Below are 42,353 nucleotides of genomic sequence, written 5' to 3'. Positions count from 1 at the left end.
CCCAGTGCCAGCAGGAAGAAGGTGATCGGTTCGATCGTGATGGTGCAGTCGGGGCGGCGCGAGGGTTCGGCGCAGCGACACCGCTGCGGGCCCTCCGGCGTGTCTGCGCGTGTCGCGCTCGCTCCCCTACGCCTCGCTGCTCGCGTCGCGGCGCAGCGAGGGCTTGAGGTCCTTCAGCCGGCCGAGCAGGCCGTTGACGAACGAGGGCGACTCGTCCGTGGAGAACTCCTTCGCCAACTGCACCATCTCGTCCAGCACGACGGCGTCCGGGGTCTCGTCGACCCAGATCAGCTCGTAGGCGCCGAGTCGCAGGATGTTGCGGTCGACGACCGGCATGCGGTCCAGCGTCCAGCCGACCGCGTACTGCGCGATCAGCTCGTCGATGCGGGTCGTGTGCTGGGCGTAGCCCTCGACCAGCTGCATCGTGTACTCGCTCACCGGCGGCTGCCGGGTGTCGCTGCGGGCGTGCCGGATCCAGTCCGCGAGGACGGTCAGGACGTCGACGCCGCGCTGGTCGCCCTCGAAGAGGATCTGGAAGGCACGCTTGCGGGCCGTGTTGCGGGCAGCCACGGTTAGCTGGTCACCCGGCCAAGGTAGTCGCTCGAACGCGTGTCGACCTTGATCTTCTCACCGGTGGTGATGAAGAGCGGGACCTGGATCTGGTGGCCGGTCTCCAGCGTGGCGGGCTTGGTGCCGCCGGTGGAGCGGTCGCCCTGGACGCCCGGCTCGGTCTCCTGGATGGTCAGCTCGACCGCGGCGGGCAGCTCGACGTAGAGAACCTCGCCCTCGTGCTGGGCGACGGTGGCCGTGAAGCCCTCGATCAGGAAGTTGGCGGCGTCGCCGACGGCCTTGCGGTCGACGTGGAGCTGGTCGTAGGTCTCCATGTCCATGAAGACGAAGTACTCGCCGTCCATGTAGGAGAACTGCATGTCGCGCTTGTCGACGGTGGCCGTCTCGACCTTGACGCCGGCGTTGAAGGTCTTGTCGACGACCTTGCCGGAGAGCACGTTCTTGAGCTTGGTGCGCACGAAGGCCGGGCCCTTGCCGGGCTTGACGTGCTGGAACTCGACGACGGACCAGAGCTGGCCGCCTTCGAGCTTGAGCACCATGCCGTTCTTGAGGTCGTTCGTGGAAGCCACGGTTGCGGAATCTCCTGGACTGACGTGGACGACCCCGGGGCACGCGCCTACAACGCGAGCAGCTCCTTGGTCGTGATGGTGAGTAGCTCGGGTCCGCCGTCCGCCTCGGGGCGCACGACGAGCGTGTCATCGATCCGGACACCGCCCCGGCCCGGGAGGTGGACCCCCGGTTCGACGGTGACCGGCACGCAAGCGTCCAGTTTACCCATGGCCGCGGGGGCCAACTGCGGGTCCTCGTCGATTTCGAGTCCGACACCGTGCCCGGTGAGCGGCTGAAGGCCCTCCGCGTACCCGGCGGAGTCCAGGACCTGACGTGCCGCGCGGTCCACGTCCCGGTAGGCGGCGCCGGGTGCCAGCGCCTCCCGGCCGGCCCGCTGAGCGGCGAAGACCAGGTCGTAGAGCTGGATCTGCCAGTCCGCCGGGGAGGTGCCGATCACGAACGTCCGGCCGATCTCGCAGCGGTATCCCCGGTAGGCCGCGCCCAGGCACACGGAGAGGAAGTCGCCCTCCTCGACGCGGCGGTCCGTGGGGCGGTGACCGCGGCGGCCCGAGTTCGGGCCGGTGGCCACGGACGTGGGGAAGGCGGGGCCGTCGGCGCCGTGGTCGACCAGCCGCCGCTCCAGCTCCAGTGCGAGATGCCGCTCCGTGCGGCCCACGAGGATGGACTCCAGCAGTTCACCGAGGGCCTGGTCGGCGATCTCGGCGCCGATTCTCAGACAGGAGATCTCCTCCTCGTCCTTGACGACTCTGAGCTGCTCCACCGCGCTGCCCAGGTCGGCGAGGCGGATCCGGGGGGCCACCGAGGCGAGGGCCCGGTGGCGGGCCACCGTGAGGTGGTGCTCCTCGACGGCGAGCGACTCGGCACCCTGGGACTGGGCGACGTCGGCGGCGGCGACGGCCGGGTCGCCGCCGGGCTGCGGCAGGACCTGCACCCCCAGCGCCTCGTCGGGACGTCCTTTGTGGGGCCGGTCGTCAGGTGGGCCCTGGCACAGCAGAAGGTCCTCGCGCTTTCCGAGGAGCAGGACGGCACCGTGCGGGGCCGCGCCCGCGAGGTACCGCACGTTGGCGGGTCGAGTCACCAGCGCCGCCGCGCTGCCGCCCGCGTTGCAGCGCTCCCGTAGCCGGGTTCGGCGGGCCGCGTACACCTCTGACATGAACCGAGCGTAAGAGTCGTGGCCGGATATCGCCGTTCGGGAGGGGCCGAGTGGGGGTGCGCGTGCCTTCCGGGGAACTGCTCGGGACGGGGAGGCCGCGCACCCTGGCTGGGGGCGCAGCTGTGTCACGGAGGCGCCGCGGCCACGGCGGCTCCGTCACCAGGTCGGCGGGCTGGCTATGGCTCTGGCCAGGACCTCGTCCAGGAGGTGGGCGGTGGTGGGGATGTCGAGCTGGGAGTTGTCGATGATGGGGAGGCCGGAGCCGTACCAGCCGGCCATGCGGCCGTGGATGCGGGCGACCTCCTCGTCGGTGAGGCGGCGGTTGCCGGAGCGCTCGGCGTTGCGCTCCAGGACGACGTCCAGGCCGGGGAGCAGCACGACCGGGAGCAGGCCGGGCCCGACATGGCGTTTCCAGCCTCCGAGGCCGACGACCGGGCGGTCGGGGAACACGGCGTCGTCGAGGATGCAGGAGATGCCGTTGGCGAGGAAGTTGCGCGCGGCGAAGCCGCAGGTCCGGCGGGCGAGACGGTACTGCGCCTCGGAGTGGTCGTTCCACCCCGACTGCGGGTTGGCGAAGCCGGAGCGGACCCACTCACGGACGTCGTCGAGGCTGATGTGCGCGGTGGGGACCCGGCGGTGCTCGGCCCAGTGCTTGGCGACGCTCGTCTTGCCGGCGCCGGCGGGTCCGATCAGCAGCACCGCGAGGGTGGTGGTGGTCGGGTCGGGCGCGGTGTGGGCGGGCGGTGCGGCCGGGAAGGCGACCGGGCCGCCGGGCGGCAGCCTCACGTGGCCGGTGGCGTCCGGTGGAGGCGGGGGGGCCTGCACCGGTGGCCCGGGCGGAACCGGTGGCTGCGGTGCCGTCGGCGCTCCGGGACGTCCCGGTGCCGGGGGCGGCGGGGGTACGGGGGCCGAGCCCTGGTGCGGGCCCGGGTGGTGCGCACCGGGGTGGTACGGACCCGGGTGGTGTGCGGCCGGCGGCCAGCCCGCGGCCGGTCCGTGCCCCGGCTGGTGGGGCGGCGGCAGCGGCGAACCCACTGCGTGCTGCATCCGGTGCCACTCCGTCTCGTACAAGGCAATGGGCGCTGGCGGCGGGCCCGTCCCGCTTCCCTACCGAACGGTACCGTCCCCGGCCGCCGTTTGGTGAACGGCCGGGGACGGCCCGAAGTGCCCGTCGGCGCACGGCGTATCGGACGGACCGCCCTTCGGGGGACTTACTGCCCCACCTCGCCGTAGGCGGCGAGCAGCACGGCCGGGTCCGGGCCCTCCAGGACCGTGGGCTTGGCGAGACCGTCGAGGACGATGAAGCGCAGCAGGTCGCCGCGCGACTTCTTGTCGACCTTCATCGTCTCCAGCAGCTTGGGCCACTGGTCGTAGCGGTAGTGCAGGGGCAGGCCGACGGATTCGAGGACCGTACGGTGGCGGTCCGCCGTCGCGTCGTCCAACCGGCCTGCCAGACGGCCGAGTTCGGCGGCGAAGTGCATGCCCACCGACACCGCGGCGCCGTGCCGCCACTTGTACCGCTCGTTCTTCTCGATGGCGTGGCCGAGGGTGTGGCCGTAGTTGAGGATCTCGCGCAGACCCGATTCCTTCAGGTCGCTCGACACGACGTCGGCCTTCACCCGGATGGAGCGCTCGATCAGCTCGGCGGTGTGCGGGCCGGCCGGGGTGCGGGCCGCCTCGGGATCGGACTCGACGAGGTCCAGGATCACCGGGTCGGCGATGAAACCGGCCTTGATGACCTCGGCCAGGCCGGACACGTAGTCGTTGACCGGGAGGGAGTCCAGCGCGGCCAGGTCGCACAGCACGCCCGCGGGCGGGTGGAAGGCGCCGACGAGGTTCTTGCCCTCGGCGGTGTTGATGCCGGTCTTCCCGCCGACGGCCGCGTCGACCATGGCGAGCACGGTGGTCGGGATGGCGATCCAGCGCACTCCGCGCAGCCAGGTGGCGGCCACGAAGCCCGCGAGGTCGGTGGTGGCGCCGCCGCCGACGCCCACGATGACGTCGGAGCGGGTGAACCCGGACTGGCCGAGCGCCTTCCAGCAGTAGGCGGCGACCTCGGCGGTCTTGGCCTCCTCCGCGTTGGGCACCTGGATGGCGACGGCCTCGAAGCCCTGCTCGGCCAGTTCGGCGCGGAGCGCGTCACCGGTCTCGGCGAGCGCCTCCGGGTGGATCACCGCGACCCGCTTGGCCTTGTCGCCGACCAGACCGGTCAGTTCGCCCAGGAGCTGACGGCCCACCAGGACGTCGTAGGGCTCGGTGCCCGCGGTGCCGCCGATGTGGATCCGCGTCACTGCCTCGCTCATGCTTCCTTCAACTCCAGTGCGTCCAGAACGGATTGCGTGACTTCCTCGGGCGTCCGGCCGTCGGTGGTCACCACGGCCGTGGCGACCTCCTCGTACAGGTGCCGGCGGGCCTCCATCAGCTCGCGCCACTGCTTGCGCGGGTTGACCGCCAGCAGCGGGCGGGCCGCGTTCAGCCCGGTGCGCTTGACGGCCTCCTCCACGTCCATCGACAGGTAGACCACGCGCGCTCCGGCGAGCAGCGCGCGCGTGTCCGGGTCGAGGATCGCGCCGCCGCCCAGTGCCAGCACACCGTCGTGCTCGGCCAGCGCCCGGCGCACCGTCCGCTTCTCGATCGCCCGGAAGGCGGGCTCGCCGTCGTCGACGAAGATCTCGGCGATGGTACGGCCCTGCTCGGTCACGATGTCGTCGTCGGTGTCCCGGTAGCCGAGCCCGAGACGGCCGGCCAGCAGATGCCCGACGGTGGACTTGCCCACGCCCATCGGACCGACCAGGACGACGACCGGTGTCGCGCTCATCGGACGGACAGGTTGTCGAGGTACGACCGGACGTTGCGGCGGGTCTCGGCCACGCTGTCGCCGCCGAACTTCTCCGCCACCGCGTCCGCCAGGACCAGGGCCACCATCGCCTCGGCGACGATGCCGGCCGCCGGGACGGCGCACACGTCGGAGCGCTGGTGGTGGGCCTGGGCGGGCTCGCCGGTGGCGACGTCGACGGTCCGCAGCGCCCGCGGCACGGTCGCGATCGGCTTCATCGCGGCCCGCACCCGCAGCAGCTCACCGGTGCTCAGCCCGCCCTCGGTGCCGCCGGAGCGGCCCGTGGCGCGCTTGATGCCGTCGGCGGTGGTCAGGATCTCGTCGTGGGCCTGGGAGCCCGGGACGCGCGCGAGGTCGAAGCCGTCGCCGACCTCGACGCCCTTGATCGCCTGGATGCCCATGAGCGCCGCCGCGAGCCGTGCGTCCAGCCGGCGGTCCCAGTGCACGTGCGAGCCGAGGCCCACCGGTACGCCGTAGGCCAGCACCTCGACCACACCGCCGAGGGTGTCGCCGTCCTTGTGGGCCTGGTCGATCTCGGCGACCATCGCCTTCGACGCGTCCGCGTCCAGGCAGCGCACGGGGTCCGCGTCCAGCTTCTCGACGTCCGCCGGGGTCGGGTACACGCCGTACGGCGCCCTGGCCGCCGCCAGTTCGACGACGTGGCTGACGATCTCGATGCCGGCCGTCTCCTTCAGGTACGACCGGGCCACCGCGCCGAGGGCCACCCGGGCGGCGGTCTCCCGCGCGGAGGCCCGCTCCAGGATCGGCCGGGCCTCGTCGAAGCCGTACTTCTGCATGCCCGCCAGGTCGGCGTGGCCGGGGCGGGGGCGGGTCAGCGGGGCGTTGCGCGCCAGCTCGGCCAGCTCCGCCGGGTCGACCGGGTCGGCGGCCATGACCTTCTCCCACTTCGGCCACTCGGTGTTGCCGACCATGATCGCCACCGGCGAGCCGAGGGTGAGGCCGTGCCGGACACCGCCGAGGAAGGTGACCTCGTCGCGCTCGAACTTCATCCGGGCACCGCGTCCATAGCCCAGGCGCCGCCGTGCGAGGTGGTCCGCCACCATCTCCGTGGTGATCGGCACGCCGGCGGGAAGGCCCTCCAGCGTCGCCACGAGTGCGGGTCCGTGCGACTCCCCCGCGGTCAGCCAACGCAACCTGCTCAACGGTGCTCCTCATGCTCGCGCCTGGAACTGCGACGGCGCGACCGGGTGCGCGGCCCGGGCCCGCCACCTACGATCCTCCCACGTCCGGGCTCCGGGACCGGCCGCCGGTCCAGCAGGCGGACGGGGAGCGGACAGGCGGCGGACGGCCCCGACGCCGGACCGGGTGTCCGGTATGCGCCCTCGGCCGGTCGCCGGCGGCGGGGGTCAGCGCTCCGCGAGCGCCTTCTCGCCCGCCCGGCGCATGGCGTCCAGCGGGGCGGGGGCGCGGCCCGTCATCTGTTCCACCTGGAGGACCGCCTGGTGGACCAGCAGGTCGAGACCGCTGACGACGGCGCCGCCGGCCAGGGACCAGCGGGCCGCGAGGGCGGTGGGCCAGGGGTCGTACAGGACGTCGAAGAGGGTCGCGGGCCGCTCGGGTACGGCCGTGGCGAGGGCGTCGGTCGTACCGGCCGGGGTGGTGGCGATGACCAGGGGGGCGCGCAGGGCGTGCTCGGCATCCGACCAGTGCGCCGTACGGACCTCCACGCCCAGTCGCTCGCCCCACTGGCGCATCTCGGCCGCGCGGGCCTCGCTGCGCACATAGGCGACGACCTCGCCGGTGCAGACGCGGGCGAGCGCGGCCAGCGCGGAGGAGGCGGTGGCGCCGGCGCCGAGGATCGCCGCCGATTCGACCTGTTCGATGCCGTGCTCGCGCAGGGCGGCGACCATGCCGGGGATGTCGGTGTTGTCCCCGGTGCGCCGCCCGTCCTCGGTGAGGACGACCGTGTTGACCGCCTCGACGGAGGCGGCCGTGTCGCTGATCTCGTCGAGCAGCGGGATGACGGCCCGCTTCAACGGCATGGTCAGCGACAGCCCCGCCCACTCGGGCCCGAGCCCCTCGAGGAAGGCGGGCAGTGCTTCCTCGTCGATCTCGAACCGGTCGTAGGACCAGTCGGCGAGCCCCAGTTCCTCGTAGGCCGCGCGGTGCAGCACCGGGGAGAGGGAGTGGGCGATAGGCGAACCGAGCACGGCGGCCCGGCGGGCGTCAGTTGCCCGAGCTGGCATCGAACTTGTCCTTGAGCTTCAGGAATTCGGCGTACGTCTTGGCGAACTCGGTCTTGTTCATGCCGTCGGTCGCCACGAAGTAGATCCAGCCCTCGTCGGTCGGGTTCAGCGCCGCCTTCAGTGCGTCGTCGCCGGGGTTTCCGATCGGTCCGGGCGGCAGGCCCTTGTGGGTGTAGGTGTTGTACGGGCTCTGGTTGCTGTTGATCTCTTTTTCGCTGATGTGGATGTTGCTCTCGCCCTTCAGGTAGTTGAAGGTCGAGTCGAACTGCAGCAGCTGGTTGGTCTGGGTGTTGGTCGGCTTCAGGCGGTTGTAGACCACCTCGGCCATCATGCGGAAGTCGTCGTGCGTCTTGCCCTCGGCCTGGACGAGGCTCGCGACCGTGACCAGCTCCAGCGGGTCGGAGAGGCCGAGGTCCTTGGCCTTCGCGGGCAGGTCGTAGCGGTTGTAGGCCTGGTCGGCCTGTTCGACCATGTTCCGCAGGACCGTTTCGGGCTTCATGCCCTTGGCCGCGGGATAGGTGCCGGGGTAGAGGAAGCCCTCCAGCGGATCCATGATCTGGCTGCTGTTGTTCGCCCAGCCGGGCAGGCCGAGGGACTTGTACTGCTTCACGGCGATCTTCTTGGTGGTGCCGTCCGCCAGGTCGAGCTGCTTGTCGATCGCCTCGTACACCTGGGCGTTGCGTTCGCCCGGCTTGACCAGGACGTTGCTCTGACTGCTGGGATCCAGCATCAGCGCCACGGCGCTCGCCGCCGACATCTGCTTCTTGAGCTGGTAGGCGCCCGCCTGGATCTGCTTGCCCTTGGGGTTGTCCGACTGGGCCGCCACGAAGGCGTCGACGCTCTTGACGACGCCCGCCTTCTTCAGCTCGCGCCCGATGTCGTAGCCCCCGGCGCCCGGCTTGATCTCGACGGTCACAGTCTCGTCGGTGCCGTTGCCCGCGTAGTCCGGCGCCGGGCCGAAACGATTTTGGTAGAACTGGTACCCGTAATACCCGGCACCGGCCACGCCGCCGCCGAGCACCAGCGCGACGACCAGGCAGGCGCATCCGTTGCGGCGCTTCTTGCCGCCCTTCCCCTTGCCGCCCCGCCCCTTGCGGTCGCCGCGGCCCCGGCCCTCGTCCGGGTCGTCGCCGTCGGGATCGTCCTCGTCGTCGCCGCCCGCGAAGAAGGCGTGGTCCTCCTGGCCGGGGTCGGGCTCCGGATCCCAGTCGGGTCGCTGCTCGGGTTCGGGGGCCGCCCTGCGGTTCGGCGGCTCCGGCGGCGGATAGGCGTCGGGGGTGCCGTAGAGGTCGGGCTGCTCGGCGCCGTAGGCCATGGCCTGCTGGGCGTACGGGTCCGCCGGGTCGGCGGCGTACGGCATCTGCGGCTGGGCTCCGGTGCCGTCCCAGCCGCCCTGGTGCTGCTGGTGGTACTGCTGCTGTTCCTGGGCGTGGGGTGCGTACTGCTGGTCGTACTGCTGGTGGCCCTGGTGACCGTAGTGCGGGGGCTGCTGGGCGCCCTGTCCGCCGTACTGCTGGTGCTGTCCGTCGTAGCCGGCCTGCTCCTGACCCCACTCTCCGTAGTACGGCTGCTGCGGATGGTGCTGCCGGCCGCCGTAGGCGGACTGCGGGGCGGGGTGGCCCTGCTGCCCTTCCCATCCGCCGTCCCCGTACAACGGGTCCTCCGGATGCCACGGTTCGGAGCCTGGGCCCCGGCCATACTCAGTCATCGATCCCCTAGAGCCGCGAGGCGGCCGCCACGCGGCCCTTCGTCCGGCTGCCGTGCCGCCTCTTGCTGTGCGCCGGCTGTTCGAACACCGGCGCATCGCGCGGAACGTTACCGTATCGCGATCAGATGACCACTTCGACGCCCTCGCCGGGTGCATTGCCTGACACTCGTTCGGATTCCAGGGCCTGCTGGAGAATGATCACCGCGGCGGCCTGGTCGATCACGGAGCGTCCCTTCTTGGACTTCACCCCGGAGGCCCGCAGTCCCTGACCGGCCGTCACGGTGGTCATCCGCTCGTCCACCAGGCGCACCGGCACCGGGGCGATGCCCTTGGCCAGCTCGCCCGCGAAGGCGCGGACCTTGACCGCGGCCGGGCCCTCGCCCCCCTTGAGGGAGCGAGGGAGGCCGACGACCACCTCGATCGGCTCGTACTCCTCGACGAGCTGCCGCAGGCGGCGGTGGGCCGCCGGGACGTCCCGGCCGGGGACCGTCTCCACCGGGGTGGCGAGGATCCCGTCGGGGTCGCAGGACGCGACCCCGATCCGGGCGTCCCCGACGTCGATCGCGAGCCGGCGGCCTCTGCGCATGTCCGACCGTTTCCTTACTTGGCGGTTTCGGCGACGAGGCGCTCGACGGCGTCCACGGCCTCGCCGACGGCGGCCGGGTTCTGGCCGCCGCCCTGGGCGACGTCCGGCTTGCCGCCACCGCCGCCGCCGAGGGTCTTGGCGGCGGTACGGACCAGGTCACCGGCCTTCAGGCCGCGCTCGCGGGCGGCCTCGTTGGTGGCGATGACCGTCAGGGGCTTGCCGCCCGTGACCGTGAAGAGGGCGACGACCGCGGCCCGGCCGCCCTGGATGCGGCCGCGCACGTCGAGGACCAGCTTGCGCAGGTCGTCGGGGGTCGTGCCGTCGGGCACCTGGCCGGTGACCACGGCCACGCCGCGCACGTCCTTGGCGGACTCGGCCAGACCGGCGGCGGCCTGGAGGACCTTCTCGGCGCGGAACTTCTCGATCTCCTTCTCGGCGTCCTTCAGCTTGCCGAGCATGGCGGAGACCTTCTCCGGCAGCTCCTCCGGGCGGCCCTTGATCAGCTCTTGGAGCTGGGCGACGACCGTGTGCTCACGGGCGAGGAAGTTGTAGGCGTCCACGCCGACCAGGGCCTCGATACGGCGCACACCGGAGCCGATGGAGGACTCGCCGAGCAGCTTCACCAGGCCCAGCTGGGCGGTGTTGTGCACGTGCGTGCCGCCGCACAGCTCCTTGGAGAAGTCGCCGATGGTCACGACGCGGACCCGCTCGCCGTACTTCTCGCCGAACTCGGCGATGGCTCCCTGCTTCTTGGCCTCGTCGATGCCCATGACCTCGGCGCTGACGTCGAGGTCGCGGGCGAGGACCTCGTTGATCTTCTGCTCGACGTCGGTCATCACGGCCGTCGGGACGGCCGACGGCGAGCCGAAGTCGAAGCGGAAGCGGCCCGGCTGGTTCTCCGAGCCGGCCTGGGCGGCCGTCGGGCCGAGAGCGTCGCGCAGGGCCTGGTGGGTCAGGTGCGTGGCCGAGTGGGCGCGGGCGATGGCCTTGCGACGGCGGTTGTCGATGGAGGCGTGGGCCTTGGCGCCGACGGTCACCTCGCCGACCTGGACGACGCCCTTGTGGACGTACACGCCCGGCACCGGCTTCTGGCAGTCGCGGACCTCGATCACGGCACCGGAGTCGACCTTGATCCGGCCGGTGTCGCCGATCTGGCCGCCGCCCTCGGCGTAGAACGGGGTGCGGTCGAGGACGACCTCGACCTCGTCGCCCTCGGTGGCGGCCGGGGAGGAGACGCCGTCGACGAGGATGCCGACGATCGTGGTCTCGCCCTCGGTGTCGGTGTAGCCGATGAAGTCGGTGGCACCGGCGGAGTCGGCGATCTCGCGGTAGGCGCCCATGTCGGCGTGGCCGGTCTTCTTGGCCTGGGCGTCGGCCTTGGCGCGCTCCCGCTGCTCCTTCATCAGCCGGCGGAAGCCCTCCTCGTCCACGGCGAGGCCCTGCTCGGCGGCCATCTCCAGGGTGAGGTCGATGGGGAAGCCCCAGGTGTCGTGGAGGAGGAACGCCTTGTCGCCGGAGAGGACGGTGCCGCCGGCCTGCTTGGTCTCGGTCACGGCGGTGTCGAGGATGTTGGTGCCGGCCTTCAGCGTCTTCAGGAAGGCGTTCTCCTCGGCGAGGGCGACCTTCTCGATGCGCTCGCGGTCGGTGACCAGCTCGGGGTACTGCTGACCCATCATCTCGATCACGGTGTCGAGGAGGTCCTTGACGACCGGGCCGGTGGCGCCGAGCAGGCGCATGTTGCGGATGGCGCGGCGCATGATGCGGCGCAGGACGTAGCCGCGGCCCTCGTTGCCGGGGGTGACACCGTCGCCGATGAGCATGGTGGCGGTGCGCATGTGGTCGGTCACGACACGGAGGGAGACGTCCGAGGCGTGGGCGTCGCCGTAGCGGACGCCGGTCAGCTCGGTGGCCTTGTCGATGACGGCCATGGAGGTGTCGATCTCGTACATGTTCTGCACGCCCTGCAGAATCATGGCGAGCCGCTCCAGGCCGAGGCCGGTGTCGATGTTCTTGCTCGGGAGTTCGCCGAGGATCTCGAAGTTGTCCTTGCCGGTGCCCTCGCCGCGCTCGTACTGCATGAAGACGAGGTTCCAGATCTCCACGTACCGCTCGTCGTTGACGGCGGGGCCGCCCTCGACGCCGAACTCGGGACCGCGGTCGTAGTTGATCTCGGAGCAGGGGCCGCACGGGCCGGGCACGCCCATGGACCAGTAGTTCTCCTTCATGCCCAGGCGCTGGATGCGCTCCTTGGGCACGCCGACGACCTCGTGCCAGATGCGCTCGGCCTCGTCGTCGTCCAGGTAGACCGTGATCCACAGGCGCTCGGGGTCGAGGCCGTAACCGCCCTTGTCCTGGGGGCTGGTGAGCAGCTCCCAGGCGAGCTTGATGGCGCCTTCCTTGAAGTAGTCGCCGAAGGAGAAGTTGCCGCACATCTGGAAGAACGTGCCGTGGCGGGTGGTCTTGCCGACCTCTTCGATGTCGGGCGTGCGCACGCACTTCTGCACGCTGGTGGCGCGCGGGAAGGGCGGCTTGACCTCACCCAGGAAGTAGGGCTTGAAGGGCACCATGCCGGCCGGGACGAGGAGCAGAGTCGGGTCGTCCGCGATGAGCGACGCCGAAGGGACGACGGTGTGCCCGCGCTCCTCGAAGAAGCTCAGCCAGCGGCGGCGGATCTCAGCCGACTCCATCAGTGGTCCTCATTCCGGTTGTACGAGTACGTCGGGTACGTCGAGCCGTCGACGTACTTCGGGCTGTTGTGGTTCTCGATGGCGGCGTGCCGCCGGGGTACGGGGAGTTCGGGGCCGGCGGGCGCGTCGATGCCGAGCGCCTCGCCGAGTTCGGCCTCCCGCTGGGCCATGTTGTCGCGGACGTCGAGCGCGAAGCCCACGGCGCGGTCCTTGAGCCGGTGCCCCGCCTCGAGCGCCTTGTTCGCCGCGGTCGCGGCGACGCTCTCGGGGGTCAGCTGCCTCAGCTTGCGGTTGACCTTGGTGGTCGCCCACACACCGGCGGCGACACCGGTGGTGAACCAGAACGTACGGCGGAACATCGCTAGTCCTTACTTCTCCCGGTTGTTCCGCTTCCCCCGCCGCGCGGCCGGGACGGTGCGGCCCACGATCACCGTACGCCTCGAGGTCCTGGCGGGCACGTCCTCCTTGCGGCCGCCCAGCGCCCGGCGCACGCCGTAGCCGAAGGCCGCGACCTTGACCAGCGGGCCGCCGAAGGTGGAGGCGACGGTGGTCGACAGCGCGGACGCGTTCGAGGTGACCTCCTGGACGTCGGAGGCGATCGCGTCGACGCGGTCGATCTGGGTCTGCGCGGAGCGCACCGCCCGGGACGCGTCGGCCAGCAGCGGAACGGCCTGGTCGGTCACGTCCGCCACGAGCTTGGTGGTCGCCCTGAGCGTCTGGGCCAGCCTCGCCAGCGCCACCGCGAGGAAGGAGACCAGGATCGCCCAGAACACGGCCACCAGGATCCCGGCCACCTCTCCACCGGACACTGTGCGCACCCGCTCCCTGAAACGTGCCTGAACAACGAGTCTGAACATCGAGAACATCGAGAAAGTCGTGCCCCGAGCCTATCGCGCCGGGGGTGGGGCTCCGTACCGGATTAACGCGTGTGCGCGGCGGGGCGCGGAGAAGCGATTGTACGGACCGAACACGCTTCAGTACGCTCCGTGTTCCATGCGAGACGGCATGCATGATTCCACGCCGGGCTCCCGGCCCGAGGGGGACGGCACGGGCGCATCGGGGAGCGGCGCGGGCACACCGGTGGACGGCGCGGGCACACCGGGGGACGGCACGGACGAACCGGGGAGGGACCGGGTGGGCAACCTGCCCGTGGAGCTCGACGCCTTCGTGGGCCGCTCGGCCGAACTCGGCGCGCTGGCGCGGGCGCTCGACGCCGCGCGGCTGGTGACGGTGACGGGCGCGGGCGGCGTGGGCAAGTCGCGGCTCGCGGCGCGCGCGGCGGCCAGGTCGGCGCCCGCGGACGGGGTGTGGCGGGTGGAGCTGGCGGCGCTGCGGGATCCGCGGTTCGTCGATCACGCCGTCATGGAGGCGCTCGGCCTCACCGACCACACGACACGGCCGCCCCGCGAGACCCTGCTCGGTCATCTCGCCCGCCGCCGGCTGCTACTGGTCCTCGACGGCTTCGAGCACCTGGCCGACGCGTGCGCCGAGCTGGTGGCCGAGCTGCTGCGGCGGGCGCCGGACCTGACGGTGCTCGCCGTGGGACGCAGGCCGCTGGGCGTGGCCGGCGAGCGGCTGTTCCCGCTGGCGCCGCTGGCCGAGGAGGACGCCGCCCGGCTGCTGGCCGCGCGGGCCGCGCAGCAGGGCGTGACGGTCGCCACCGACGATCCGGCGGTACGGGAGGTGTGCCGTCGCCTGGACGGGATCCCGCTCGCCGTCGAGCTGGCCGCGGGGCGGCTGCGGGCGCTGTCGCCCGCCCGGCTCCTGGAACGGCTGGAGGACCGGTTCCGGCTGCTGACCGGCGGCGGCCCGGACGCCCTGCCCCGGCACCGGACCCTGCGCACCACGATCGGCTGGAGCCACGAGCTGTGCGCGCCCGGGGAGCGGCTGCTGTGGGCGCGGCTGTCGGTGTTCGCCGGGCCGTTCGACCTGGAGGCCGCCGAGTACGTGTGCAGTGGCGACGGGCTGCCCGCCGAGGACGTCCTGGACGTGCTGGGCGAACTGCTCGCGCAGTCGGTGCTGACCCGCGAGGAGACACCGGCCGGCGTGCGCTACCGGATGCTGGACACGGTCCGCGCCTACGGTGCCGACTGGCTGGCGGCGGCCGGGGACGCGGACCGGCTGCGGCGACGGCACCGCGACTGGTACGTCGGCCTGGCCACCTGGTGCGAGCTGGAATGGTTCTCGCCCCGGCAGGCCGAGGTGGCCGGCCGGATCGAGGCCGAGCTGCCGAATCTGCGCGAGGCCCTGGAGTACTGCCTGACCGGCCCGGACGAGGCGCATCTGGGCCAGTACCTGGCGGGCAGCCTGTGGTTCTGCTGGGCGGGGTGCGGGCGGCTGGCGGAGGGCAGGCACTGGCTGGCGCGCGCGGTCGAACTGGACGGCTCCCACGAGCAGTCCCGGCTCAAGGCGCTGTGGGTGCTCGCCTACGTGGCGATCCTTCAGGGCGACACGGTGCCGGCGCTGGCCGCGCTGGAGGAGTGCCGCCGGACGGCCGAACGTTCCGCGAGCGCGCGGGCGCTCGCGTACACGGAGCACCGCACCGGCTGTCTGGCGCTGGTCTCGGACGACATGGAGCGCGCGGAGACGCTGCTGCGCTCGGCGCTGGAACGCTACCGGGAACTCGGCGAGCTCAACAGCGCCGTGCTGATGGGCCAGGTGGAGCTGGCGATGGCCCGGGCGTTCCAGGGGGATCTGCCGGACGCGGTGCGGCTGTGCGAGGACGTGCGCCGGGTGTGCGAGGACCACGGGGAGCGTTGGACCCGTGCCTACGCGCTGTACGTCCTGGCGTTCGCGGCCTGGCGGAAGGGGAAGCCGGGCCAGGCCCGGGAACTGCTCGTGGACTGTCTGGGCAGCGCGCACGGTTTCCGTGACCTGCTGGGGTCGGTGCTGGCGGTGGAACTGCTGGCGCTGGTGACGGTGGCCGAGGGCGACGCGGCGGAGGCGGCGGTGCTCCAGGGCGCGGCGGGCGGGATGTGGCCGTCGGTGGGGCTGCGGCTGTTCGGGTCGGTGTACTACAACGCCCCGCACGAGCTGTGCGAGGCGACGGCCCGGAACCGGCTGGGCGACGAGCGGTACGAGGAGTGCGTGCGGCAGGGGGCGGCGCTGGGCCGGGAGGAGGCCGTCGCGCGGGCGCTGCGGCGGACCGGTGCGCCGTCGCCGGGGGCGTTGCCGGCCCAGCGCGGACCGGAGGACCGTGGGAGGGCGGACATGCGTCAGCCCGCCGCCTCGCCCACCCGGAAGGGCGGGGAGACGGCGGGCTGAGCCGCTGGGTGCTACGTCCGGCTGGTGATCAGCGGGCGTAGTACTCGACGACGAGCTGCTCGTCGCAGATCACCGGGATCTCCTTGCGGTTCGGCTCACGGTCCAGGCGGAACGCCAGGGCCTTGAGGTTCACCTGGAGGTAGCGCGGGGTCTCGCCCTCGGGGGCGAAGCCGCCCTCACGGGCGATCTGGAAGAGCGTCTTGTCCTTGGAGCGGTCGCGGACCTGGACCACGTCGTCGGGACGGACACGGAAGGACGGCTTGTCGACCTTCTGGCCGTTGACCTGGATGTGGCCGTGGACGACCATCTGGCGGGCCTGGTAGATCGTGCGGGCGATGCCCGAACGCAGGACCAGCGCGTCGAGACGGCGCTCGAGCTCGACGATCAGGGCCTCACCGGTCTTGCCCTGGACCTTGGAGGCACGCTCGTAGGCGCGGACGAGCTGGCGCTCGGACACGTCGTACTGCGCGCGAAGACGCTGCTTCTCCAGCAGACGGACCTTGTAGTCCGAGTTCTGCTTGCGGCCGCGGCCGTGCTCACCCGGCGGGTAGGGGCGGGCCTCGAAGTACTTGACGGCCTTCGGGGTCAGGGCGATGCCGAGGGCACGCGACTTCTTGACCTTGGGGCGGGACTGGTTCGCCACTGTCTTTCGTCTCTTTTCGTAGTGTTCCGGCTTGTCAGGGTTGAGGGAGGTCGCATCCGCAGCCGGGGAATCCCACCGGGTCCGCTCGGGACCTGGAGGGCAGCCGCTCCCCTGGTCTGGGCACATACGTGCAGCACGCGAGTGGCCCACCTCCCGCTCCCAGGGCTCTGGGTGGTGGTGGGCTGCCCGCGACACCGTTCACCGGTGCGCGACGCTCCTGGAGTCCGCTCCCCGGGGCTGGCCCCGAGGACTGGGTCTCCGGCTGGGTGTCCCGCTCTGACTGCGCGGGACTCAGCACTTCGGGTCAGTCTACAGGGCGCTCAGGGGCGCTTTCGACCGAGGTGCTTGCGCGTCCACTCCACCGCGTCGGCGTAGCGGGCCTCGGCGCCGTGTCTGCTCGCGGAGTAGTACTCACGGTCCTTGAGGGCGTCGGGGGCGTACTGCTGGGAGGCGATGCCCTCGGGCAGGTCGTGCGGGTAGACGTAGCCCTTGCCGTGCCCGAGCTTGGTCGCGCCCTTGTAGTGGCTGTCGCGCAGGTGCGCCGGGACCGGTCCGGCCAGTCCCTTGCGTACGTCGTCCAGGGCGGCGCCGATCGCGGTGGTCGCGGAGTTCGACTTGGGCGCGAGGGCCAGGGCGATGGTGGCGTGGCTGAGGGTGAGCGCGGCCTCGGGAAAGCCGATCATGGCGACGGCCTGGGCGGCGGCCACCGCGATCGGCAGCGCGTTCGGATCGGCGAGGCCGATGTCCTCGCTGGCGGAGATCATCAGACGGCGGGCGATGAACCGGGGGTCCTCGCCGGCCTCGATCATCCGGGCCAGGTAGTGCAGGGCGGCGTCCACGTCGGAGCCGCGGATGGACTTGATCAGGGCGCTGGCCACGTCGTAGTGCTGGTCGCCGTCGCGGTCGTACTTCACCGCGGCCCGGTCGACGGTCTCCTCCAGGGTGGTCAGGCCGATCTCGCTCTCGCCCTTGTCCAGGGCGGCCCCCGCGGCGGCCTCCAGGGCGGTCAGGGCCCGGCGGGCGTCGCCGCCGGCGATGCGCAGCAGGTGGCCCTCGGTGTCGGCGGGGAGGGTGACGGTGTCCTTCAGGCCCCGCTCGTCGGTGAGCGCGCGGCGCAGCAGACCGCGGATGTCCTCGTCCGTGAGCGGTTCGAGGGTGAGCAGCAGGGAGCGGGACAGCAGCGGGGAGATCACCGAGAAGTACGGGTTCTCCGTGGTGGCGGCGATCAGGGTCACCCAGCGGTTCTCCACCGCCGGGAGCAGGGAGTCCTGCTGGGCCTTGCTGAAGCGGTGGATCTCGTCGAGGAAGAGGACGGTCTCCTGGCCGTACCCGCCGGAGGCGCGGCGGGCGCCGTCGATGACCGCGCGGACCTCCTTGACGCCCGCGGTGATCGCCGACAGCTCCACGAAGCGCTTGTTGGTGGCCTTGGAGACGACGTACGCCAGCGTGGTCTTGCCGGTGCCGGGCGGGCCCCACAGGATCACCGAGGAGGGTCCCGCCGGTCCTCCCGCGCCCTCGCCGACCAGCCGGCGCAGCGGCGAGCCGGGCTTGAGCAGGTGCTGCTGGCCCACCACCTCGTCGAGGGTGCGCGGGCGCATCCTGACCGCGAGGGGGCTGGCGGCCGGGTCCTTCTCCTGGCGTTCTTCTGCTGCGGCGGTGAACAGGTCGGGCTCCACGCTGAAACCCTATGGCACCGCACTGACAACGCCGTCGGGGCCGGGTGCGGCCCTGCCGGTCAGGCCCAGAGGCTGCTGCCCCAGCGGGTCAGGATCAGCATGGCGATGACGCCGCTGTGGGTGACCGGGAGCACCCAGGTGAACTCGGCGAGGAAGTTCTTCACGGCGCGCGGGGCGGGCAGGAAGTCGTTGCGGATGTTGAACGAGGTCACGTACCAGAACATGGTGAGCGTGGCGACCCAGGCCAGCGAGCACCACAGGCACAGCGCGTTGATCCGGTACAGCGACTCGAACTGCAGCCAGGTGACGAAGCACACCCCGAACAGCGTGCCGAAGTTGAAGGTCAGCCAGTACCAGCGCGGGAAGGTGGCGCGGGCCAGCAGGCTCATGCCGACGCAGATCACGATGCCGTAGCAGACCAGGCCGAGCAGCGGGTTGGGGAACCCGAAGACGGCGGCCTGCTTGCTCTCCATGACGCTGCCGCAGGACACGATCGGGTTGAGGCTGCAGCTGGGGGTGAAGGTCTTGCCGCTCAGCTTGCCTTCGAGGATCTTCTGCTTGTCGATCGTGATGACCCACGCGGCGAGCAGCCCGGCCGCGCCGGTGATCACCAGCAGCAGCGCGAAGGCGCGGCTGCCCCCTACCGTCCGGGGTCCGGCCACCGTACGGTCCGTCGCGGAGTCCGTGGAGACGTCCCTCACTGTCGTCTTGCTCATTCCGCCGATTCCGTCGCTAGAGAGGTGGACCTTCTTCGGGCACGGCCATTGTGCCGCACGCGCCTGTGTGTCCACCGTTCGTTGAACATAAGGAAGTACGCACAGTCGTCCCCGAGCGTTCGGTCAGGCCGTCGACGGAATCGGGGTCCTGCGGGGCGATCCCCCACGGGACGGGGGCGAGGCCCCGGTGGCGGGGGCGGAGGCGGACCCGGAGCCCGGTGGGCGCGGGCGCGGCTTTCACCCGCCGAAATCGCCTGGCAGGACGAATCCGCGCCCACGGAGTTGACGTCGGTGCCCCGGTCGGCGAAGAGCGCCGGCCCGGTGGTGGTGAGCCCGGCGGCCGTGGGCCGCCGGGCTCCGTGTGCGACCCTCAGCCGAGCCGCGACTCCAGTTCGGCCACGATCTCGTTGACACCGATCGGGGTCTGCTCGCCGGACTCCATGTCCTTGAGCTGGACGACACCCTCGGCGAGGTCGCGTTCGCCGGCGACGAGGGTGTAGCGGGCGCCGCTGCGGTTGGCGTTCTTCATGGCGCCCTTGAGGCCCTTGTCGCCGTAGGAGAGGTCGGCGGCGATGCCCACCTTGCGCAGCTCGGTGATCTTGGCGAACAGCACCCGGCGGGCCTCCTCGCCTAGCGGGACCGCGAACACGCTGGTGGTGGCGGGGAGCTGGAGTTCGACGCCTTCCGCCTCCAGGGCCAGGACCGTGCGGTCCACGCCCAGGGCCCAGCCCACCGAGGGCAGCGCGGGGCCGCCGATCATCTCCGACAGGCCGTCGTAGCGGCCGCCGCCGCCCACCGCGGACTGCGAGCCCAGGCCGTCGTGGACGAACTCGAAGGTCGTGCGGGTGTAGTAGTCCAGGCCGCGGACCAGCTTGGGGTCGTCCTCGAAGGCCACGCCCTGGGCCACCAGCAGGGACCGCACCTCCTCGTGGTACGCCTTGCAGGCGTCGCACAGGTAGTCGCGCAGCAGCGGGGCGCCGGTCAGCTGCTTCTGGACGGACTCCCGCTTGTCGTCGAGCACCCGCAGCGGGTTGATGTCGACGCGGCGGCGGGTGTCCTCGTCCAGGTCCAGGCCGCGCAGGAAGTCCTGGAGCGCGGCCCGGTAGACCGGCCGGCACTCCTTGTCGCCCAGGCTGTTGAGCAGGATGCGGAAGTTCCTGAGGCCCAGCGAGCGGTACGCCTGGTCCGCCAGGACGATCAGCTCGGCGTCGAGCGCCGGGTCCTCGGCGCCGATCGCCTCCGCGCCGACCTGGGAGAAGTGGCGGTAGCGGCCCTTCTGGGGGCGCTCGTAGCGGTAGTAGGAGCCGGAGTACCAGAGCTTGACCGGCAGGTTGCCCGCCTTGTGGAGGTTGGCCTCCAGGGCGGCGCGCAGCACGGAGGCCGTGCCCTCGGGACGCAGGGCGAGCCTGTCGCCGCCCTTGGTCTCGAAGGCGTACATCTCCTTGGTCACGATGTCGGTGGACTCGCCGACCCCGCGGGCGAACAGCTCGACGCTCTCGAAGCCGGGGGTCTCGATGTAGCCGTAGCCGGAGTTGCGCAGCGGGGCGGCGATCGCCTCGCGCACCGCCAGGTACTTCGCGGAGTCCGGCGGGATCAGGTCGTACGTGCCCTTGGGGGCCTTGAAGGTGCTCACGAAGTCTCTCGTCACATTCCTCGTCGGGGAGCGTCGGCGTGCGCTCCCGGGCCGGCGGCCACCTGCCGCAGATAGGGGTTGGTGGCACGCTCCTGGCCGATGGTCGTCTGGGGGCCGTGGCCGGACAGCACCACGGTCGAGTCGTCGAGCGGCAGGCACACGCGGGCCAGCGAGTCGAGCATCTCGGCCATGTCACCGCCGGGCAGGTCGGTGCGTCCGATGGAGCCGGCGAACAGCAGATCCCCGGAGAAGAAGACCGACGGGACGTCCGCGGTCTCGGGCATCTGGAAGGTCACCGACCCCTTGGTATGGCCGGGCGCGTGCGCGACGGAGAACGTGAGGCCGGCCAGGTCCAGCCGGGCGCCGTCGGTGAGTTCCTCGACGTCGTCCGGCTCCCCCACGGTCAGCTCGCCCATCAGCGGCATCCCGATGGAACGGCCGAGGGCCTTCTCGGGGTCGCTCATCATGTACCGGTCGGCCGGGTGGATCCAGGCCGGTACGCCGTGCGCGCCGCACACCGGGACGACCGAGGCGACGTGGTCGATGTGGCCATGGGTGAGGACGACGGCGACGGGCTTGAGCCGATGCTTCTTCAGTGCTTCCTCGACGCCTTGGGCGGCCTGGTGGCCGGGGTCGATGATCACGCACTCCTCACCGGCGGCGGGGGCGACGAGGTAGCAGTTCGTCCCCCAGGCCCCGGCGGGGAACCCGGCAATGAGCACGATCGTCCTTCGTTTGTGTCGATACGGGCGGCTACAGGTGTGGTCAGAGCCTACCGGCGCTGCCGGATCCTCAGCGAACCCATATACGGTACGGGGCACACACGCAGGCGTTCGACTCACAGGACGCGCGAGTACCGGTCGACACACGAGACGCATGAGGAGAGAACCCGGTGGTCAGCCAGGAGCAGCGGCGGCGTCAGCTCGCCCGGGAGAAGTTCTTGCGGCAGCAGCAGCGGCGTACCGCCGCACGACGCAAGTCGCGCGCGCGCAACTCGGTGATCGCGTCGGTGCTCGGCGTGGTGGTGATCGGCAGTGTCGCGCTGTACACGACCGGCGTCATGAAGGACGACAAGAAGGACGACAAGGCCAACGCGAGCGCGGACGTCACCCCCAGCGCCTCGGCCACCAGCAAGGCCCCGGATCCGTGCGAGAAGCCGGCCAAGGGCTCGGTGAAGAAGCTGAGCTGGAAGAAGGAGCCGGCGATGACGGTCGACACGTCGGCGAAGTACACCATGAAGCTCGCGACGACGTGCGGCGACATCGACGTGGCGCTGAAGGCGGCCGCCGCCCCGCACACCGTGAACTCGTTCGACTTCCTGGCCGGCAAGGGCTACTTCGACCACACCAAGTGCCACCGGCTGACCACGAACGGCATCTACGTGCTGCAGTGCGGCGACCCGACGGGCACCGGCACCGGCGGACCCGGCTACACGATCCCGGACGAGAACCTCAAGGACAAGAGCCTGAAGGGCAACGTGTACCCGGCGGGCACGGTGGCGATGGCGAACACCGGGCAGAAGCACACCGGAGGCAGCCAGTTCTTCCTGGTCTACCAGGACAGTCAGCTGCCGCCCAACTACGCCCCGTTCGGTACGGTTTCCGACGCCGGGCTGAAGGTGCTGAAGAAGATCGCCGCCGCGGGCGAGAACACGGGCGCCGGCGACGGGGCCCCGAACGCGACGGTCGTGATCAACAAGGCCACGGTCACGAAATCCTGAGCGTCAACTGCGTAATTTCGGTCGCGCTGGATGCGGACAGGCAAGGCGCCGTTCGCCTATGTTGGCCGTGACGAAACTGTGGACGATGCCCGGGGGAGCTTCGAGGCCCCCTCGCAGGCATCATGTGGAGGAGGCGCTGTGAGCAGCGACCCGTGGGGCCGCGTCGACGAGACGGGGACCGTGTACGTGCGGACGGCCGACGGCGAGCAGGTCGTCGGTTCCTGGCAGGCCGGCTCCCCCGAGGAGGCGCTGGCCTACTTCGAGCGCAAGTACGAGGGCCTGGTTGTCGAGATCGGCCTCCTCGAGAAGCGAGTACGGACCACCGACCTGTCGGCGAAGGACGCCCAGGCGGCGATCGACCACCTGCGCGAGCAGATCGACGCGCACCACGCGGTCGGTGACCTGGACGCTCTGCGTGCCCGTCTGGACAAGCTGGTCGAGACCGTCGAGGCGCGGCGCGAGGAGCGCAAGGTGCAGCGCGCCCGGCAGGCGGACGAGGCCCGGCACGCCAAGGAGGCGCTCGTCGTCGAGGCGGAGGAGCTGGCCCGGTCGGATCAGTGGCGGGCGGCCGGTGAGCGGCTGCGCGCGCTGGTGGACACGTGGAAGGGGCTGCCGCGCCTGGACCGCAAGTCCGACGACGAGCTGTGGCACCGCTTCTCCCACGCGCGGTCGGCGTTCTCCAAGCGGCGCAAGGCGCACTTCGCGCAGCTGGACGCGCAGCGCGAGGAGGCGCGCAAGACCAAGGAGCGGCTGGTCGCCGAGGCCGAGGCGCTGTCGGACTCGACGGACTGGGGTCCGACGGCGGCCCGTTACCGCGAGCTGATGGCGGAGTGGAAGGCCGCGGGCCGCGCCCAGCGGGAGCACGAGGACGACCTGTGGAACCGTTTCCGCGGTGCCCAGGACGTCTTCTTCGCCGCCCGCAGCTCGGTGTTCGCCGAGCGGGACGCCGAGCAGGCGGAGAACCTGAAGCTGAAGGAGGAGCTGGCCGAGGAGGCCGAGAAGCTTCTTCCGATCACCGACCTGAAGGCCGCGCGGGCCGCCTTCCGCTCGGTCAACGAGCGCTGGGAGGCCATCGGCCATGTGCCGCGCGACGCCCGGCCGCGCGTCGAGGGCCGGATGCACACGGTCGAGCGGGCCCTCCAGGAGGCCGAGGAGGCCGAGTGGCGCCGGACGAACCCTGAGGCACGCGCGCGTGCCGAGGGTCTGACCGGTCAGCTCCAGGCCGCCGTGGACAAGCTGCGGGGCCAGATCGAGCAGGCCCGGACCCAGGGCAACACCGCCAAGGCGGACAAGCTGGAGAAGGAACTGGAGGGCCGCCAGGCGCTCCTGGACCAAGCGCTGAAGGGCCTCCAGGAGTTCGGCGGCTGATCCAGGGCGCCATCCAGGGCGCCGACGCCCGTCGCGTCGCGAGAGGGCCCCGTACGGTGCGTACGGGGCCCTCTCGGTGTCGTGGGTACGGCGGTCACGCCCTGCTGCGCGCCGACGTCACCCGGTACACGTCGTAGACGCCCTCCACGCCGCGCACCGCCCGCAGGACGTGGCCCAGGTGCTTGGGGTCGCCCATCTCGAAGGTGAAGCGGGAGGTGGCGACGCGGTCGCGGGAGGTCTGGACGGCCGCGGAGAGGATGTTGACGTGCTGGTCGGACAGGACGCGGGTGACGTCCGAGAGCAGCCGGGAACGGTCCAGGGCCTCGACCTGGATGGCCACCAGAAACACCGAGGACTGCGTGGGCGCCCACTCGACGTCCAGGATCCGCTCGGGCTCGCGCGACAGTGACTCCACGTTGACGCAGTCGCTGCGGTGGACCGAGACACCGCTGCCGCGGGTGACGAAGCCGATGATCGGGTCACCGGGCACCGGCGTGCAGCAGCGGGCCAGTTTGACCCACACGTCCTCGACGCCCTTGACCACCACGCCCGGGTCGGCGCTGGAGCGGCGCTTGCGGCCGCGCCCGCGCGCGGGCGGCATGCTCTCGTCGATCTCCTCGGTGGCCGCCTCCTCGCCGCCGAGGGCCTGGACGAGCTTCTGCACGATGTTCTGCGCGGAGACGTGGCCCTCGCCGATCGCCGCGTACAGCGCGGAGATGTCGGAGTAGCGCATCTCGTGCGCGAGCGTGACCAGCGAGTCGCCGGTCAGGATGCGCTGGATCGGCAGGTTCTGCTTGCGCATGGCGCGGACGATGGCGTCCTTGCCCTGCTCGATCGCCTCGTCGCGGCGCTCCTTGGAGAACCACGCCCGGATCTTGTTGCGGGCCCGGGGCGACTTGACGAAGCCGAGCCAGTCGCGGGACGGACCGGCGCCGGTCGCCTTGGAGGTGAAGACCTCCACCAGGTCGCCGTTGTCCAGGGTGGACTCCAGCGGGACCAGGCGGCCGTTGACGCGGGCTCCTATGGTGCGGTGGCCGACCTCGGTGTGGACGGCGTAGGCGAAGTCCACCGGGGTGGCTCCGGCCGGAAGCGCTATGACGTCGCCCTTGGGCGTGAAGACGAAGACCTCGTTGCGGGAGAGGTCGAAGCGCAGCGACTCCAGGAACTCGCCGGGGTCCTCGGTCTCCTTCTGCCAGTCCAGCAGCTGCCGCAGCCACGCCATGTCGTTGATGGCGTCCTTGTCCTTCGCGGACGACCTGGGCGCGTCGGTACGGACCTTGGAGGCGCCGGCGACGGCCTCCTGCTTGTACTTCCAGTGCGCGGCGATGCCGTACTCGGCGCGGCGGTGCATGTCGAACGTGCGGATCTGGAGTTCGACGGGCTTGCCGTTGGGTCCGATGACCGTCGTGTGCAGCGACTGGTACATGTTGAACTTGGGCATCGCGATGTAGTCCTTGAACCGGCCGGGGACCGGGTTCCATCGCGCGTGCACGGTGCCGAGGGCCGCGTAGCAGTCGCGGACGGTGTCGACGAGGACACGGATGCCCACCAGGTCGTAGATCTCCGCGAAGTCGCGGCCGCGGACGATCATCTTCTGGTAGACGCTGTAGTAGTGCTTCGGGCGGCCGGTGACGGTCGCCTTGATGCGGGCGGCGCGCAGGTCGGCCTGGACCTCGTCGGTGACGATCGCGAGGTACTCGTCCCGCTTGGGGGCGCGCTCGGCGACCAGGCGGACGATCTCGTCGTACATCTTGGGGTAGAGGATCGCGAAGGCGAGGTCCTCCAGCTCCCACTTGATGGTGTTCATGCCCAGCCGGTGGGCGAGCGGCGCGTAGATCTCCAGGGTCTCGCGCGCCTTCTTCTCCTGCTTCTCACGCTTGAGATAGCGCATGGTGCGCATGTTGTGCAGGCGGTCGGCGAGCTTGATGACCAGGACGCGGGGGTCCTTGGCCATGGCGACGACCATCTTGCGCACGGTCTCGGCCTGAGCGGCCTCGCCGAACTTGACCTTGTCCAGCTTGGTGACGCCGTCGACGAGCAGGGCGACGGTGTCGCCGAAGTCGCGGCGCAGCTGGTCCAGGCCGTACTCGGTGTCCTCGACCGTGTCGTGCAGCAGGCCGGCCATGAGGGTGGCCGGGTCCATGCCCAGCTCGGCGAGGATGGTGGTCACCGCGAGCGGGTGTGTGATGTACGGGTCGCCGCTCTTGCGCTTCTGGCCGCGGTGCCAGCGCTCGGCGACCTGATAGGCGCGCTCGATCTGGCGCAGCGTGGCGTTCTCGATCTTGGGGTCGTTGCTGCGCACTATCCGCAGCAGCGGTTCCAGGACCGGGTTGTAGGGGTTGGCGCGCTGGACGCCGAGGCGGGCGAGGCGGGCGCGGACGCGGTTGGAGGAGCCGGAGCGGGTGGTCTGGCCCGAGGAGGCGCGGACGGCCGGGGGCTGGGCGGGCTTGGGGCGCGCGAGTTCGGCGGGCTTGTCGACGGGGGCGGCCTGGGCGTGCTCGGCCGTCCCGCGGACATCGTTCTTCGCGTGCGACGCGGTCGGCGCGGGCTTCGCCGCGGACGCCGAGGCGGACTCGGGCTTGGCGGCGGTCAGTGGCTGGGCCTCGTCTGGCAAGAGGGCTCCTCGTGCGCGATCCGGGTCCCCCGGTCAGGCTCCGGAGATCCCATGGTAGCGATCCCGGGCTCCGGGATCGCCTCCAGCCCGATGTGAGGGCCGTTTTCCGAACAAACGCACAAGACGGGCGCCGGATTCCTCCGGGCCCGTCCGTGATGTGCCTCTGCCGGTGCTCAAACGGCTCAGATCGTCAGCAGGGACTCCAGTGGGGCGCCGGCCAGGGCCGGCTCCAGGCGGGCGCGCCCGCCGAGGAAGCCCAGTTCCATCAGGACCGCCACGCCGGCGACCTCGGCGCCCGCGCGGCGGATCAGCTCTATGGAGGCCTCCGCCGTGCCGCCGGTGGCGAGGACGTCGTCGACGACCAGGACGCGGTCGCCGACGGCCAGGTCCTCGGCGTGCACCTCGATCTCCGCCGAGCCGTACTCCAGGTCGTAGGCCTGGCGGAGGGTGGCTCCGGGGAGCTTGCCCGCCTTGCGCACGGGGATGAAGCCGAGGCCCGCGCGGACGGCGACCGGGGCGCCGAGGATGAAGCCGCGGGCCTCCAGGCCGACGACCTTGGTGGCGCCCTGCCGGGTGCCGATGCCGGCCAGAGCGTCGGTGAGCGCGGTGAACGCCGCCGGGTCGGCCAGCAGCGGGGTGATGTCCTTGAACATCACCCCCGGCTCCGGGTAGTCGGCCACGTCGCGGATGCGGCTGAGCAGCAGCTCCTGGACGTCGGTCATCGCGGTCACCGGCGCTTCCCCGAGGGTCGGCCACGGCCCCGGCTGCGCGAGGCGGTCTGGCCGCGCGGGCCGACGACCGCGGGTGCGGCGTCCTCCGGCTCGTCGTCGAACGACGACTCGGCGGACCGGTCCGCGTCCGGCTCGCCCTGGGCGGCGGCCTGCGCCCGCTTGGCCAGGACCCGCTTGCGCAGGGCCTTCATCTGCGGCTCGCGCTCCTTGAGGTCGGCGACGAGCGGCGTGGCGATGAAGATCGAGGAGTACGCACCGGCCGCGAGGCCGACGAACAGCGACAGCGAGATGTCGTTGAGCATGCCCGCGCCGAGCACACCACCGCCGATGAACAGCAGGCCCGCCACCGGCAGCAGCGCGACCACGGTGGTGTTGATCGAACGCACCAGCGTGCCGTTGATGGAGCGGTTGGCGAGGTCGCTGTAGGTCCAGCGGGTCTGCCGGGTGATGTCCTTGGTCTGCTCCTTGAGGCTGTCGAAGACGACGACCGTGTCGTACAGCGAGTAACCGAGGATGGTCAGCAGACCGATCACCGTACCGGGGGTGACCTCGAAACCGACGAGGGCGTAGATGCCGCTGGTGATCGTGATGTCGTGGATCAGGGCGACCAGCGCGGCCAGCGCCATCCGCCACTCGAACGCGATCGCCAGGTAGATCACCACCAGGATCATGAAGATCCCCAGACCCTGCCAGGCCTTGTTGGCGATCTGCTCGCCCCAGCTGGGGCCGACCAGGTCGGCGTTGATCTGCTCCGAGTCGACCTTCAGGTCCTTGGACAGCTCGTCCTTGATCTGGTCGGACTTGCCGGTGTCGATGCCGGCGATCTGGATGCGCAGGCTGCCGTCACCGAGCTTCTGCACGATCGCGTCGTGGCCGGAGGCCTCCTCCGCGTACGTCTCGGCCTGGCTGACCGAGGTGCTCATGTGCTTCGGCGTGGTGAAGACCGCTCCGCCCTGGAACTCGATGCCCATGTTCAGGCCGCGCACCGCCAGGCCCAGGATGGCCGTGATGGTGATCAGGATGGAGATGCCGTACCAGATCTTGCGGTTCTTGATGAAGTCGTAGCCGACCTCGCCACGGTGCAGTCGGGCGCCGAGGTTACCGAGTTTCGACATCTCTCACGCCTCCTTCGTCTCGACGGAGCCGGCGGCAGGACCGGAGGGACGGCGGGTGCGGCGCAGCGGCGGCTTGGCTCCCAGACGCTTGGGGTCCAGGCCGGACCAGCTGTGACCCTGTGCGAAGAACTTCCTGCGGGCGAGGATCGTCATCAGCGGCTTGGTGAACAGGAAGACGACGACCACGTCGAGCACGGTGGTCAGGCCGAGCGTGAACGCGAAGCCCTGCACCTTGCCGACGGTGACGATGAAGAGCACCGCGGCGGCCAGGAACGACACGAAGTCGGAGACCAGGATGGTGCGCCGGGCCCGGGGCCAGCCGCGCTCGACGGCGGGGCGCAGCGAGCGGCCCTCGCGGATCTCGTCCCTTATGCGTTCGAAGAACACGATGAACGAGTCCGCGGTGATGCCGATCGCGACGATCGCACCGCACACGGCCGGCAGGTTCAGCGCGAAGCCGATGGCCGGGCCGAGCAGCGACATGATCACGTAGGTGAGGATCGCGGAGACCAGCAGGGAGGCGACGGCGATCATCGACAGGCCGCGGTAGTACACCAGCAGGTAGAGGACGACCAGGGCCAGGCCGATGGCGCCCGCGATGAGGCCGGCGTGCAGCTGGTCGCCGCCGAGCGCGGCGGTGACCGTGGTGACGCTGTCCTCCTTGAAGGTCAGCGGCAGGGCGCCGTAGGACAGCATGTTCGACAGGCTCTGCGCCTCCTGCTGCGTGAAGCGGCCGGAGATCTCCGCGCTGCCGCCGGTCAGCGCCTGGCTGACGTACGGGTCGGAGACGACGTTGCCGTCCAGGACGATCGCGAACTGGTTCTGCGGCGACTGGTTCTGGGCCAGCTTGCCGGTGATGTCCGCGAACTTCTTGGCGCCCTTGGAGGTGAACTCCATGGTGACGGTCCAGCCGGAGGCGTTCTGCGTGTTGAAGACCGCCTGGGCCTTCTTCACGTCCGTGCCGTCCACGGCGGCGGGGCCGAGGATGTACTTCTGCCACTGGCCCTGCGAGTTCTGGCCGCAGGCGACGGTCGGTTCGGTGGACTTGACGCCCTTGCCGGCGGTGGCGCGGGCGTCTTCCTTGGAGCAGTCCAGCGCGGCGTACTGGGCCTGGAGCTTGGCCGTGGCGTCGTTGGAGGAGCCGCTCGCGGACGGGGCCGGGCTGGTGGAGGCCTTGGGGGTGCCGGAGGCCTTCGGGGTCGCCGTGCCGCCCGCGGAGGGGGTGGCGTCCGCCTTCAGGCCTTCGGTGACGGCGCGGCCCTGCTGGCTCGCGGTCGCCGACGGGGTGGCGGAGCCGGTGGAGGTCGCCTTGTCGCCGGTCTTGTCCGTCGCCTTGTCGCCGGGCTTGCCGGAAGCGCTGGAGGAGGCGCTCGGGGACGGGCTGGCGGCGGCACCGGCGGACACCTCGGTGGCCAGGACCGGACGGAAGTACAGCTTCGCGGTGGTGCCGACCTGCTCCCGGGCCTGCTTGGAGTTCGTGCCCTTGGGGATGTTGACGATGATGTTGTCGTTGCCCTGGGTCTGGACCTCGGCCTCCGAGACACCAAGACCATTGACACGGCGTTCCATGATGTTGACGGCCGTGTCCATGTTGGTCTTGTTGATCGCGGATTCCTGACCGCGCTCGGGGACCGCCCGCAGTGTGATGCTCGTGCCGCCGGCCAGGTCGATGCCGAGACGCGGCGTGGTGTTGCCGGAGGCGAACATGCCTCCGGTGAGCGCCACGATGGCGATCAGGATGAGGGCCAGCGAGCGCCATGGCTTGCTCTGGGCGCTCGCGCTCCGGCCCTTCTTAGGTGCTGCCACCTTCTCGTACTCCCTCTCGGGCCGCTCCGCGCCGGTGGGTCCGGAGGGCGGCCATGACATGGTGTCGGGATCCCGCAGGAAGTGAAACACGTGCCAGGGCGCGCGGGCGGTACCGCGCGCCCTGGGTGGTGACTACTTCGCTTCGGAGTCGCCGTCGGTCTTCTTCGGCTCTTCGTCCGTCTTCGCCTCGGCGGTGGCGTCGGCCGGCTCCTCGGCCGCGTCCTTCTTGCCGAGGTCGATGGGCTTGTCGTCGGAAGCGTCGGCGGCGGGCTCGTCGGTCTCGGTGAGGGAGGAGGCGTCGTCGGGAACGAGGTCGGCGTCGGACTTCAGCTCGTGCTCGATGCCGTGGACGATGCGGTTGTACTCGTCGTCGGACAGGACGGTCGCGATGGCGTTCTTGGCGAAGAGCAGCTCCACGCCCGGTCCGGCGTCCAGGAGGACCGTGTCGTCATTGACCTCCTTGACCGTCGCGTACATGCCCCCGATGGTGCGGATACCGCTTCCGGGCTGCATCTGGTTCCGCATTGCGGCCGCCTGCTGCTGCTTGCGCTTGGCCGACCGGGTCATCAGGAACATGGCCCCGATGAGCACGATGAACGGGAGGAGGGTCACGAGACTCACGGGTCGGAACTTCCTTCACACGACCGCGAAAGTGAGCGGCCTGATGGTTGGGGGTATGTGTGCTGCCGACAAGGGCGGCATCGGCGGAGTCTAAGCGAGTCCGCGTGCATGGAACAACGCTCAGCATGGCACCTGGGTTCCTCCCCCGGCCAATGGATCGCCGTCACGCCCCGAACAGGTCCTGTTGTCCGTTTCCCGCGGCGGACGAGCGGGGCGGGGTGAGGCCCAGGTGCGCCCAGGCCGCCGGCGTGGCGACACGGCCGCGCGGGGTGCGGGCCAGCAGGCCCTCCCGGACGAGGAAGGGCTCGGCGACCTCCTCCACGGTCTCGCGCTCCTCCCCCACCGCGACCGCGAGCGTCGACAGTCCCACGGGCCCGCCGCCGAACAGCTTCAGCAGCGCCTGGAGGACGGCCCGGTCCAGCCGGTCCAGGCCGCGGGCGTCGACCTCGTAGACGGCGAGGGCCGCCGCGGCGACCTCGCGGGTGATGATCCCGTCGGCCTTGACCTGGGCGTAGTCGCGCACCCGGCGCAGCAGGCGGTTGGCGATCCGGGGGGTGCCGCGGGAGCGGCCGGCGATCTCGGCGGCGCCGTCGGCCTCCATCTCGACGTCGAGCAGGTGCGCCGAGCGGTGCACGACGCGCTCCAGCTCCGCGGGCTCGTAGAACTCCATGTGGGCGGTGAAGCCGAAGCGGTCGCGCAGCGGGGGCGGCAGCAGGCCCGCGCGGGTGGTGGCGCCGACCAGGGTGAACGGGGGCAGTTCCAGCGGGATGGCGGTGGCGCCGGGGCCCTTGCCGACGATCACGTCGACGCGGAAGTCCTCCATCGCCATGTACAGCATCTCCTCGGCGGGCCGGGACATGCGGTGGATCTCGTCGAGGAAGAGCACCTCGCCCTCCTGGAGGGAGGACAGGATGGCCGCGAGGTCGCCGGCGTGCTGGATGGCGGGGCCGGAGGTGATGCGGATGGGTGCGCCCATCTCCGCGGCGATGATCATCGACAGGGTGGTCTTGCCCAGGCCGGGGGCGCCGGAGAGCAGCACGTGGTCGGCGGTGGCACCACGCGCGCGGGCGGCGCGCAGCACCAGGTCGAGCTGCTCGCGGACCTTCTCCTGGCCGATGAACTCACCGAGGTCCTTGGGGCGCAGGGCGGCCTCGACGGCCTGGTCCTCGCGGTCGGCGGCCGAACCCACCAGCCGCTCGGCGGCGGGGGTGTCGGTCGTGTCGTCCCAGTTCATGTGGTTCGCCTCAACGGTGGTGGGGTCAGCGGGCGCGGTTCAGGGTCTGCAGGGCGGCCTTCAGCAGCTGCCCCACCTGCGGCGTGCCCCCGGCGGCCTCGGCCTGCGGGGCCACGGCGGTCACCGCCTCGTCGGCCTCGCGGGTGGCGTAGCCGAGGCCTATGAGGGCGGCGTGCAGCTGGTCGCGCCAGCCCTGGGTGACCGGTGCGCCCACCGCGGGGGCGCCGACCGGCTCGCCCAGCCGGTCCTTGAGCTCCAGCAGCAGCTTCTGGGCGCCCTTCTTGCCGATGCCGGGGACGGCGGTGAGGGCCTTCTCGTCGCTGGTGGCGACCGCACGGCGCAGCGCGTCCGGGGTGTGCACGGCGAGCATCGCCTGCGCCAGGCGCGGGCCCACGCCGCTGGCGGTCTGCAACAGCTCGAAGACCTGGCGCTCGTCGTCGTCCGCGAAGCCGTACAGGGTCAGGGAGTCCTCGCGCACGACGAGCGAGGTGGCGAGCTTGGTCTGCTGACCCATGCGCAGCCCGGAGAGCGTGTTGGGCGTGCACTGGACGGCGATGCCGATCCCGCCCACCTCGACCACCGCCGAGTCGGGGGCGAGGGCGGCGACCGGGCCGCTGACGAAAGCGATCATGCCGTACGGCCTTTCGATGTGATCGGTGCTTTGGCCGCGTGCAGCGCGACGGCCTGCTGGAGTCGGTTCTGCGCGGGGGCGCGCCAGATGTGGCAGATGGCGAGCGCGAGGGCGTCGGCGGCGTCGGCCGGCTTCGGGGGCGCGTCGAGCCGGAGCAGGCGGGTGACCATGGCGCCGACCTGGGCCTTTTCGGCGCGGCCGCTGCCGGTGACGGCGGCCTTGACCTCGCTGGGGGTGTGCAGGGCGACGGGGATGCCACGGCGGGCGGCGCAGAGCATGGCGACGGCGCTGGCCTGGGCGGTGCCCATCACGGTCCGTACGTTGTGCTGGCTGAACACCCGCTCCACGGCGACGAATTCGGGCCGGTGCTCGTCCAGCCACGCCTCGATGCCCTGCTCGACGGCGACGAGCCGCTGCCCCAACTCGGCGTCCACGGGCGTCCGTACGACCCCGACGCCGAGCATGGTCAGCGGACGGCCCGCGACCCCCTCGACGACCCCGACACCGCATCGGGTCAGTCCCGGGTCCACCCCGAGTACGCGCACCGCGCCCCCTCCTTCGATCTCCCCAGCTTCGCCGGGGGTACCCCCAGTTTGTGCAGGCTATCCGGTGCCACCGACAACGGCCGACATGGCGACGGGCCGACGGGGCGTGTCCCCGTCGGCCCGTCGAGCCGTTTCGTCCGCTCAGCTCGCGGCGGCGCTACGCGCCGACCTTCTCCATGATCTCGTCGCTGACGTCGAAGTTGGCGAAGACGTTCTGCACGTCGTCGCTGTCCTCGAGCGCGTCGATCAGCTTGAAGATCTTCTTGGCGCCCTCCTCGTCCAGCTCCACCTGGACGGACGGCACGAAGCTGGATTCGGCGGAGTCGTAGTCGATCCCGGCGTCCTGCAGGGCGGTGCGGACGGCGACCAGGTCGGTGGCCTCGCTGACGACCTCGAAGGACTCACCGAGGTCGTTGACCTCCTCGGCGCCCGCGTCGAGCACGGCACCCAGGACGTCGTCCTCCGTCAGCTCGCCCTTGGGGACGATCACGACGCCCTTGCGGCTGAACATGTACGACACGGAGCCCGGGTCGGCCATGTTGCCGCCGTTGCGGGTCATGGCGACGCGCACGTCGGAGGCGGCGCGGTTGCGGTTGTCGGTGAGGCACTCGATGAGCACCGCGACGCCGTTCGGACCGTAGCCCTCGTACATGATCGTCTCGTAGTCGGCACCGCCGGCCTCAAGTCCACCGCCGCGCTTGATCGCGGAGTCGATGTTCTTGTTCGGAACCGACTGCTTCTTGGCCTTCTGGACGGCGTCGTAGAGCGTCGGGTTGCCGTCGAGGTCCACGCCGCCCATCCGCGCCGCGACCTCGATGTTCTTGATCAGCTTCGCGAAGAGCTTGCCGCGCTTGGCGTCGATCACGGCCTTCTTGTGCTTCGTCGTGGCCCATTTAGAGTGGCCGGACATCTGCCTGTCTCCTTCGCGTAACCCATCTCTGCAACGAACGCCAGAGATCCTACTAGGACTCCGCCGCCCGGTTCGCGTGCACCATGTCGACGAACAGGGAGTGCACGCGGTGGTCGCCGGTCAGTTCCGGGTGGAACGACGTGGCGAGCGCGTTGCCCTGGCGGACCGCCACGATGTGGCCCTCGTGCTCGGCGAGCACCTCGGTCTCGGCGCCGACGGACTCGACCCAGGGGGCGCGGATGAAGACGCCCTCTACAGGATCGCCCTCGACACCCCGGACGTCGACCGCCGCTTCGAAGGACTCGTTCTGACGTCCGAAGGCGTTGCGGCGCACGATCATGTCGATGCCGCCGAAGGTCTCCTGGCCCGAGCGCGGGTCGAGGATCTTGTCGGCGAGCATGATCATGCCGGCGCAGGTGCCGTAGACGGGCATGCCGGCCCGCACGCGCGCGCGGAGGGGCTCCATCAGGCCGAAGAGGACGGCCAGCTTGGAGATGGTGGTGGACTCGCCGCCGGGGATGACCAGGCCGTCCACCTCGGCGAGTTCCTCGGGGCGCCTGACCGGCCTGGCCACGGCGTCGGCCGCGGCCAGGGCGATGAGGTGCTCCCGTACGTCGCCCTGGAGGGCCAGGACGCCTATGACGGGGGTGTTCATGTGATCCAGTGCCTTACCAGCCGCGGTTGGCGTAGCGCTCGGTCTCGGGGAGGGTGTCGCAGTTGATGCCGACCATGGCCTCGCCGAGGTTGCGGGACGCGTCCGCGATGATCTTCGGGTCGTCGTAGAAGGTGGTGGCCTTGACGATGGCGGCGGCGCGCTTGGCCGGGTCGCCCGACTTGAAGATGCCGGAGCCGACGAAGACGCCCTCGGCGCCGAGCTGGCGCATCAGCGCGGCGTCGGCCGGGGTGGCCACGCCGCCGGCGGAGAACAGCACCACGGGGAGCTTGCCGAGCTCGGCGACCTCCTTGACCAGCTCGTAGGGGGCGCGCAGCTCCTTGGCGGCGGCGTACAACTCGTTGTTGTCGCAGCCGCGCAGCTTGGCGATCTCGCCCTTGATCTGGCGCAGGTGACGGACCGCCTCGACGACGTTGCCGGTGCCGGCCTCGCCCTTGGAGCGGATCATCGCGGCGCCCTCGGCGATACGGCGCAGGGCCTCACCGAGGTTGGTGGCGCCACACACGAAGGGGGTGGTGAAGGCCCACTTGTCGGAGTGGTTGACCTCGTCGGCCGGGGTGAGGACCTCGGACTCGTCGATGTAGTCGACGCCGAGGGACTGAAGAACCTGGGCCTCGACGAAGTGGCCGATGCGGGACTTGGCCATGACCGGGATGGAGACGGCGTCGATGATGCCCTCGATCATGTCCGGGTCGGACATGCGGGCCACGCCGCCGTCCTTGCGGATGTCGGCGGGGACGCGCTCCAGGGCCATGACGGCGACGGCGCCCGCGTCCTCGGCGATCTTCGCCTGCTCCGGCGTGACGACGTCCATGATCACGCCGCCCTTGAGCTGCTCGGCCATGCCGCGCTTCACCCGGGCGGTGCCGGTCTCGGGGGTCTGGGCGGAGTCGGAAAGCGTGGTGGACACGGGTGACCTCACTCGGTGAAAAGAGGGTTTGGTGCACCGACGAGGAAACGGGAATGGACCAGTCCACGGCAAGGGCCAATGGGAACCCTGTGGATCCTTTTCTCCGCCTCTCCGCGCGTTCTGCGCGCGTTCTGCGCGCCGCGCCCGTTCCGCGCCATCGTGGGAGCGCTCGCCTACCGGTCCCCGTGGCCCTGAACGGCCCTGGTCAGCGCGGTGTGGGCGGTGAGCGGCGAGTCGGCGGAGATCAGCAGCCGCCGGGCGGTGAGGGTGGAGCCGTCCCGCAGCCGCAGTTCCACCGGTTCCCGAAGGGCCACCGCGAGGTCCGCGGCCCCGGCGACGGTGCACACCACGTCACCGTCGCCGCCGGGCACCGGGCGGACGCCACGGCCGGGCGCGGACGCCGTCCGGCGCGAGACCGACCGTACGGCGCTCAGCGGAAGCACGATCTCGTCGAACAGCCCGGCCCGGATCGTCAGCGCGCCGGCGGTGAGCCGGTGCGGACGGCGCCGGGTGACGGCCGCGAAGAACAGGGTCAGGTCGATGAGGACGGCCACCCAGACCAGGTGGAAGGGCTGCCAGGCGGGCGGGATCATCGAGACGTCCATGAGCGCCTCGACCACCACCTCCATGCCCACGAAGGCGAACACCGAGCTACGCAGGGCCGCCGAGTGGCCGATGACGACCTCGCCGGGACCTGCGAGGGGACGCCTGGTCAGCCATGCGGTCAGGTCGCGCAACGCCGGCCCCAGCAGGTCCCGCGCTGTCCCCGTCGTCACCACGAGCGCCATGTCGCCTCCTCCGGCCGAGCCGTTTCCATCCCGAAACGATCACAGCACGGAGCCGCACGGCGGGACAGGACCGCGCAGGTCATCCCTTGGCCGGAAACATGCGGCAGGGGAGGCCGCGGAGACTACGGCCGGTCCGCCAGGGCCGCCGGCGGTTCGTCGTCCATTTCGAAGGCCATGGGGAACGGGGCGTGGCCGGCCAGTCTGAACCACCGGACCTTGCGGTGCTCGCGGAGTCTGCGGGCCGCGCCGACGGCGTCGTTGTGGAAGCGGCGGGCCATCGGCACCCTGCGCACCGCCTCGGTCAGCTCGTGCGCCGCCTCCTCTCCCCCGGGCGCCTCGCGGACCTCGTCCACCTGCTGTGCCTCGGCGAAGACCGCGCGCAGCGCCTGGCTGAGCTCGCTCTCGGCGACCTCCCGCTGGTCCTCCTCGGCCTGCCGGGCGGCGTGCGCGGCCTCGTAGAGCACGATCGAGGCGGCCGGGTCGAGCACTCCGGAGGTGGCCAGCTCCTGGGCCACCGACGCGCGCCGCAGCAGCTGGGCGTCGAGCGCGGCACGCGCGGCGTCGATCCGCGCGTGCAGCCGGTCCAGCCGACCCGCCGTCCAGCTCAGATACAGGCCGATGACGACCAGCGCGACAAGGATCCAGATCAGCGTTGCGGTCACGGGCGGCAAGGCTACAGGGCGCCCCGCCGGGGTAGCGGGGCCCTGTCCGACCGTGAGGGTCAGGTGCCGTGGGCCGGTGTGGACGTCCCTTGGGGCTGCCGCCCCCGGACGCCCGCTTCGGCCTGAACGGCCTCGTCCTCAAGCGCCGGACGGGCTGCTTTTGCCCCCCTCGGTCTCGTCCTCACACGCCCGACGGGCTGCCCTTCCCCGCCCTCAGGCGCGCCCGCAGGCCCGTGACCCGGTCGTCCGCGGCGACCGCCGCCGCGCCGGCCGTCACGGTCTCGTACACCGAGAGGATGTCCGCGCCCACCGTCGACCAGTCGAAGCGGCGGACGTGGGCGCTGCCGTGGGCGCGGAGTTCGGACCGGCGGGCCGGGTCGGCGAGGAGGCGTACGGCGGCGTCGGCGAGGGCGTCCGCGTCCTCGTTGGTGAACAGTTCGCCGGCCTTGCCCTGGTCCAGGACCTGGGCGAAGGCGTCCAGGTCGGAGGCGAGGACGGGGGCGCCGGCGGACATGGCCTCGACGAGGATGATGCCGAAGCTCTCGCCGCCGGTGTTCGGGGCGACGTACAGGTCGATGCTGCGCAGGAAGCGCGCCTTGTCCTCGTCGCTGATCATGCCGAGGAACTCCACCCGGGAGCGCAGCTCCCTCGGCAGCGACTGGACCGCCTCCTCCTCGTCGCCGCGGCCCGCGACCAGGAGCCGGGTCTGCGGCCGGACGGCGAGGATCTTGGGCAGGGCCCTCATCAGCACCGGCAGGCCCTTGCGGGGCTCGTCGATGCGGCCTATGAAGCCGATGGTGTCCCCCTGCCACTCGGGCCGGGGTTCGGCCCGGGCGAAGAAGTCGACGTCGACGCCGTTGGGGATCACCACCGCGTCGCCGCCCAGGTGTTCGACGAGGGTGCGCCGGGCGTACTCGCTCACGGCGATCCGCGCGCTGATCTTCTCCAGTGCGGCCTGGAGGATGGCGTACGCGGCGATCATCGCCCGCGACCGGGGGTTGGACGTATGGAAGGTGGCGACGATCGGGCCCTGCGCGGCCCAGCAGGTCAGCAGGCCCAGCGAGGGCGAGGTCGGCTCGTGGATGTGGATCACGTCGAACCGGCCCTCGTGCAGCCAGCGCCGTACCCGGGCCGCCGAGAGGAAACCGAAGTTCAGCCGGGCCACCGAGCCGTTGTACGGCACCGGCACCGCGCGGCCGGCCGAGACGACGTAGGGCGGCAGCGGGGTGTCGTCGTCGGCGGGGGCGAGGACGGACACCTCGTGGCCGAGGCCGATGAAGTACTCGGCGAGGTCGCGGATGTGGAACTGGACACCGCCCGGCACGTCCCAGGAGTAGGGGCAGACGATGCCGATCCTCACGTCCGCTCCCCATTGGCCGGGCGGGGCTCGAGGTCCGCGAGCCACAAGCGCTGGAGCATGTGCCAGTCCTCCGGATGGTCGGCGATCCCGGTGGCGAAGGCGTCGGCCAGCGCCTGTGTCATGGCAGACGTCTTCTCGGCCCGCGTACCTGTCTCGGGTACCTCGATCGGGGGATGGACGCGGCCCTGCATGACGGGTGAGTCGTCGTACCAGAGGGTGACGGGCAGCAGCAGGGCGCCGGTCTGCTGGGCGAGCAGGGCGGGTCCGGCCGGCATGCGGGCCGTCTCGCCGAAGAACTTCACCTCGACGCCGGAGGCGGACAGGTCGCGGTCGGCGACCAGGCAGACCAGGCCGCCGGCGCGCAGCCGCCGGGCCAGCGCGCCGAACGCGGAGCCGCCGCTGTGCGGCAGGACTTCCATGCCGAGACCCTCGCGATAGGCGACGAACCGGTCGTAGAGCGTCTCGGGCTTCAGGCGCTCGGCGACCGTGGTGAACGGCGTCCGGAGCTCGGTGGTCACCCAGGCGCCGGCCAGGTCCCAGTTGGCCAGGTGGGGCAGGGCGAGGACGACGCCGCGGCCGGAGGCGAGCCCGTCGGTGAGGTGGTGCACATCCTTGGGGGCGAACCCGGTGCGCACACGTTCGGGGCTCCAGGCGGGCAGTCGGAAGGACTCCATCCAGTAGCGCAGGTAGGAGCGCATGCCCGCGCGGGAGAGTTCCGCCAGCCGCTCGGGGCTCGCGTCGGGCACCACGCGCGCGTAGTTGGCCTCCAGCCGCAGCACGCCCTTGCCGCGCTGCTTCCAGGCGAGGTCGGCGATGGCGCGGCCGAGCCGTACGGCGACCGGCTCGGGCAGCTTCTTGACGGTGCCCCAGCCCAGGCCGTACAGGGCGTCGGTGAGGCGGTCCCGGGCGGTCATGTCGCCGCCCCGCTCCCCTGGTTCTCCTGCCGTGCGGCGGCTGCCTCCGCCTCCGCCGACTCGCGGCGGACGGTGACGACCCGCTGGATCAGGGTGACCAGGCTGCCGGCGGCGACGATCCACAGCGCGACCGGCAGCAGGTACTGGATGCCGGGCACGCCGAACTTGTGCAGGCCCGCGAAACCGGCCGCGACCAGCGAGATCACCAGCCGTTCGGCGCGCTCGACCAGCCCGTTGACGGCGACGGGCAGGCCGATCGACTCGCCGCGCGCCTTGGTGTACGACACCACCTGGCCGCTGGCCAGGCAGAAGATCGACACCGCGCACAGCACGTTGTCGTCGCCCCGGCCCGCGTACCACAGCGCGAAACCGCCGAAGATCGCGCCGTCGGCCACCCGGTCGAGGGTGGAGTCGAGGAAGGCGCCCCAGCGGCTGGAGCGGCCGAGCTGGCGGGCCATGTTGCCGTCGACCAGGTCGGAGAACACGAACAGGGTGATCACGACCGTGCCCCAGAAGAACTCGCCCCGGGGGTAGAAGACCAGCGCGCCCGCGACCACTCCGGCGGTGCCGATGAGCGTGACCGTGTCGGGGCTCACGCCCCGGCGGATGAGAAACGCGGCGAACGGTGTGAGGACACGCGTGAAGAATGCACGCGCGTACTTGTTCAGCATGGCCTTCCCGAGGGTCGGTGTCGCCGGGCGGCCCCTGCTGGCCACCGGCGGGCCCAATCGTAGCCACGCGCGCGCGTGGGCGACGTCCGGGCACCGGCGGGCCCGCTCGGCGACCCCGGCCCGGCAGCGCGCGGCCGCGGCTCGCGGGGGCCGGTTCACGGTGTGTGACGGCCGGTGGGGGCGGGATCGGGTCGTTCGTATGGACGCGGCATGACGGGAGTGGAAAGCTCGAATCAACCGCGGGCGTCGCAGGAGCCGCCAGTGACGCGGTGCCGCGTGTCCGCGCCCACAGTGACCTCACCGTGCACGGGAGGCAGGATCATGGGCGACAAGGCGCACACACACCCCGGAGCCGCCGGCAGGGCTATGGCGGCCGACCAACCCACGTCCCTACGGAATGTGGTGCTGGTCGGCCACTCCGGTTCGGGCAAGACGACTCTGGTGGAGGCTCTCGCGCTGACGGCGGGAGCGGTGAACCGGGCGGGCCGCGTCGAGGACGGCGGCTGCGTCTCGGACTACGACGAGATCGAGCACCGGCAGCAGCGCTCGGTGCAGCTCTCCCTGGTGCCGGTGGAATGGGAAGGCATCAAGATCAACCTGCTGGACACCCCCGGCTACGCGGACTTCGTCGGGGAGCTCAGGGCCGGTCTGCGCGCGGCGGACGCGGCCCTCTTCGTCGTCTCGGCCTCCGACGGCGTGGACGGCTCGACCCGGATGGTGTGGGAGGAGTGCGCGGCCGTCGGCATGCCGAGGGCCATCGTGATCACCCACCTGGAGGCCGCCCGCGCGGACTTCGAGGAGATGACCCGGGTGTGCGCCGAGGCCTTCGGCGCGGACGACCCCGACGCGGTGCTGCCGCTCTATCTGCCGCTGCACGGCCCCGAGGGCCCCGACGGGCACATGCCCGTGACGGGACTGGTCGGGCTGCTGACGCGGAAGCTGTTCGACTACTCGACCGGGGAACGCAAGGAGTCCGAACCGGGCGAGGACCAGTTGCCGCGGATGGACGAGGCCCGCGCCCGGCTCATCGAGGGGATCATCTCCGAGAGCGAGGACGAGACCCTCATGGACCGCTACCTCGGCGGCGAGCAGGTCGACCTCGAAACCCTGATCAAGGACCTGGAGCGGGCCGTGGCGCGCGGTGTCTTCCACCCCGTGCTGGCCGCCGCCCCGGCGGCCGAGGGCGCGAAACAGGGCATCGGCACGGTGGAGCTCCTGGAACTGATCACCCGGGGCTTCCCCACCCCGCTGGAGCGCGAGGCGCCCGTCGTCACCACGCTCGACGGCAAGCCGCGCGAGCTGGCGCCGTGCGACCCGGACGGGCCGCTGGTCGCCGAGGTCGTCAAGACCGCCTCCGACCCGTACGTCGGCCGGGTCTCCCTCGTCCGGGTCTTCTCCGGCACCCTGCGGCCCGACCAGACGGTGCACGTCTCCGGGCACGGGCTGACCGACCGCGGCCACGAGGACCACGACGTCGACGAACGCGTCGGCGCCCTGTCGATGCCGTTCGGCAAGCAGCAGCGGCCCGTGACGCACGCCGTCGCGGGCGACCTCGCGTCCGTGGCGAAACTGGGCCGCGCCGAGACCGGCGACACCCTCTCGGCCAAGGACGAGCCGCTGCTGATGGCCCCGTGGGAGATGCCCGACCCGCTGCTGCCGCTCGCCATCCAGGCGCACAGCAAGGCCGACGAGGACAAGCTCTCCCAGGGCCTGGCCCGGCTGGTCGCCGAGGACCCGACGATGCGCCTGGAACAGAACCAGGACACCCACCAGGTGGTCCTGTGGTGCCTGGGCGAGGCCCACGCCGACGTCGCCCTGGAGCGGCTGCGCAGCCGGTACGGCGTCCAGGTCGACGTCGTGCCGCACCGGGTCTCCCTCCGGGAGACGTTCGCGAACCGGTCCGCGGGGCGCGGCCGGCACGTCAAGCAGTCCGGCGGGCACGGCCAGTACGCGATCTGCGAGATCGAGGTGGAGCCGCTGCCGGGCGGCTCGGGCATCGAGTTCGTCGACAAGGTCGTCGGCGGGGCGGTGCCCCGGCAGTTCATCCCGTCGGTGGAGAAGGGTGTGCGCGCCCAGGCCGCCAAGGGGGTCGCCGCCGGGTATCCGCTGATCGACGTCCGGGTCACGCTGCTGGACGGCAAGGCGCACTCGGTGGACTCCTCCGACGCCGCGTTCCAGACGGCGGGCGCACTGGCGCTGCGGGAGGCCGCGGCGGACGCGAAGATCCATCTGCTGGAGCCGGTGGCCGAGGTGAGCGTGCTGGTCGGCGACGACTACGTGGGCTCCGTGATGAGCGATCTGTCCGGGCGGCGCGGCCGGGTGCTGGGCACCGAACAGGTCGGCAGCGGGCGCACGCTGGTGCGGGCCGAGGTGCCCGAGATCGAGATCGGCCGGTACGCGGTCGACCTGCGGTCCCTGTCGCACGGCACGGCCCGCTTCGACCGCCGCTACGCCCGGCACGAGCCGATGCCGCCGCAGGTCGCCGACCGGGTTCGCGAACAGGAGCGCGAGGCCTCGTAGTCGGCGCGCCCGGCGCACGACCGGGCGACCGCGCAAGGCTGCGGAACGCTTCGCTCCGCAACAGCCCCTCCAGGCGGGCGGCTTCGGCCGTCCGCCTCCGCGTGTCAGTGGCTGCGGATACGCTGATGACCTGATCAACAGGTGTGCGGGGCAGGGAAGTCGGGAAGGCCGGTAGGGGGTGTCTCGCCGATCATGCCGGATCAGGGAGCGGTGGCTGCCGCGAAGCTCGCGCAGGGCCCGGCGATCGCGCTGCGCGCCGCCAAGGAGTCGGTCGACACCGGTCTGGAGACCGACATCGACACCGGCCTCGC

General features: G+C 71.4%; 38 protein-coding genes and 1 pseudogene. 5 read left to right on the top strand and 34 right to left on the bottom strand.

Translation table 11 applies throughout. From position 1 onward, the window contains the following. Positions 1 to 126: 126 nt before the first annotated feature. The 13 genes from nusB to ABZ484_RS25640 all read right to left on the bottom strand — a co-directional run bounded on the left by nusB (position 127) and on the right by ABZ484_RS25640 (position 13,135). Positions 127 to 570 (bottom strand): transcription antitermination factor NusB, encoded by a 444-nt coding sequence (nusB, locus tag ABZ484_RS25700; protein WP_358868279.1) that lies wholly within the window; start codon positions 568 to 570, stop codon positions 127 to 129. Positions 571 to 572: 2 nt separating this feature from the next. Next, on the bottom strand, positions 573 to 1,139 hold the full coding sequence (efp, locus tag ABZ484_RS25695; protein WP_358868278.1) for an elongation factor P: 567 nt from the start codon (positions 1,137 to 1,139) through the stop codon (positions 573 to 575). Positions 1,140 to 1,186: 47 nt separating this feature from the next. Continuing rightward, a complete protein-coding gene (locus tag ABZ484_RS25690; RefSeq protein ID WP_358868277.1) occupies positions 1,187 to 2,293 on the bottom strand; it encodes an aminopeptidase P family protein in 1,107 nt (368 codons plus the stop codon). A 156-nt stretch (positions 2,294 to 2,449) separates the two neighbouring features. After that, on the bottom strand, positions 2,450 to 3,340 hold the full coding sequence (locus ABZ484_RS25685; protein ID WP_358868276.1) for a Pro-rich N-terminal domain-containing protein: 891 nt from the start codon (positions 3,338 to 3,340) through the stop codon (positions 2,450 to 2,452). Between the two features lie 164 nt (positions 3,341 to 3,504). Further along, positions 3,505 to 4,596, bottom strand: a complete 1,092-nt coding sequence (aroB, locus tag ABZ484_RS25680) for a 3-dehydroquinate synthase (RefSeq protein ID WP_358868275.1) — start codon at positions 4,594 to 4,596, stop codon at positions 3,505 to 3,507. After that, positions 4,593 to 5,111 carry a shikimate kinase gene (locus tag ABZ484_RS25675; RefSeq protein WP_358868274.1) on the bottom strand — a complete coding sequence of 173 codons (519 nt, stop codon included), beginning with the start codon at positions 5,109 to 5,111 and terminating at the stop codon, positions 4,593 to 4,595. The genes aroB and ABZ484_RS25675 overlap by 4 nt, the downstream gene beginning before the upstream one ends. Beyond that, entirely contained in the window at positions 5,108 to 6,292 is a 1,185-nt protein-coding gene (gene aroC / locus ABZ484_RS25670) for a chorismate synthase (RefSeq protein WP_358868273.1), read from the bottom strand. Before aroC ends, ABZ484_RS25675 begins: the two co-directional genes overlap by 4 nt. A gap of 204 nt (positions 6,293 to 6,496) precedes the next feature. Then, on the bottom strand, positions 6,497 to 7,336 hold the full coding sequence (locus tag ABZ484_RS25665; RefSeq protein WP_358868272.1) for a shikimate dehydrogenase: 840 nt from the start codon (positions 7,334 to 7,336) through the stop codon (positions 6,497 to 6,499). Beyond that, positions 7,317 to 9,044: an endolytic transglycosylase MltG gene (gene mltG, locus ABZ484_RS25660; RefSeq protein ID WP_358868271.1), complete on the bottom strand. Its 1,728-nt coding sequence runs from the start codon at positions 9,042 to 9,044 to the stop codon at positions 7,317 to 7,319. Before mltG ends, ABZ484_RS25665 begins: the two co-directional genes overlap by 20 nt. Before the next feature lie 121 nt (positions 9,045 to 9,165). After that, positions 9,166 to 9,630: a Holliday junction resolvase RuvX gene (ruvX, locus tag ABZ484_RS25655; RefSeq protein ID WP_030166481.1), complete on the bottom strand. Its 465-nt coding sequence runs from the start codon at positions 9,628 to 9,630 to the stop codon at positions 9,166 to 9,168. Positions 9,631 to 9,644: 14 nt separating this feature from the next. After that, positions 9,645 to 12,317: an alanine--tRNA ligase gene (gene alaS, locus ABZ484_RS25650; RefSeq protein WP_358868270.1), complete on the bottom strand. Its 2,673-nt coding sequence runs from the start codon at positions 12,315 to 12,317 to the stop codon at positions 9,645 to 9,647. Continuing rightward, entirely contained in the window at positions 12,317 to 12,676 is a 360-nt protein-coding gene (locus ABZ484_RS25645; protein WP_358868269.1) for a hypothetical protein, read from the bottom strand. The genes alaS and ABZ484_RS25645 overlap by 1 nt, the downstream gene beginning before the upstream one ends. A gap of 9 nt (positions 12,677 to 12,685) precedes the next feature. After that, complete coding sequence (locus ABZ484_RS25640) at positions 12,686 to 13,135, bottom strand: DUF948 domain-containing protein (protein WP_306188528.1); 450 nt, start codon at positions 13,133 to 13,135, stop codon at positions 12,686 to 12,688. Positions 13,136 to 13,310: 175 nt separating this feature from the next. Here ABZ484_RS25640 and ABZ484_RS25635 point away from each other — a divergent pair, with 175 nt between their 5' ends. Further along, positions 13,311 to 15,581 (top strand): AAA family ATPase, encoded by a 2,271-nt coding sequence (locus ABZ484_RS25635; protein ID WP_358868268.1) that lies wholly within the window; start codon positions 13,311 to 13,313, stop codon positions 15,579 to 15,581. 28 nt (positions 15,582 to 15,609) lie between these two features. Here the strand turns inward: ABZ484_RS25635 and rpsD are convergent, their stop codons facing one another. The 5 genes from rpsD to ABZ484_RS25610 form a co-directional block, all read right to left on the bottom strand. Beyond that, positions 15,610 to 16,224, bottom strand: coding sequence for a 30S ribosomal protein S4 (gene rpsD, locus ABZ484_RS25630; protein ID WP_358868267.1), 615 nt, complete (start codon positions 16,222 to 16,224; stop codon positions 15,610 to 15,612). A 320-nt stretch (positions 16,225 to 16,544) separates the two neighbouring features. Beyond that, positions 16,545 to 17,900: a replication-associated recombination protein A gene (locus tag ABZ484_RS25625; protein WP_358868266.1), complete on the bottom strand. Its 1,356-nt coding sequence runs from the start codon at positions 17,898 to 17,900 to the stop codon at positions 16,545 to 16,547. A 59-nt stretch (positions 17,901 to 17,959) separates the two neighbouring features. Further along, the gene (locus tag ABZ484_RS25620) at positions 17,960 to 18,616 is read right to left on the bottom strand and encodes a vitamin K epoxide reductase family protein (RefSeq protein ID WP_358868265.1); all 657 of its coding nucleotides are present in this window, start codon (positions 18,614 to 18,616) and stop codon (positions 17,960 to 17,962) included. A gap of 370 nt (positions 18,617 to 18,986) precedes the next feature. Next, complete coding sequence (gene hisS / locus ABZ484_RS25615) at positions 18,987 to 20,249, bottom strand: histidine--tRNA ligase (RefSeq protein ID WP_358868264.1); 1,263 nt, start codon at positions 20,247 to 20,249, stop codon at positions 18,987 to 18,989. A gap of 11 nt (positions 20,250 to 20,260) precedes the next feature. After that, positions 20,261 to 20,971: an MBL fold metallo-hydrolase gene (locus tag ABZ484_RS25610; RefSeq protein WP_358868263.1), complete on the bottom strand. Its 711-nt coding sequence runs from the start codon at positions 20,969 to 20,971 to the stop codon at positions 20,261 to 20,263. Between the two features lie 170 nt (positions 20,972 to 21,141). Here ABZ484_RS25610 and ABZ484_RS25605 point away from each other — a divergent pair, with 170 nt between their 5' ends. Together ABZ484_RS25605 and ABZ484_RS25600 are read left to right on the top strand one after the other, a co-directional pair. Beyond that, complete coding sequence (locus ABZ484_RS25605; RefSeq protein ID WP_358868262.1) at positions 21,142 to 21,969, top strand: peptidylprolyl isomerase; 828 nt, start codon at positions 21,142 to 21,144, stop codon at positions 21,967 to 21,969. 138 nt (positions 21,970 to 22,107) lie between these two features. Next, a complete protein-coding gene (locus tag ABZ484_RS25600; RefSeq protein WP_358868261.1) occupies positions 22,108 to 23,337 on the top strand; it encodes a DUF349 domain-containing protein in 1,230 nt (409 codons plus the stop codon). Positions 23,338 to 23,431: 94 nt separating this feature from the next. Here ABZ484_RS25600 and ABZ484_RS25595 read toward each other — a convergent pair whose 3' ends face one another. From ABZ484_RS25595 to pgsA, 16 genes are all read right to left on the bottom strand, one after another. After that, a complete protein-coding gene (locus tag ABZ484_RS25595; protein ID WP_358868260.1) occupies positions 23,432 to 25,951 on the bottom strand; it encodes a bifunctional (p)ppGpp synthetase/guanosine-3',5'-bis(diphosphate) 3'-pyrophosphohydrolase in 2,520 nt (839 codons plus the stop codon). Positions 25,952 to 26,133: 182 nt separating this feature from the next. Beyond that, positions 26,134 to 26,673, bottom strand: coding sequence for an adenine phosphoribosyltransferase (locus ABZ484_RS25590; RefSeq protein ID WP_358868282.1), 540 nt, complete (start codon positions 26,671 to 26,673; stop codon positions 26,134 to 26,136). Positions 26,674 to 26,678: 5 nt separating this feature from the next. Further along, positions 26,679 to 27,797, bottom strand: coding sequence for a protein translocase subunit SecF (secF, locus tag ABZ484_RS25585; protein WP_358868259.1), 1,119 nt, complete (start codon positions 27,795 to 27,797; stop codon positions 26,679 to 26,681). 3 nt (positions 27,798 to 27,800) lie between these two features. Then, the gene (gene secD / locus ABZ484_RS25580; RefSeq protein ID WP_358868281.1) at positions 27,801 to 29,603 is read right to left on the bottom strand and encodes a protein translocase subunit SecD; all 1,803 of its coding nucleotides are present in this window, start codon (positions 29,601 to 29,603) and stop codon (positions 27,801 to 27,803) included. Positions 29,604 to 29,735: 132 nt separating this feature from the next. Next, complete coding sequence (yajC, locus tag ABZ484_RS25575; protein ID WP_358868258.1) at positions 29,736 to 30,224, bottom strand: preprotein translocase subunit YajC; 489 nt, start codon at positions 30,222 to 30,224, stop codon at positions 29,736 to 29,738. Positions 30,225 to 30,387: 163 nt separating this feature from the next. Continuing rightward, positions 30,388 to 31,458 (bottom strand): Holliday junction branch migration DNA helicase RuvB, encoded by a 1,071-nt coding sequence (gene ruvB, locus ABZ484_RS25570; protein ID WP_358868257.1) that lies wholly within the window; start codon positions 31,456 to 31,458, stop codon positions 30,388 to 30,390. Positions 31,459 to 31,483: 25 nt separating this feature from the next. Beyond that, on the bottom strand, positions 31,484 to 32,089 hold the full coding sequence (gene ruvA / locus ABZ484_RS25565; RefSeq protein ID WP_358868256.1) for a Holliday junction branch migration protein RuvA: 606 nt from the start codon (positions 32,087 to 32,089) through the stop codon (positions 31,484 to 31,486). After that, positions 32,086 to 32,634: a crossover junction endodeoxyribonuclease RuvC gene (gene ruvC / locus ABZ484_RS25560; protein WP_358868255.1), complete on the bottom strand. Its 549-nt coding sequence runs from the start codon at positions 32,632 to 32,634 to the stop codon at positions 32,086 to 32,088. Before ruvC ends, ruvA begins: the two co-directional genes overlap by 4 nt. A gap of 157 nt (positions 32,635 to 32,791) precedes the next feature. Further along, on the bottom strand, positions 32,792 to 33,544 hold the full coding sequence (locus tag ABZ484_RS25555; RefSeq protein WP_030166411.1) for a YebC/PmpR family DNA-binding transcriptional regulator: 753 nt from the start codon (positions 33,542 to 33,544) through the stop codon (positions 32,792 to 32,794). A gap of 52 nt (positions 33,545 to 33,596) precedes the next feature. Next, positions 33,597 to 34,199 (bottom strand): pyridoxal 5'-phosphate synthase glutaminase subunit PdxT, encoded by a 603-nt coding sequence (pdxT, locus tag ABZ484_RS25550; RefSeq protein WP_358868254.1) that lies wholly within the window; start codon positions 34,197 to 34,199, stop codon positions 33,597 to 33,599. Between the two features lie 13 nt (positions 34,200 to 34,212). Next, complete coding sequence (gene pdxS, locus ABZ484_RS25545) at positions 34,213 to 35,127, bottom strand: pyridoxal 5'-phosphate synthase lyase subunit PdxS (protein ID WP_358868253.1); 915 nt, start codon at positions 35,125 to 35,127, stop codon at positions 34,213 to 34,215. Positions 35,128 to 35,300: 173 nt separating this feature from the next. Continuing rightward, positions 35,301 to 35,915 carry a hypothetical protein gene (locus tag ABZ484_RS25540; RefSeq protein ID WP_358868252.1) on the bottom strand — a complete coding sequence of 205 codons (615 nt, stop codon included), beginning with the start codon at positions 35,913 to 35,915 and terminating at the stop codon, positions 35,301 to 35,303. A 122-nt stretch (positions 35,916 to 36,037) separates the two neighbouring features. Next, a complete protein-coding gene (locus ABZ484_RS25535) occupies positions 36,038 to 36,586 on the bottom strand; it encodes a hypothetical protein (RefSeq protein ID WP_358868251.1) in 549 nt (182 codons plus the stop codon). A gap of 172 nt (positions 36,587 to 36,758) precedes the next feature. After that, a complete protein-coding gene (locus ABZ484_RS25530; protein ID WP_358868250.1) occupies positions 36,759 to 37,937 on the bottom strand; it encodes a glycosyltransferase family 4 protein in 1,179 nt (392 codons plus the stop codon). Next, positions 37,934 to 38,851 (bottom strand): phosphatidylinositol mannoside acyltransferase, encoded by a 918-nt coding sequence (locus tag ABZ484_RS25525; protein WP_358868249.1) that lies wholly within the window; start codon positions 38,849 to 38,851, stop codon positions 37,934 to 37,936. Before ABZ484_RS25525 ends, ABZ484_RS25530 begins: the two co-directional genes overlap by 4 nt. Next, positions 38,848 to 39,579: a phosphatidylinositol phosphate synthase gene (gene pgsA, locus ABZ484_RS25520; RefSeq protein ID WP_358868280.1), complete on the bottom strand. Its 732-nt coding sequence runs from the start codon at positions 39,577 to 39,579 to the stop codon at positions 38,848 to 38,850. Before pgsA ends, ABZ484_RS25525 begins: the two co-directional genes overlap by 4 nt. A gap of 264 nt (positions 39,580 to 39,843) precedes the next feature. Here pgsA and ABZ484_RS25515 point away from each other — a divergent pair, with 264 nt between their 5' ends. Both ABZ484_RS25515 and ABZ484_RS25510 read left to right on the top strand, forming a co-directional pair. Continuing rightward, a complete protein-coding gene (locus tag ABZ484_RS25515; protein ID WP_358868248.1) occupies positions 39,844 to 42,042 on the top strand; it encodes an elongation factor G-like protein EF-G2 in 2,199 nt (732 codons plus the stop codon). A 216-nt stretch (positions 42,043 to 42,258) separates the two neighbouring features. Further along, positions 42,259 to 42,353: pseudogene (locus ABZ484_RS25510) on the top strand (enoyl-CoA hydratase/isomerase family protein); the annotation flags it as partial.

Origin of the sequence: Streptomyces sp. NPDC006393, from assembly GCF_040628575.1 — a bacterium.
In the GTDB taxonomy this organism is placed as follows: domain Bacteria; phylum Actinomycetota; class Actinomycetes; order Streptomycetales; family Streptomycetaceae; genus Streptomyces.
This window is presented reverse-complemented; position numbering and strand designations above follow the sequence as displayed.

Coding starts and splice junctions, on each gene's coding strand:
- ABZ484_RS25690 (WP_358868277.1), bottom strand. CDS start 2,293: ATGTCAGAGGTGTACGCGGCCCGCCGAACCCGGCTACGGGAGCGCTGC.
- ABZ484_RS25685 (WP_358868276.1), bottom strand. CDS start 3,340: ATGCAGCACGCAGTGGGTTCGCCGCTGCCGCCGCCCCACCAGCCGGGG.
- aroB (WP_358868275.1), bottom strand. CDS start 4,596: ATGAGCGAGGCAGTGACGCGGATCCACATCGGCGGCACCGCGGGCACC.
- ABZ484_RS25675 (WP_358868274.1), bottom strand. CDS start 5,111: ATGAGCGCGACACCGGTCGTCGTCCTGGTCGGTCCGATGGGCGTGGGC.
- ABZ484_RS25665 (WP_358868272.1), bottom strand. CDS start 7,336: ATGCCAGCTCGGGCAACTGACGCCCGCCGGGCCGCCGTGCTCGGTTCG.
- mltG (WP_358868271.1), bottom strand. CDS start 9,044: ATGACTGAGTATGGCCGGGGCCCAGGCTCCGAACCGTGGCATCCGGAG.
- ruvX (WP_030166481.1), bottom strand. CDS start 9,630: ATGCGCAGAGGCCGCCGGCTCGCGATCGACGTCGGGGACGCCCGGATC.
- alaS (WP_358868270.1), bottom strand. CDS start 12,317: ATGGAGTCGGCTGAGATCCGCCGCCGCTGGCTGAGCTTCTTCGAGGAG.
- ABZ484_RS25645 (WP_358868269.1), bottom strand. CDS start 12,676: ATGTTCCGCCGTACGTTCTGGTTCACCACCGGTGTCGCCGCCGGTGTG.
- ABZ484_RS25635 (WP_358868268.1), top strand. CDS start 13,311: ATGCGAGACGGCATGCATGATTCCACGCCGGGCTCCCGGCCCGAGGGG.
- ABZ484_RS25620 (WP_358868265.1), bottom strand. CDS start 18,616: ATGAGCAAGACGACAGTGAGGGACGTCTCCACGGACTCCGCGACGGAC.
- ABZ484_RS25590 (WP_358868282.1), bottom strand. CDS start 26,673: ATGACCGACGTCCAGGAGCTGCTGCTCAGCCGCATCCGCGACGTGGCC.
- secF (WP_358868259.1), bottom strand. CDS start 27,797: ATGTCGAAACTCGGTAACCTCGGCGCCCGACTGCACCGTGGCGAGGTC.
- ruvB (WP_358868257.1), bottom strand. CDS start 31,458: ATGAACTGGGACGACACGACCGACACCCCCGCCGCCGAGCGGCTGGTG.
- ruvA (WP_358868256.1), bottom strand. CDS start 32,089: ATGATCGCTTTCGTCAGCGGCCCGGTCGCCGCCCTCGCCCCCGACTCG.
- ABZ484_RS25555 (WP_030166411.1), bottom strand. CDS start 33,544: ATGTCCGGCCACTCTAAATGGGCCACGACGAAGCACAAGAAGGCCGTG.
- pdxT (WP_358868254.1), bottom strand. CDS start 34,199: ATGAACACCCCCGTCATAGGCGTCCTGGCCCTCCAGGGCGACGTACGG.
- ABZ484_RS25540 (WP_358868252.1), bottom strand. CDS start 35,915: ATGGCGCTCGTGGTGACGACGGGGACAGCGCGGGACCTGCTGGGGCCG.
- ABZ484_RS25525 (WP_358868249.1), bottom strand. CDS start 38,851: ATGACCGCCCGGGACCGCCTCACCGACGCCCTGTACGGCCTGGGCTGG.
- ABZ484_RS25515 (WP_358868248.1), top strand. CDS start 39,844: ATGGGCGACAAGGCGCACACACACCCCGGAGCCGCCGGCAGGGCTATG.